Origin of the sequence: Yinghuangia aomiensis, from assembly GCF_039542225.1 — a bacterium.
Lineage (GTDB): Bacteria > Actinomycetota > Actinomycetes > Streptomycetales > Streptomycetaceae > Yinghuangia > Yinghuangia aomiensis.
Window position 1 is genome coordinate 170,833 of sequence record NZ_BAABHS010000003.1, and the last position, 55,840, is coordinate 226,672.

53 protein-coding genes and 1 pseudogene (2 of these 54 running past the window's edge) are annotated in these 55,840 nt (G+C 72.2%); 31 read left to right on the plus strand and 23 right to left on the minus strand.

Annotated elements, in window-relative coordinates; genetic code table 11:
• The 4 genes from ABEA93_RS05150 to ABEA93_RS05165 all read left to right on the plus strand — a co-directional run.
• Window positions 1-724, plus strand: the final stretch of a protein-coding gene (locus tag ABEA93_RS05150) for a cytochrome ubiquinol oxidase subunit I (protein WP_345674064.1). It extends 725 nt beyond the left edge of the window; the window shows 724 of its 1,449 coding nt (coding positions 726-1,449); its start codon lies off the left edge, out of view; the stop codon is at window positions 722-724.
• 11 nt (window positions 725-735) lie between these two features.
• On the plus strand, window positions 736-1,752 hold the full coding sequence (cydB, locus tag ABEA93_RS05155) for a cytochrome d ubiquinol oxidase subunit II (RefSeq protein ID WP_345674065.1): 1,017 nt from the start codon (window positions 736-738) through the stop codon (window positions 1,750-1,752).
• Between the two features lie 66 nt (window positions 1,753-1,818).
• Window positions 1,819-5,376, plus strand: a complete 3,558-nt coding sequence (gene cydD / locus ABEA93_RS05160; RefSeq protein ID WP_345674066.1) for a thiol reductant ABC exporter subunit CydD — start codon at window positions 1,819-1,821, stop codon at window positions 5,374-5,376.
• Window positions 5,377-5,466: 90 nt separating this feature from the next.
• On the plus strand, window positions 5,467-7,179 hold the full coding sequence (locus ABEA93_RS05165; RefSeq protein ID WP_345674067.1) for a GAF domain-containing sensor histidine kinase: 1,713 nt from the start codon (window positions 5,467-5,469) through the stop codon (window positions 7,177-7,179).
• Between the two features lie 7 nt (window positions 7,180-7,186).
• On the opposite strand, the gene ABEA93_RS05170 is transcribed toward ABEA93_RS05165, so the two are convergent.
• Window positions 7,187-7,369, minus strand: coding sequence for a DUF397 domain-containing protein (locus ABEA93_RS05170; RefSeq protein ID WP_345674068.1), 183 nt, complete (start codon window positions 7,367-7,369; stop codon window positions 7,187-7,189).
• A complete protein-coding gene (locus ABEA93_RS05175) occupies window positions 7,366-8,217 on the minus strand; it encodes a helix-turn-helix domain-containing protein (RefSeq protein WP_345674069.1) in 852 nt (283 codons plus the stop codon). The genes ABEA93_RS05170 and ABEA93_RS05175 overlap by 4 nt, the downstream gene beginning before the upstream one ends.
• Window positions 8,218-8,446: 229 nt before the next feature.
• On the opposite strand from ABEA93_RS05175, the gene ABEA93_RS05180 reads away from it, so the two are divergent.
• Window positions 8,447-8,929: an ATP-binding protein gene (locus ABEA93_RS05180; protein WP_345674070.1), complete on the plus strand. Its 483-nt coding sequence runs from the start codon at window positions 8,447-8,449 to the stop codon at window positions 8,927-8,929.
• Between the two features lie 318 nt (window positions 8,930-9,247).
• Window positions 9,248-10,279 (plus strand): tryptophan--tRNA ligase, encoded by a 1,032-nt coding sequence (trpS, locus tag ABEA93_RS05185; protein WP_345674071.1) that lies wholly within the window; start codon window positions 9,248-9,250, stop codon window positions 10,277-10,279.
• Window positions 10,280-10,347: 68 nt separating this feature from the next.
• Here the strand turns inward: trpS and ABEA93_RS05190 are convergent, their stop codons facing one another.
• Window positions 10,348-11,004 (minus strand): response regulator, encoded by a 657-nt coding sequence (locus tag ABEA93_RS05190; protein WP_345674072.1) that lies wholly within the window; start codon window positions 11,002-11,004, stop codon window positions 10,348-10,350.
• A 396-nt stretch (window positions 11,005-11,400) separates the two neighbouring features.
• Between ABEA93_RS05190 and pdhA the strand changes: the two genes are divergently transcribed.
• From pdhA to ABEA93_RS05205, 3 genes are read left to right on the plus strand one after another with little or no spacing between them, the layout of a single operon-like run.
• Window positions 11,401-12,651 carry a pyruvate dehydrogenase (acetyl-transferring) E1 component subunit alpha gene (pdhA, locus tag ABEA93_RS05195; RefSeq protein ID WP_425584820.1) on the plus strand — a complete coding sequence of 417 codons (1,251 nt, stop codon included), beginning with the start codon at window positions 11,401-11,403 and terminating at the stop codon, window positions 12,649-12,651.
• Window positions 12,652-12,668: 17 nt separating this feature from the next.
• Entirely contained in the window at window positions 12,669-13,637 is a 969-nt protein-coding gene (locus tag ABEA93_RS05200; protein ID WP_425584840.1) for an alpha-ketoacid dehydrogenase subunit beta, read from the plus strand.
• 13 nt (window positions 13,638-13,650) lie between these two features.
• Window positions 13,651-15,057, plus strand: a complete 1,407-nt coding sequence (locus ABEA93_RS05205; RefSeq protein WP_345674075.1) for a dihydrolipoamide acetyltransferase family protein — start codon at window positions 13,651-13,653, stop codon at window positions 15,055-15,057.
• A 74-nt stretch (window positions 15,058-15,131) separates the two neighbouring features.
• On the opposite strand, the gene ABEA93_RS05210 is transcribed toward ABEA93_RS05205, so the two are convergent.
• Window positions 15,132-15,632, minus strand: a complete 501-nt coding sequence (locus ABEA93_RS05210; RefSeq protein WP_345674076.1) for a hypothetical protein — start codon at window positions 15,630-15,632, stop codon at window positions 15,132-15,134.
• A gap of 99 nt (window positions 15,633-15,731) precedes the next feature.
• Window positions 15,732-16,559 (minus strand): maleylpyruvate isomerase family mycothiol-dependent enzyme, encoded by an 828-nt coding sequence (locus tag ABEA93_RS05215; protein WP_345674077.1) that lies wholly within the window; start codon window positions 16,557-16,559, stop codon window positions 15,732-15,734.
• A 172-nt stretch (window positions 16,560-16,731) separates the two neighbouring features.
• Between ABEA93_RS05215 and ABEA93_RS05220 the strand changes: the two genes are divergently transcribed.
• On the plus strand, window positions 16,732-17,508 hold the full coding sequence (locus ABEA93_RS05220; RefSeq protein WP_345674078.1) for a carbon-nitrogen family hydrolase: 777 nt from the start codon (window positions 16,732-16,734) through the stop codon (window positions 17,506-17,508).
• A 91-nt stretch (window positions 17,509-17,599) separates the two neighbouring features.
• Complete coding sequence (locus tag ABEA93_RS05225; protein ID WP_345674079.1) at window positions 17,600-19,468, plus strand: NHL domain-containing thioredoxin family protein; 1,869 nt, start codon at window positions 17,600-17,602, stop codon at window positions 19,466-19,468.
• A 25-nt stretch (window positions 19,469-19,493) separates the two neighbouring features.
• Here ABEA93_RS05225 and ABEA93_RS05230 read toward each other — a convergent pair whose 3' ends face one another.
• Window positions 19,494-20,783 carry a M18 family aminopeptidase gene (locus ABEA93_RS05230; protein WP_345674080.1) on the minus strand — a complete coding sequence of 430 codons (1,290 nt, stop codon included), beginning with the start codon at window positions 20,781-20,783 and terminating at the stop codon, window positions 19,494-19,496.
• Between the two features lie 164 nt (window positions 20,784-20,947).
• On the minus strand, window positions 20,948-22,780 hold the full coding sequence (locus tag ABEA93_RS05235; protein ID WP_345674081.1) for an acyl-CoA dehydrogenase: 1,833 nt from the start codon (window positions 22,778-22,780) through the stop codon (window positions 20,948-20,950).
• A gap of 130 nt (window positions 22,781-22,910) precedes the next feature.
• Here ABEA93_RS05235 and ABEA93_RS05240 point away from each other — a divergent pair, with 130 nt between their 5' ends.
• Complete coding sequence (locus tag ABEA93_RS05240) at window positions 22,911-23,309, plus strand: SseB family protein (RefSeq protein WP_345674082.1); 399 nt, start codon at window positions 22,911-22,913, stop codon at window positions 23,307-23,309.
• Between the two features lie 193 nt (window positions 23,310-23,502).
• A complete protein-coding gene (locus tag ABEA93_RS05245) occupies window positions 23,503-24,354 on the plus strand; it encodes a helix-turn-helix domain-containing protein (protein ID WP_345674083.1) in 852 nt (283 codons plus the stop codon).
• A 225-nt stretch (window positions 24,355-24,579) separates the two neighbouring features.
• On the opposite strand, the gene ABEA93_RS05250 is transcribed toward ABEA93_RS05245, so the two are convergent.
• Window positions 24,580-24,768: a DUF397 domain-containing protein gene (locus ABEA93_RS05250; RefSeq protein WP_345674084.1), complete on the minus strand. Its 189-nt coding sequence runs from the start codon at window positions 24,766-24,768 to the stop codon at window positions 24,580-24,582.
• 249 nt (window positions 24,769-25,017) lie between these two features.
• A complete protein-coding gene (locus ABEA93_RS05255; RefSeq protein ID WP_345674085.1) occupies window positions 25,018-25,215 on the minus strand; it encodes a DUF397 domain-containing protein in 198 nt (65 codons plus the stop codon).
• Between the two features lie 438 nt (window positions 25,216-25,653).
• On the opposite strand from ABEA93_RS05255, the gene ABEA93_RS05260 reads away from it, so the two are divergent.
• Window positions 25,654-26,070 (plus strand): hypothetical protein, encoded by a 417-nt coding sequence (locus tag ABEA93_RS05260; RefSeq protein ID WP_345674086.1) that lies wholly within the window; start codon window positions 25,654-25,656, stop codon window positions 26,068-26,070.
• Between the two features lie 129 nt (window positions 26,071-26,199).
• On the opposite strand, the gene ABEA93_RS42080 is transcribed toward ABEA93_RS05260, so the two are convergent.
• The 5 genes from ABEA93_RS42080 to ABEA93_RS05280 all read right to left on the minus strand — a co-directional run bounded on the left by ABEA93_RS42080 (window position 26,200) and on the right by ABEA93_RS05280 (window position 30,550).
• Window positions 26,200-26,271: a 50S ribosomal protein bL37 gene (locus tag ABEA93_RS42080; protein WP_372498534.1), complete on the minus strand. Its 72-nt coding sequence runs from the start codon at window positions 26,269-26,271 to the stop codon at window positions 26,200-26,202.
• Window positions 26,272-26,349: 78 nt separating this feature from the next.
• Window positions 26,350-27,054, minus strand: coding sequence for a DedA family protein (locus ABEA93_RS05265; RefSeq protein WP_345674087.1), 705 nt, complete (start codon window positions 27,052-27,054; stop codon window positions 26,350-26,352).
• Between the two features lie 181 nt (window positions 27,055-27,235).
• Window positions 27,236-27,808 carry a TetR/AcrR family transcriptional regulator gene (locus ABEA93_RS05270; protein WP_345674088.1) on the minus strand — a complete coding sequence of 191 codons (573 nt, stop codon included), beginning with the start codon at window positions 27,806-27,808 and terminating at the stop codon, window positions 27,236-27,238.
• Entirely contained in the window at window positions 27,808-28,617 is an 810-nt protein-coding gene (locus ABEA93_RS05275; RefSeq protein ID WP_345674089.1) for an alpha/beta fold hydrolase, read from the minus strand. The genes ABEA93_RS05270 and ABEA93_RS05275 overlap by 1 nt, the downstream gene beginning before the upstream one ends.
• A 211-nt stretch (window positions 28,618-28,828) precedes the next feature.
• Window positions 28,829-30,550, minus strand: coding sequence for an N-acyl-D-amino-acid deacylase family protein (locus ABEA93_RS05280; RefSeq protein ID WP_345674090.1), 1,722 nt, complete (start codon window positions 30,548-30,550; stop codon window positions 28,829-28,831).
• Between the two features lie 108 nt (window positions 30,551-30,658).
• Here ABEA93_RS05280 and ABEA93_RS05285 point away from each other — a divergent pair, with 108 nt between their 5' ends.
• Complete coding sequence (locus ABEA93_RS05285; RefSeq protein WP_345674091.1) at window positions 30,659-31,288, plus strand: TetR family transcriptional regulator; 630 nt, start codon at window positions 30,659-30,661, stop codon at window positions 31,286-31,288.
• 207 nt (window positions 31,289-31,495) lie between these two features.
• On the opposite strand, the gene eda is transcribed toward ABEA93_RS05285, so the two are convergent.
• Genes eda through edd form a run of 3 tightly spaced genes read right to left on the minus strand, consistent with a single transcriptional unit; the run spans window position 31,496 to window position 35,078 of the window.
• Entirely contained in the window at window positions 31,496-32,155 is a 660-nt protein-coding gene (gene eda / locus ABEA93_RS05290) for a bifunctional 4-hydroxy-2-oxoglutarate aldolase/2-dehydro-3-deoxy-phosphogluconate aldolase (protein WP_345674092.1), read from the minus strand.
• Window positions 32,152-33,177, minus strand: a complete 1,026-nt coding sequence (gene glk, locus ABEA93_RS05295; protein WP_345674093.1) for a glucokinase — start codon at window positions 33,175-33,177, stop codon at window positions 32,152-32,154. Before glk ends, eda begins: the two co-directional genes overlap by 4 nt.
• The gene (edd, locus tag ABEA93_RS05300) at window positions 33,174-35,078 is read right to left on the minus strand and encodes a phosphogluconate dehydratase (protein ID WP_345674094.1); all 1,905 of its coding nucleotides are present in this window, start codon (window positions 35,076-35,078) and stop codon (window positions 33,174-33,176) included. Before edd ends, glk begins: the two co-directional genes overlap by 4 nt.
• A 175-nt stretch (window positions 35,079-35,253) precedes the next feature.
• Here edd and ABEA93_RS05305 point away from each other — a divergent pair, with 175 nt between their 5' ends.
• From ABEA93_RS05305 to ABEA93_RS05325, 5 genes are all read left to right on the plus strand, one after another.
• Entirely contained in the window at window positions 35,254-36,471 is a 1,218-nt protein-coding gene (locus ABEA93_RS05305) for an ROK family transcriptional regulator (RefSeq protein WP_345674095.1), read from the plus strand.
• A gap of 284 nt (window positions 36,472-36,755) precedes the next feature.
• The gene (locus tag ABEA93_RS05310) at window positions 36,756-37,712 is read left to right on the plus strand and encodes a pirin family protein (protein ID WP_345674096.1); all 957 of its coding nucleotides are present in this window, start codon (window positions 36,756-36,758) and stop codon (window positions 37,710-37,712) included.
• Window positions 37,713-37,978: 266 nt separating this feature from the next.
• Entirely contained in the window at window positions 37,979-38,254 is a 276-nt protein-coding gene (locus ABEA93_RS05315; protein WP_345674097.1) for a hypothetical protein, read from the plus strand.
• A 257-nt stretch (window positions 38,255-38,511) separates the two neighbouring features.
• Window positions 38,512-38,931, plus strand: coding sequence for a hypothetical protein (locus tag ABEA93_RS05320; protein ID WP_345674098.1), 420 nt, complete (start codon window positions 38,512-38,514; stop codon window positions 38,929-38,931).
• A 93-nt stretch (window positions 38,932-39,024) separates the two neighbouring features.
• Entirely contained in the window at window positions 39,025-39,288 is a 264-nt protein-coding gene (locus ABEA93_RS05325; RefSeq protein WP_345674099.1) for a hypothetical protein, read from the plus strand.
• 27 nt (window positions 39,289-39,315) lie between these two features.
• Here ABEA93_RS05325 and ABEA93_RS05330 read toward each other — a convergent pair whose 3' ends face one another.
• Window positions 39,316-39,768, minus strand: a complete 453-nt coding sequence (locus ABEA93_RS05330) for a GNAT family N-acetyltransferase (protein ID WP_345674100.1) — start codon at window positions 39,766-39,768, stop codon at window positions 39,316-39,318.
• A 100-nt stretch (window positions 39,769-39,868) separates the two neighbouring features.
• Window positions 39,869-40,219 (minus strand): annotated as a pseudogene (locus tag ABEA93_RS05335) (ADP-ribosylation/crystallin J1); the annotation flags it as partial.
• A 198-nt stretch (window positions 40,220-40,417) separates the two neighbouring features.
• Here ABEA93_RS05335 and ABEA93_RS05340 point away from each other — a divergent pair.
• Together ABEA93_RS05340 and ABEA93_RS05345 are read left to right on the plus strand one after the other, a co-directional pair.
• Entirely contained in the window at window positions 40,418-40,894 is a 477-nt protein-coding gene (locus ABEA93_RS05340) for a hypothetical protein (protein WP_345674101.1), read from the plus strand.
• A 145-nt stretch (window positions 40,895-41,039) separates the two neighbouring features.
• Window positions 41,040-41,543, plus strand: a complete 504-nt coding sequence (locus ABEA93_RS05345; RefSeq protein ID WP_345674102.1) for a GtrA family protein — start codon at window positions 41,040-41,042, stop codon at window positions 41,541-41,543.
• Between the two features lie 66 nt (window positions 41,544-41,609).
• Here the strand turns inward: ABEA93_RS05345 and ABEA93_RS05350 are convergent, their stop codons facing one another.
• On the minus strand, window positions 41,610-43,316 hold the full coding sequence (locus tag ABEA93_RS05350) for an N-acyl-D-amino-acid deacylase family protein (protein WP_345674103.1): 1,707 nt from the start codon (window positions 43,314-43,316) through the stop codon (window positions 41,610-41,612).
• A 187-nt stretch (window positions 43,317-43,503) separates the two neighbouring features.
• On the opposite strand from ABEA93_RS05350, the gene ABEA93_RS05355 reads away from it, so the two are divergent.
• From ABEA93_RS05355 to ABEA93_RS05380, 6 genes are all read left to right on the plus strand, one after another.
• Window positions 43,504-44,709 (plus strand): amidohydrolase family protein, encoded by a 1,206-nt coding sequence (locus ABEA93_RS05355; protein WP_345674104.1) that lies wholly within the window; start codon window positions 43,504-43,506, stop codon window positions 44,707-44,709.
• Window positions 44,706-46,364 carry an alpha-keto acid decarboxylase family protein gene (locus ABEA93_RS05360; protein WP_345674105.1) on the plus strand — a complete coding sequence of 553 codons (1,659 nt, stop codon included), beginning with the start codon at window positions 44,706-44,708 and terminating at the stop codon, window positions 46,362-46,364. The genes ABEA93_RS05355 and ABEA93_RS05360 overlap by 4 nt, the downstream gene beginning before the upstream one ends.
• Complete coding sequence (locus ABEA93_RS05365; RefSeq protein ID WP_345674106.1) at window positions 46,361-47,680, plus strand: alpha-hydroxy acid oxidase; 1,320 nt, start codon at window positions 46,361-46,363, stop codon at window positions 47,678-47,680. The genes ABEA93_RS05360 and ABEA93_RS05365 overlap by 4 nt, the downstream gene beginning before the upstream one ends.
• A complete protein-coding gene (locus tag ABEA93_RS05370) occupies window positions 47,677-48,315 on the plus strand; it encodes a TetR/AcrR family transcriptional regulator (protein ID WP_345674107.1) in 639 nt (212 codons plus the stop codon). The genes ABEA93_RS05365 and ABEA93_RS05370 overlap by 4 nt, the downstream gene beginning before the upstream one ends.
• The gene (locus ABEA93_RS05375) at window positions 48,315-49,406 is read left to right on the plus strand and encodes a Zn-dependent alcohol dehydrogenase (RefSeq protein ID WP_345674108.1); all 1,092 of its coding nucleotides are present in this window, start codon (window positions 48,315-48,317) and stop codon (window positions 49,404-49,406) included. Before ABEA93_RS05370 ends, ABEA93_RS05375 begins: the two co-directional genes overlap by 1 nt.
• A 145-nt stretch (window positions 49,407-49,551) precedes the next feature.
• A complete protein-coding gene (locus tag ABEA93_RS05380; RefSeq protein WP_345674109.1) occupies window positions 49,552-50,202 on the plus strand; it encodes an NAD(P)-dependent oxidoreductase in 651 nt (216 codons plus the stop codon).
• A gap of 4 nt (window positions 50,203-50,206) precedes the next feature.
• Here ABEA93_RS05380 and ABEA93_RS05385 read toward each other — a convergent pair whose 3' ends face one another.
• Window positions 50,207-51,262, minus strand: a complete 1,056-nt coding sequence (locus ABEA93_RS05385) for a zinc-binding dehydrogenase (RefSeq protein ID WP_345674110.1) — start codon at window positions 51,260-51,262, stop codon at window positions 50,207-50,209.
• 153 nt (window positions 51,263-51,415) lie between these two features.
• On the opposite strand from ABEA93_RS05385, the gene ABEA93_RS05390 reads away from it, so the two are divergent.
• Window positions 51,416-52,030, plus strand: a complete 615-nt coding sequence (locus ABEA93_RS05390) for a DinB family protein (RefSeq protein ID WP_345674111.1) — start codon at window positions 51,416-51,418, stop codon at window positions 52,028-52,030.
• A gap of 214 nt (window positions 52,031-52,244) precedes the next feature.
• On the plus strand, window positions 52,245-54,416 hold the full coding sequence (locus ABEA93_RS05395; RefSeq protein ID WP_345674112.1) for an MMPL family transporter: 2,172 nt from the start codon (window positions 52,245-52,247) through the stop codon (window positions 54,414-54,416).
• A 111-nt stretch (window positions 54,417-54,527) separates the two neighbouring features.
• Here the strand turns inward: ABEA93_RS05395 and ABEA93_RS05400 are convergent, their stop codons facing one another.
• Both ABEA93_RS05400 and ABEA93_RS05405 read right to left on the minus strand, forming a co-directional pair.
• Window positions 54,528-54,998, minus strand: coding sequence for an iron chaperone (locus ABEA93_RS05400; RefSeq protein WP_345674113.1), 471 nt, complete (start codon window positions 54,996-54,998; stop codon window positions 54,528-54,530).
• Between the two features lie 92 nt (window positions 54,999-55,090).
• A complete protein-coding gene (locus tag ABEA93_RS05405) occupies window positions 55,091-55,546 on the minus strand; it encodes a carboxymuconolactone decarboxylase family protein (RefSeq protein ID WP_345674114.1) in 456 nt (151 codons plus the stop codon).
• A gap of 197 nt (window positions 55,547-55,743) precedes the next feature.
• On the opposite strand from ABEA93_RS05405, the gene ABEA93_RS05410 reads away from it, so the two are divergent.
• Window positions 55,744-55,840 carry the start of an ATP-binding protein gene (locus ABEA93_RS05410; RefSeq protein ID WP_345674115.1) on the plus strand. The gene runs 2,348 nt beyond the window's last position, so the window shows 97 of its 2,445 coding nt (coding positions 1-97); its start codon is at window positions 55,744-55,746; its stop codon lies off the right edge, out of view.

The window sequence follows — 55,840 nt, forward strand, 5'->3', positions numbered from 1 at the left end:
TTTCCAGGGCAAGATCATGTACGAGCAGCAGCCGATGAAGATGGCCTCGGCGGAAGCGCTGTGGGAGACCTCCCAGCCCGCGCCGTTCTCGATCTTCTCCTACGGCGACGTCAACAAGGGCCACAACAAGGTCGCGATCGAGGTCCCGGGGGCGCTGTCCTTCCTCGCGAAGAGCGACTTCAACGCCGAACTGCCCGGCATCAACGACCTCCAGCGCCAGATGGAGGCCAAGTACGGGCCCGGCGACTACCGCCCCAACATCCCGGTCACCTACTGGGGCTTCCGCCTCATGATCGGCTTCGGCATGACGTCGTTCGCGGTCGGCGCGGTCGGCCTGTGGCTGACCCGCAAGAAGCGGGACCTGCCGGCCAACAAGTGGATCTGGCGGGCCGGCATCTGGACCATGGTCTTCCCGCTGGCCGGCAACTCCTTCGGCTGGGTCTTCACCGAGATGGGCCGCCAGCCGTGGGCCGTGTTCGGCGTCCTCAAGACCGACTCCGCGGTCTCCCCGGGGGTGTCCACCGGTGAGGTCCTCACCTCGCTGATCACCTTCACGCTGCTGTACGCCGTCCTCGCCGTCATCGAGGTCGGCCTGCTCAAGCGCTACGTCAAGGCCGGGCCGCCGCAGGTCGAGAAGGCCCCGAAGGACGGCCCCGGCGGATCCGGCGCGTCGCCCGGCGAAGCCGACGCCGATGCCGACCGACCGCTCGCGTTCGCGTACTAAGGACCCCCGCGATGGAACTCACCACCGTCTGGTTCATCCTCATCGCCGTCCTGTGGACCGGCTACTTCTTCCTGGAAGGCTTCGACTTCGGCGTCGGCATCCTCACCAAGGTGCTGGCCCGCGACGAAGTCGAGCGCCGCGTCCTCATCAACACGATCGGCCCCGTCTGGGACGGCAACGAAGTCTGGCTGATCACCGCGGGCGGCGCGATGTTCGCGGCCTTCCCGGAGTGGTACGCGACCCTCTTCAGCGGCTTCTACCTGCCGCTGCTGGCCATCCTCGTCGCGCTGATCCTGCGCGGCGTCGCCTTCGAGTACCGCGCCAAGCGCGACGACGCGCGGTGGAAGCGGAACTGGGAGCACGCGATCTTCTGGGGTTCGCTGGTCCCGGCGTTCCTGTGGGGTGTGGCGTTCGCCAACATCGTCCGGGGCGTCAAGATCGACGCGCACAAGGAGTACGCGGGCACCGTCCTCGACCTGCTGAACGCGCACGCGCTCCTCGGCGGCTTGGTCACCGTCGTGCTGTTCACCTTCCACGGCGCGATATTCGTCGGCCTCAAGACCGTCGGCGACATCCGGGAGCGGGCCAACAAGCTCGCGTTCAAGCTGGGCCTGGCCACCGCCGTCCTGGCGTCCGTCTTCCTGGTCTGGACGCAGGCCGACAGCGGCAACGGCAAGAGCCTGGTCGCGCTGGTCGCCGCGGTCGCGGCGCTGCTGGTGTCGCTCGGCATGAACCGGATCGGGCGCGAAGGCTGGGCGTTCGTGTTCTCCGGGCTGACCGTCATCGCGGCGGTTGCCATGCTGTTCCTGGCACTGTTCCCGAACGTCATGCCGTCGAGCATCGACAGCGCGTTCAACCTGACCACGGCCAATGCGGCGTCCACGCCGTACACGCTGAAGATCATGACGTGGGTTGCCGTGATCATGACGCCGATCGTGCTTTGCTACCAGGGGTGGACATACTGGGTCTTCAGCAAGCGAATCGGGACCAAGAACATCCCGACGTCGGTGCCGCACGGCGCCGCGTGACCCCGCCGGTATCCATGCCGCTATCCATGCCGGCACCCAGCGAATGACGAGAGCGCCGAGAGCACTGTGAAGCCCGTAGACCCGCGCCTGCTGCGTCATGCCCGAGCCACCCGGGGATTCCTCGTCCTCACGGTCGCCCTCGGGGCGGTGGGCGCGGGTCTCGTCATCGCCCAGGCGGGGCTGCTCGCGTCGCTGATCGTCGGCGCGTTCGAAGACGGCAAGGGGGTCGCCGCGCTGCGCGGCGACCTCGTGCTGCTGGCCGCGGTGGCGGTCGGCCGTGCGGGGGTGGCGTGGCTCACCGAGGTCGCCGCGCACCGGACGTCGGCCGCGGTGAAGTCGGAACTCCGCCGCAGGCTCCTCGCGCATGTGCTCCGGCTCGGCCCGCGCTGGCTCACCGGCACCCGCAGCGGCGAACTCACCACGCTCGCCACCCGCGGCATCGACGCCCTCGACGGCTACTTCGCCCGCTACCTCCCGCAGTTGGTCCTCGCGGTCGTGGTCCCCGTGGCCGTGCTCGCGCGCATCGTCACCGGGGACTGGATCTCCGCGGTCACCATCGTGGTGACGCTGCCGCTCATCCCGCTGTTCATGGCGCTCATCGGGATGGCCACCCAGAAGTTCATGGACCGCCAGTGGGAAGTGCTCGGCCGTCTGGCCGGGCACTTCCTCGACGTCGTCGCGGGCCTGCCCACCCTCAAGGTCTTCGGCCGTGCCAAGGCGCAGGCCGAGTCCATCCGCACGATCACCGACGACTACCGGAAGGCGACACTGCGCACGCTGCGCATCGCCTTCCTGTCCTCGTTCGCCCTCGAACTCCTCGCGACGATCTCCGTCGCGCTGGTCGCGGTCGGCGTCGGCCTGCGCCTGGTGGACGGCGACCTCGACCTGGAAACCGCGCTCCTCGTGCTGATCCTGGCGCCCGAGGCGTACCTGCCGCTGCGCCAGGTCGGCGCGGAGTACCACGCGAGCGTCGAGGGGCTCACGGCCGCGGACCGGGTGTTCACGGTGCTGGAGGAGACGCCGGAGGGGGACGTCTGGGCGGACGCGGACCCGGCGGCGGACGACGGCACCCGGGACCGGCTGACCCTGAGCCGCGGCGTCGCCGCCGCGGCGGAGATCCGCGTCGAAGAACTCACCGTCCGCTACCCGGACCGCAGCGTGCCCGCCGTCGCGGACGCCTCGTTCGTGCTCAGCCCGGGCGAGACCACGGCGCTCGTCGGGCCGAGCGGCGTCGGCAAGTCCACCGTCCTCGGCGCGCTGCTGGGCTTCGCGCCCGCCGCGGCCGGGCGGATCGCGGTCGACGGCGTCGACCTCGCGTCGCTGGACCCGGACGCGTGGCGGGCGCACGTCGCGTGGGTGCCGCAACGCCCTTATCTGTTCGCCGGCACCGTCGCCGACAACCTCCGCATGGCTGCCGCCGACGCTTCCGACGACCGGCTGTGGGACGCCCTGCGTGCCGCGCACGCCGCGGACTTCGTCACCGCCGCGGGCGGGCTCGGCGCGGAACTCGGCGAGGACGGCAGCGGGCTGTCCGCCGGCCAGCGCCAACGGCTCGCCCTCGCCCGCGCCTTCCTCGCCGACCGGCCGATCGTGCTGCTCGACGAGCCGACCGCGAACCTCGACGGCGCGAGCGAACACGCCGTCGTCGAAGCCGTCCGCGAACTGGCCCGCGGCCGCACCGTGCTGCTGGTCGCGCACCGCCCCGCGCTGCTCGCGGTCGCCGACCGGGTGGTCCGGCTGGCGCCCGCCGCAGCCGCCCCGGCGGTCCTCCCCGAGCAGCGGAACCCCGCCGCGGCGGAACCGGCACCGCCGGGTGACCCCGCCGACCTGCCTGCCGCGGTCCCGCCCGGCGCGGAACCCCTCGGCAGCAGCCGCCGCGGCCCGCTCCGCCGCCTTCTCGCCTTCGCCCGCCCGGTGCGCTCCCGGCTCGCGCTCGCCGTGCTCCTCGGCGCGGTCGCGCTGGGCAGCTCGGTCGGGCTGATGGCCACCTCGGCCTGGCTGATCTCCCGCGCGTCGCAGCACCCGCCGGTACTCACGCTCATGGTCGCGGTCACCTCCGTCCGCGCCTTCGGCATCTCGCGCGCGGTGTTCCGGTACGTCGAGCGGCTCGTCTCACACGACGCCGCGTTCCGGATCCTCGCCGACCTCCGCGTCCGCGTGTACGAACGGCTCGAACGCCTCGCCCCGGCCGGCCTCCCCGCGTTCCGCCGCGGCGACCTGCTGTCCCGCCTGGTCGCCGACGTCGACGCCGTCCAGGACTTCTTCCTCCGCGCCCTGCTGCCCGCCGCCGTCGCCGCGGTCGTCGGCATCGGCGCGTCCGCCGTCACCGGCGCGTTCCTGCCCGAGGCCGGCGCGGTGCTGGCCGGCGGGCTGGTCGCCGCGGGCATCGTCGTGCCGTGGACCGCGGCCCGATTCGCACGCCGCGCGGAACGCCGCATCTCCGCGGTCCGCGGCGAACTGTCCACCGGCATCACCGAACTCCTGCGCGGCGCCCCCGAACTCGTCGCCTCCGGCGCCGCCCCCGCGCGGCTCGCCGCGGTGGACGCGGTGGACGCACGGCTGCGCCGCACCGAAGCCCGGCAAGCCCAGGGCGCCGGGCTCGGTGCCGGTCTGGCCGCGCTCGTCACCGGCGCCACCGTGTGGGGCTGCGCCGCCGTCGGCATCGCCGCGGTCGCGGCCGGGCGGCTCGACGGCGTGCTGCTCGCGCTCGTCGTGCTGACCCCGCTCGCGGCGTTCGAGGCGACGTCCGTACTGCCGTCCGCCGGGCGCCACTTGGAGGCGTCGCGGCGTGCCGCCGCCCGGGTGTTCGAGGTGCTCGACACCCCCGAGCCGGTCCGCGAACCCGCGGAACCGGCCGCCGTGCCGCCCGCGCCGCACGAGCTGCGGATCCGCGGCCTCGAAGCCCGCTGGACGCTGGACGCGGCACCCGCCCTCGACGGCATCGACCTCGACCTCGCGCCCGGCCGCCGGATCGCCGTGGTCGGCCCCAGCGGCTCCGGCAAGACCACGCTCGCCCAGGTGCTGCTGCGGTTCCTCGACCCGTCCGGCGGCGAGGTCCGCCTCGGCGGCACTCCGATCACCGCGCTCGACGGCGACGCCGTGCGCCGCGTCGTCGGCCTGTGCGCCCAGGACGCGCACGTGTTCGACAGCTCGATCCGGGAGAACCTGCGGCTCGCCCGCCCCGGCTGCGACGACGACGCGATCCGCGACGCACTCGCCCGGGCCCGGCTCCTCGCCTGGGTCGACAGCCTGCCCGCCGGACTCGACACGATGGTCGGCGAACACGGCGCGCGCATGTCCGGCGGCCAGCGCCAGCGCCTCGCCCTGGCCCGCGCGCTGCTCGCCGACTTCGAGGTCCTGGTCCTCGACGAGCCCGCCGAACACCTGGACCTGGCCACCGCCGACGCGCTCACCGCCGACCTGCTCGCCGCGACCGAGGCCCGGACCACGGTGCTCATCACGCACCGCCTGACCGGCCTCGACGCCGTCGACGAGATCGTCGTGCTGGACCGCGGCCGTGTCGTGCAGCGCGGCATGTGGACGGAACTCACCGCGGCCGACGGCCCGTTCCGGGCACTGCGGGACCGCGAGGAAGCCGCCGACGCGGTCGCCCGCGCGGCCTGAGCGTCCGGCGCGGCTCGGACGCCGTTCCGCCCCGGTTCCGTGCCCTTCCGATGCCCGGAAAAACGATCACCTGCCCGTAAGGTCGTCCTCATGGCCGATGCGTCCGATACCTCCTCCTCGCGGGTGCCCGAACTGTCCGCGCTCGGCCTCGACGACCTGGTCGCCGAAGTCGTCGAACGCCTGCAGAGCGCCGCCGCGACCGGCGACAAGCTGCAAGGACTCCTGGAAGCCGTGGTCGCGGTCGGCGCCGACCTCGACCTGCACGCCACGCTGTACCGCATCGTCGAGGAAGCGGTCGACCTGGTCGACGCGAAGTACGGGGCGATCGGCGTGATCGGCCCGGACGGCCCGGACCGGCACCTCGTCGACTTCATCACCGTCGGCATCGACCCGGAGGCCGCCGCCGAGATCGGCGACCTGCCGCGCGGGCGCGGCATCCTCGGCCTGCTCATCGACGACCCCGAGCCGCTCAAGCTCGACGACCTCACGCTGCACCCGGCGTCGTACGGCTTCCCGCCGAACCACCCGCCGATGCACTCCTTCCTCGGCGTCCCGATCCGGGTGCGCGACGCGGTCTTCGGCAACCTCTACCTCACCGAGAAACGCGGCCGCCCCGGTTTCAGCGACGAGGACAAGCAGGTCGTCCGCGCGCTGGCCGCCGCCGCGGGCGTCGCCATCGAGAACGCCCGGCTCTACGCGCAGGCCCGCGAACGCGAGGAGTGGATCAAGGGCTCGGTGGACATCACCACCGCCCTGGTCGGCTCCGAGGACCCGGACGAGGCCTTGCACGTCGTCGCCCGCCGCGCCCGCACTCTCGCCTCCGCGGACTTCTCGGCGATCTACCTGCCTCAAGGCGACGGTTCGTACCTGGTGGAGATCACCGACGGCCACGACGTGTCCTCCCTCGCGGGGACGGTGCTCCCGCCGGACTCACCCCTCGCCCGCGTGATCGAATCCGGCGAAAGCGTGTTCATCGCCGACATGAGCACCGACCCGGGCGTGATGCTCGAACAGTCGCGGGCCTTCGGGCCCGGCCTGTTCGTCCCGCTCACCGCGGGCGGCTCGGTCCTCGGCGCGCTCGAACTCGACCGAAGCATCGGCGCGTTGCCGTTCACCCAAACCGAACAGGCCTTGTTCCAGGCCTTCGCGGGCCAGGCAGCCATCGCGCTGGTGCTCGCGGCCGCGCAGCGCGACCGGGCGAGGTTGGCGGTCTACGAGGACCGCGACCGCATCGCCCGCGACCTGCACGACCTCGTCGTCCAAAGGCTGTTCGCCACCGGCATGATGCTGCAGGGCGCCGCCCGCCTCGCCATCGTCCCGGAGGTGATCCGCCGCCTCAACCAGGCCGTCGACGAACTCGACGCGACGATCCGCGAAGTCCGCAGCACGATCTTCGCGTTGCAGCAGGGCCCCGAAGACGCCGGCCCGGGCGTCCGCGCCCGCGTGCTGCGGGAAGCCGCCGCGGCCACTCCGGCCCTCGGCTTCGAGCCGTCGGTGACGTTCGTCGGCCCGGTCGACTCCCGCGTCCCCGACGAAGCCGCCGAACACCTGCTGGCAGCACTCCGCGAGGCCCTCTCCAACACCGCACGGCATGCCCAGGCCACCCGCGCCGAGGTCTCCCTGGTCGTCGACGACGAAGCGGTCCTGACCGTCACCGACGACGGTGTCGGCATCGCCCCGGGCGGCCGCCGCAGCGGCCTCGCCAACCTCCGATCCCGCGCCGAGTCCCTCGGCGGCACCGCCGACTTCGGCCCGGGCCCCAACGGCAAGGGCACCACGGTGACGTGGCGCGTGCCGGTGTAGGCCCGGGTCAGCCCTTCAGTGTCTCCAGGAACGCGGCCCAGGATCGGTCAGGGACGGCGATGTGGCCCCGACGGCGATCCTTGGTGTCGCGCACGCCGGTCACGCCCTCGCCCGTACCCACCGCTACGCACTCGTTCGAGCCGCCGCCGGAGTACGAGGACTTCCGGTAGCCGGTAATTCGCTTGTTCACACGTCATCCATTCTCTTCTGGATCAGCTGCTTGGAGTCTTCCGGCGACAAGGCCTGCGACGCCAAGTGCTGCAGAAGCCGATTGAAGCGCCGGACCTCGATATCTCCGTCCCGGAGCAGCATGTTGCCTTCGTACTCGTTGAAGGCGACCGGTGGGTCCACCGGGTCGCTATCGCTCGGGAACGTGAACAGCGACACGCCACCGGTCAGGATTGCCCGCTCGGCACTGAACGGAAGCACACGCAGGGTCACATTCGGCAGGTCGACGAGGTGGTTCAGTCGATCAAGCTGACCGCGGAGAACGTCTCTTCCTCCGGTCGCCGTGTGCAGGAGGCCTTCGCCGATCGTGGCATCGAGGATGGTGCCCTCGTCGGTGATCACCCGCTGGCGCTTCATCCGCACTTCCACCAGCCGCGCTGCGTGATCGGGATCCGGATAGTGCGGCTGCGACGCGTAGACCGCCGCAGCGTATTCCTCCGACTGCACAAGGCCGGGCAGCACCGACGTGTTGGCCATCCGGATCTCCGCGGCCATCGCCTCCAACTCGATGTACTCCATGAGCTGGACACTGATCAAGTCGGCATATGCCTGGAACCACGGGCGCGTATCGGCTGCTTCGAGGAGTTCGTTGAGCCTCGCAGTCTCCCTGGACCCGGCGCCGTAGTGCTTGCAGAGCTTGCGCAAGTCGAGCTGGGTGATGCGCACCTGAGCGCTTTCAATCCGGATCAACTTGTGGCGGCCCCAACCAAGTTCGTCGACCACGTTGTTGACGGTCAGGTCTGCGTCGGTGCGGAGCTTCTTGAGGCCGACTCCCAGCCTCTTGCGTGCTTGCGTCGGCAGCGGCGGCATCGTCCGGCGTTCTCCTCCAGTCGTGTTGCTGCATCTTCTCGCATCCTCGCGTGCCCATGGCCATCATCCAGCGTTCGGTGAGTGAGCGAGCTTTGTTGCTCGTTTGGTAGCGAGCTCTAGAGCTTGAAGCGTAGGGTCGCCGCATCGGGACGTCGCAGGGTGCGGTCATCCAGACACTTGGTGTGATCTTTCTGTGGCGGCCGTCCGCGCAACCCAAGGGAGGGATGCCGTGCACGCAACCGAGAGTTTTTCGGCACGCCAAGTGCTCGCCCGCTGCGTCTTCCCGCCGCGGCCGCACGTCGTGCGCTACGCCCGGGCGGTCATAGGCGGCATCGCGGCCGAACACGGTTTCGATACCTACGTGTTGGCGACCGTCGCGTCCGAGCTGGTCACGAACGCGGTTCGGCACGCCGGCGGCGGAGGCGCCGTCGAGCTGTGGGTGTCGATCGACCCGGAGCACGTGTGTGTCGCGGTCGTCGACCAAATGCCCCTGCTGGTCCTGGACTTATCCTCCGTCGGGCTGCCCGACGACGATGCGGAGAGCGGTCGCGGGTTGGCCATCCTCGTCGGCGTGTTCGGCGCGGTACTGGAATCCCGTACGATCCGCGGCGGCGTCGCGAAGGTGGTGTTGGCGAAACTCGCGCACGGTCCCCTTCGCCCGGCCGATATCGCGGACTCAACGATGCGCCCGTCTGGGCAGTCCGCCGACTGACGCGTACGAACACGCGGCGGTTTTCGCTTGCGGCGGCGGCGCGAACAGCGCCGCCGCAATCCAGTCGTCCCTCCCCAGCCCCCACTCCGCAAATCAACAGCCCGGCGCCCGGGAACCCGCCGGTGTTAGCCTCGGCTCATGCACAAGACCACGGCGCAGTCCTGGTGGCGCTCCTCCTAGGAGCGGCCGCCACTTCAGACACGCCTCGGGCCGTTCGCGCAGGACGGCCCTTTTTCGTGCCCCGGATCGACGTCGGAGGCCGCGGTGGCCGCCCTTGCGGCAGCGCCCACCCAGCCGACAGAAACCGGAGCACCCGCCATGACCCTCGTCACCCCCGCCGCAGCCGACACTGCCGCCGCCGCCCCCACGCCCAGCCGCATGCTCACCGGGGACCGCCCCACCGGACGCCTGCATCTCGGGCACTACTTCGGCACGCTGCACAACCGGGTCCGCCTGCAGGACGCCGGCGTCGAGACGTTCCTGATCATCGCCGACTACCAGGTCCTCACCGACCGCGACGTCGCCGAACACCTGGCCGAGCACGTCGAGGACCTCGTGCTCGACTACCTCGCCGCCGGCATCGACCCCGCCCGCACGACCGTCTTCACGCACAGCGCCGTGCCCGCGCTCAACCAGCTCCTGCTGCCGTTCCTCAGCCTGGTCTCGGTCGCCGAGCTGCAGCGGAATCCGACGGTCAAGGACGAGATCGCGCACTCGCGCCAATCCACCGTCAGCGGGCTCATGTTCACCTACCCCGCCCACCAGGCCGCCGACATCCTGTTCTGCAAAGCGGACGTCGTCCCGGTCGGCCAGGACCAGTTGCCGCACCTCGAAGTCACCCGCACGATCGCCCGCCGCTTCAACGACCGCTACGGCCGGGTCTTCCCGGAACCCGAGGCGCTGTTGTCCGCCGCGCCGCTCGTCCTCGGCACCGACGGCACGAAAATGAGCAAGTCGCGCGGCAACGCCATCGCGCTGAGCGCCACCGCCGACGAGACCGCCAAGCTCATCCGCCGCGCCACCACCGACGCCGACCGCACCATCACCTACGACCCCGACCGCCGCCCCGGCGTCTCCGGCCTGCTCCTCCTCGCCGCGCACTGCCTGGGCCGCGCTCCCGAGGACATCGCCGCGGAGATCGGCGACGCCGGGGCCGCGCGCCTCAAAGCGCTGGTCACCGAGGTCGTCAACGAGCATTTCGCGCCACTGCGCGCCCGCCGCGCCGACCTGGCGCGGGACCGCGCGTACCTCCACGGCATCCTCCGCGAGGGCAACGCCCGCGCCAACGAGATCGCCGACCGGACGCTCCGCGAGGTCCGCACCGCGATGGGCATGGACTACGGCGTCTGAAGCCGACCGACAGGCGGCGGCGTCGCCCGGCCTCCTACACGCCGCCGCCCGTGACAAGCACCACGGCACTACCGGCGATTTTCGGCCTTCGTCCGCGCCACATAAGCCGCCGCCTGCGTCCGCCGTTCCATCCCCAGCTTCGCCAGCAGGCTCGACACGTAGTTCTTCACCGTCTTCTCGGCCAGGTGCAGTTCCCCGCCGATCTGCCGGTTCGTCATACCCTCGCCGATCAGGTCGAGGATCTTGCGCTCCTGCTCGCTGAGCGAGGCGAGCCGGTCGTCCTGCTTCCCGCCGCCGCGCAACCGCTCCAGGACGCGCGCGGTCGCCACCGGGTCGAGCAGCGACTTGCCGGCCGCGACGTCGCGCACCGCGCCGACCAGGTCCGAGCCGCGGATGTCCTTGAGCACATATCCCGCGGCCCCGGCCATGATCGCGTCGAACAGCGCCTCGTCGTCGGAGAACGACGTCAGCATCAGGCAGCGCACGTCCGGCATCGTCGACCGGATCTCCCGGCACACCTCGACCCCGCTGCCGTCCGGCAGCCGCACGTCCAGCACCGCGACCTGCGGGCGGGTGGCCGGAATTCGCACGAGCGCTTCCGCGGCCGTCCCGGCTTCGCCGACGACATCGATGTCGTCTTCCAGGGAGAGCAGCTCGAAAACACCCCGGCGGACCACTTCGTGGTCGTCGAGAAGAAACACCCGGATGGTTCCATGTTCAGTCACTTGTCCAGATTCGCACGAGAACCCGGACGATGCCCGCACCCGTCCCGCCCCGGGCCCGGCCGGGCCCCGCGAAACGGCCGCGAAACGCCCGCTGAGCAGGGCCTCGGCGAGCCGGGGCGGCCCGTCGCGAGGCGCCGCGGAACGATCTTCCGGCGGGTTGTTGTCGACGTCCGACAAACGCGATCGGACTTCTCCGGGTGGTTGCCGCTATCAGCGGCACCGACCGACGGGTAACGTTCCCGTGTGCAGCCTCCGGGGCATTCCGGAGACAGCACACCTGTGCGCAGGTGCCAACCCGGATTTACTCGGGAATTCCTAGGACATCCTAGTTTCGGGGGCCGCTCCGCGGCCCGCGGATGATGTTTCGGGAAGTAAGCCACCCTGTCGTGGCCCGGTATGTCGCGCACACCCCGCGCGGAAACCGGACCCGGCAAGCCGGATTCGGTCCACGGCGATCCCGCGGGCCGGACAGACCGAGGAGTGAACGTGGCAGTGGACCATGCGGGAGGGCCGCTTTCGGGCGCCGACCTCTCCGATCCGGCCCCCGGCCAGATGTCGGGGCTCGTCCAACTGCTCACCCCCGAGGGTGAGCGGGTGGAGCACCCGGACTGGTCGATCGACCTCACCGACGAGGAATACCGCGGTTTGTACCGCGACCTCGTCCTCGTCCGGCGCTTCGACGCCGAAGCGACCGCCTTGCAGCGGCAAGGCGAGCTGGGCCTGTGGGCCTCGCTGCTCGGCCAGGAGGCCGCGCAGGTCGGCTCGGGCCGCGCGCTGACCGGCGCGGACTACGCCTTTCCCACCTACCGCGAGCACGGCGTCGCCTGGTGCCGCGGCGTCGACCCGCTCAACCTGCTCGGCATGTTCCGCGGCGTGAACAACGGCGGCTGGGACCCGGGCGGCAACAATTTCCACCTCTACACCATCGTGATCGGCGCCCAGGCATTGCACGCCGTCGGATATGCGATGGGCCTGCAGCGTTCCGGCACCGACGGCGCGGTGATCGCGTATTTCGGCGACGGCGCGTCCAGCCAGGGCGATGTCAGCGAGGCGTTCACCTTCGCCGCCGTCTTCAATGCGCCCGTGGTCTTCTTCTGCCAGAACAACCAATGGGCCATTTCCGAGCCCACCGAACGCCAGATGCGTGTTCCGCTGTACCAGCGCGCCGCCGGATTCGGATTTCCCGGCGTCCGCGTCGACGGCAACGACGTCCTCGCCTGCCTGGCGGTCACCCGCGGCGCCCTCGCCCGGGCCCGGCGCGGCGAGGGCCCGATGCTGATCGAAGCCTTCACCTACCGCATGGGCGCGCACACCACGTCGGACGACCCGACCCGGTACCGCCTCGCCGCGGAACTCGAGGCGTGGAAGCTCAAGGACCCGATCGAGCGGCTCAAGGCGTTCCTGCACAAGAACGACCTGGCCGACGCCGAGTTTTTCGCCGACCTCGAACGGGAAAGCGACGAGCTTGCCAAGCGGGTCCGGCAGGGCGTCCGCACGATGCCCGATCCCGACCCGGTCTCGATGTTCGACCACGCCTATGCGGAACCCCACCCGCTGGTCGACGAAGAACGCGCCGAATTCACGGCGTACCACGCGTCGTTCACCGACCACGGCGCCGACGCGCACGGCGAGGAGGGCGCCCGATGAGTGATCAGCCCAAGCAGATGACCATGGCGCAGGCGCTCAACGCGGGGCTGCGCCGCGCGCTGGAGGACGACCCGAAGGTCCTGATCATGGGGGAGGACGTCGGCAAGCTCGGCGGCGTCTTCCGGATCACCGACGGCCTGCAGAAGGACTTCGGCGAGGACCGCGTGGTCGACACGCCGCTCGCCGAGTCGGGCATCCTCGGCACCGCGATCGGGCTCGCGCTGGCCGGCTACCGGCCGGTCGCGGAGATCCAGTTCGACGGGTTCGTGTACCCGGCGTACGACCAGATCGTGTCCCAGCTCGCCAAGATGCACGCGCGGGCCCTCGGCCACGTGAAGGTGCCGGTCGTGGTGCGGATCCCGTTCGGCGGCGGCATCGGCGCGGTGGAGCACCACAGCGAGTCGCCGGAGGCGTACTTCGCGCATACGGCGGGCCTGCGCGTGGTGTCGCCGTCCAACCCGGTCGACGCGTACTGGATGATCCAGCAGGCCGTCACGTCCGACGACCCGGTGATCTTCCTCGAACCCAAGCGCCGCTACTGGACGAAGGCCGCGGTCGACCCGGCCGCGTCGCCGGACCCGCTGTTCAGCGCGCGTGTCGTGCGGCCGGGCCGGGACTGCACGGTGGTCGCGTACGGCCCGATGGTGCAGACCTGCCTGGACGCCGCGTCGGCCGCCGCGTCCGACGACGGCCGGGACCTGGAGGTCATCGACCTCCGGTCGGTCTCACCGATCGACTTCCCGGTCATCGAGGAGTCGGTCCGCCGCACCGGGCGCCTGGTCGTCGTGCACGAGGCGCCGACCCACCTCGGTGTCGGTTCGGAGATCGCCGCGCGCATCAGCGAACGCTGCTTCTACCACCTCGAAGCGCCGGTGCTGCGGGTCGGCGGCTACCACACGCCGTACCCGCCGTCCCGGGTCGAGGAGGAGTACCTGCCGGACCTGGACCGCGTCCTCGACGCCGTCGACCGCTCGCTGGCCTGGTAGGGGAGGTCCGGATATGGCAGTGCAGACATTCGTGATGCCCGACGTCGGCGAGGGCTTGCTGGAAGCCGACATCGTCACGTGGCAGGTCGCGGTCGGCGACACCGTGCACGACGGCCAGGTCATCGTCGAGGTGGAGACCGCCAAGGCGCTCGTCGAACTCCCCTGCCCGTTCGACGGCGTGGTCACCGGACTCCTCGCCGGCGAAGGCGAGACGGTCGAGGTCGGCGCGCCGATCATCACCGTCGAGGTCGCCGGCGGCGGCGCGGACACCGCGCCGGAACAGCCCGCCGCCGCGGCCGCCCCGGCAGCGGGCACCAACGGGAACGGGAACGGCAACGGGGCCGGCGGGGGCACCGGCGGCGGGGACGCGGCCTCGCCCGGCTCCGGGCGCGAAGCGGTGCTCGTCGGCTACGGCGTCCGCCAGTCCAGCGCGCACCGCAGGCCGCGGAACAAGCCGGCGGGACCGACGCCCGCCGCGCGTCCGGCAGCCCCCGCGCCCGCCGCACCCGCGCCTCGTCCCGCGGCGTCCGCCGCGCAGGGAGCGGCCGCCGTCGGCCCCGGCAGTGTGCTGGTGCTGGCCAAGCCGCCGGTCCGCAAGCTCGCCAAGGACCTCGGGATCGACCTCGCCCGGCTGACCCCCACGGGGCCGGGCGGCGTGGTCACCCGGGACGACGTGTACGCGGCCGCGGAAACCCCCGCGGCCCCGGCGGCCGCGGGAGGCGGCGAACGCCGGATCCCGGTCAAGGGCGTCCGCAAGGCCACCGCGCAGGCGATGGTCGCCAGCGCGTTCACCGCCCCGCACGTCACCGAGTGGGTGCAGGTCGACGTCACGCGCAGCGTCAAGCTGGTCGGAAAGCTGCGCAAGCTGCCGGAGTTCGCGGACGTCAAGGTCTCGCCGCTGCTGCTGGTCGCCAAGGCCCTGCTCGCCGCGGTGCGGCGCAACCCCGACGTCAACGCGTCGTGGGACGAGCCGAACCAGGAGATCGTCCTCAAGGACCGGGTCAACCTCGGCATCGCCGCGGCCACCCCGCGCGGGCTGCTCGTGCCCAACATCAAGGACGCGGGCGCGCTCCCGCTGCTCGGCCTGGCCCGCGCCCTGGGCGAGCTGACCGCGACCGCGCGCGCCGGGAAGACCGCGCCCGCGGACCTCTCCGGCGGCACCATCACCATCACCAACGTCGGCGTCTTCGGCATCGACGGCGGCACGCCGATCCTCAACCCGGGGGAGGCGGCCATCCTCGCGGCCGGTGCCATCCGCGAAATGCCGTGGGTGCACAAGCACAAGGTCAAACCGCGGCACGTCATGACGCTGGCGCTGTCGTTCGACCACCGGCTCGTCGACGGCGAACTCGGCTCCAGGGTCCTCGCCGACACCGCCGCCGCACTGGAACGGCCGGAACGGCTCATCGCCTGGGGCTGATCCTGCATCGGTGCAGCCGAGGGGCGGTCCCGTCGGGGCCGCCCCTCGGTCGTACTGCGTCCCGAATCGACCCGCTAACGCGGCACGTTGTAGACGAGCATCGCGCAACTGTCGTGCGCGTCCGCGACGGTGTCGCAGCCGTCGACGCCGCCGGTGTTCACCTGGTCCACCGCGACCACCCGCATGAACGTGCGGATCTGCGCGGCCTCGCCGCCGCCCGGCCACACGGTGTACGTGAAGCTCGTCATCCGCCCCGTCGGCAGGTCGCCGACCTGGAAGAACCGGCGCGCGCCCGGCACGCACCGCCCCACGCCCTGCGGGCCGTCCGCCGAGCACGTGCGGGTGACCGCGCGGAGCACCAGCCCGGTCGCGGTACCCGGACCCGTGTTGCGGACCCTGACGTCGTACAGCGCGCCGCCGTCGTCGAGCAGCGGCCCGTCCGCGTCCACCACGATCCGCACGGTCGCCTCGGCCTCCGCCCCATGTGCGGTGTCGGGCCCGCCGAACGCCAGCGCGGCCAGCGGCGGCAGCACGGCAAGCCCGATCAGGGCGGCGAGCACGGTGCGGCGGCGCATCGCGGTGGTCCCTTCCCCGCCCCGGCCGTCGCGGCGGTCGCGGGCGAAGGTGCCCCGGGCCGCCGTGACGGAAACCGACGCGGCGAACCGGCGCCGCGGCTACAGCGTGACGGCCATCTCCGCGAGGATCAGGTCGGCCGCGCGCCGGTCCCCGTCGACCTTCACGTCCGCGTGCTGCGGCCGGATCCGCCCGCACATCAGCCGCGCGAACGTCTCCCAGTCGGTCGAGAACCGCACCAGCGGCGCCAGCGGCACCTGCCCGTCCAACGCGGCCTTGCCGCCCGGCTGCACGGTGACCGTGCGCATGAACTCCAGCGGCCCGTGCACGTCGAACACCACCGCGTTGCCCGCCGGGATCTTGGCGTCCTCGGCGACGACCAGCGGCAGTTGGCGCAGCAGGAAGTCCCGGGAGATCTGCGCGGCGGGCGAGTCGAGGTTGCCCGGCAGTCCGGTCGCCCGGCGGATGTCCTGCTCGTGCGCCCACACGTCGAACGCGCGCGACCGCAGCAGATGGCGGTACGGGGTGCTGCGGCCCATCATGCCGCGCACCTCGGTCTCCGGCGCCGTCTCGCTGTCCCGCAGCATGCGCAGGCGGCGCATGAGGACGTACGACAGCTCGCCGGTCATCTCCGCCGCGGTGTGGCAGCGGCGCACGTCCACCGGGATCTCGCAGTAGCGGCTGAACTCGTCGCCGGGCCGCACGTGCGCCAGGTCGCTCGGCAGCGTGTGGATCGGCCGGGGATCCCCGAGCAGCTCCAGTTCGACGCCGATGACGTGCGACACGACGTCGCGGATCGACCAGCCGGGGCATTCCGTCGCCCGGTTCCACTGGCCTTCCGTCAGCCCGGAGACGACGTCGGAAAGAGAGCGTACGGATTGCTCCCACGCTTCGACCAGATATCCCAGGTCTTGGGGATCATTGCTCACGGGTGACCTCTGCCTGTGTCGACGCTGCGTCGGCCCGTCCGGACCGGGGTCCTGGCAGGCACGTTACGCTGCGAAGGGGCCTGGCGGAGCGGGTTCGCGCGAAGCGGACCGCCATCCGCCGCGCCGCGCGGGGGTTGCTCGGAGGAACGTTCGACGGGAAGTGGTGGTCTGCATGCGGGTTTCGCTGATTCAGCTCGAAGTCGACCTTGCCGAGCCCGCGGAACGCCGCCTCGCCGAAGCCGCCGAGCAGGTCCGCGCCCGCACGGGCGACCACCTCGTCGTGCTGCCCGAACTCTGGCTGCCCGGCGGCTGGGACTACGCCCGCTGGGACGCCGACGCCGAAGACCTCGACGGCCCCACCGCGCAGGCCATGTCCGCCGCGGCCCGCGACGCCGGCGTGTGGCTGCACGCGGGCAGCATCGTGGAGCGCGGCCCGGAAGGCGCGCACTACAACACGTCCCTGCTGTTCGGCCCGGACGGCGTCCGCCGCGCGGCATACCGCAAGATCCACCGGTTCGGCTTCGACAGCGGCGAGGCCGCGCTCATGGACCCCGGCACCGAGCTGGTGACCTGCCCCACGCCGTACGGCACCCTCGGCCTCGCGACCTGCTACGACCTGCGCTTCCCGGAGATGTTCCGGCTGCTCCTCGACCAGGGCACCGAAGTCCTCGTCATCCCGGCCGCGTGGCCGGCCCGCCGGGTCGAGCACTGGCGGCTGCTGGCCCGCGCCCGCGCCGTCGAGAACCAGGTCTTCGTCCTGGCCTGCAACACCGCCGGCACCCAGGCGGATATGCCGCAGGGCGGGCACAGCATGGTCGTCGACCCGTGGGGCGAGATCGTCGCCGAAGCGGGCGCCGGGGGCCAGGTGCTGACCGCCGAGATCGACACCGCGCTGGTTGCCAAGACCCGCGCCGATTTCCCGGTGCTCAAGGACCGCCGCCTCGGCTGAGCCGCCCCTGGACCGCCCCGTCGCGGGCACCCCCGCGCGCCCGCGACGTCGTTGCCCCGATTCCGGCGATCCAGGTGTTTGACTTGGGATCATGACCGAGTCGACGCGCCGCGCCCGCGTCCGCGCTCCCGAACTGGTCGGGGCCGGAGGCTGGATCAACACCGGAGGCAAGAGCCCCACCCTGGCCGGCCTGCGCGGCAAGATCGTCCTCCTGGATTTCTGGACCTTCTGCTGCGTGAACTGCCTCCACGTGCTCGACGAGCTGCGTGCGCTGGAGGAGAAGTACCGCGACGTCCTCGTGGTCGTCGGCGTGCACTCGCCCAAGTTCGCGCACGAGACCGAGCACGAGGCGGTCCGCGCCGCCGTCGAGCGCCACGAGATCCACCACGCCGTCCTCGACGACCCCGACATGGCCACCTGGCGGCAGTACGCCGTGCGGGCCTGGCCCACCCTCGTGGTCGTCGACCCGGAGGGCTACGTCGTCGCCCAGCTCGCCGGCGAAGGCCACGCCCACGCGATCGACGCGCTGGTCGCCGAACTCGTCAGCGAGCACGAGGACAAACGCACCCTGCACCGCGGCGACGGCCCTTACATCCCCGCCGAACCCCCGCACACCGACCTGCGGTTCCCCGGCAAGCTGCTGCGGCTGCCGTCCGGCACGCTGCTGGCGTCCGACGCGGGCCACCACTCGCTCGTGGAACTCGCCGACGACGGCGTCACCGTCCTGCGCCGCATCGGCAGCGGCCGCCGCGGCCTGGTCGACGGCGGCCCCCGGCACGCGAGCTTCGCCGAACCGCAGGGCGTCGCCCTGCTCCCCGCCGAAGTCGCCGCGCACGTCGGCTACGACATCGTCGTCGCGGACACCGCCAACCACGCCCTGCGCGGCGTCTCGCTGGCCACCGGCACGGTCCGCACGGTCGCCGGGACCGGCCGCCAATGGTGGCAGGGCGCCACGACGTCCGGCGGCGCCCGCGAGGTCGACCTGTCGAGCCCGTGGGACGTCGCCTGGTTCGGCGGCCGGGTCGTGGTCGCGATGGCGGGCGTGCACCAGCTGTGGGAGTTCGACCCGGTCGGCGAGGCGGTCGACGTCCTGGCCGGCACGACGAACGAAGGCCTGGAGGACGGGCCCGTCGAGACCGCCTGGTTCGCCCAGCCGTCCGGGCTGGCCGTGTCGCCCGACGGGCACACCCTGTGGATCGCCGACGCCGAGACGTCCGCGCTGCGCGCCCTGACCGACGGCGAAGTACGCACCGCCGTGGGCGAAGGCCTTTTCGACTTCGGGCTGCGCGACGGCGACGCCCGGCACGCGCTCTTCCAGCACCCGCTGGGCGTCACGGTGCTGCCCGATGGCTCGGTGGCGGTGTCGGACACGTACAACCAGGCGCTGCGCCGCTACGACCCGCGCACCGGCAAGGTGACCACGCTCGCGACGGGGCTGCGCGAACCGGCGGACGCGGTGGTGGTCGCCGACGACGACGGCGTGTACGTGATGGTCGCCGAATCGGCGGGCCACCGCCTGACCCGGATCCGGATCCCGGACGAGGCGCTCACGGTGCCCGAGGAAGCCCACCGGACCCGCCGTCCGCCGGTCGAACTGGCGCCCGGCTCCCTGGCGTTGACCGTGGTGTTCGACGCGCCGCCGGGGCAGAAGCTGGACGACCGCTACGGGCCCGCCACGCGCCTGGTGGTCGAGGGCAGTCCCCCGGAGCTGCTGACGGCGGGAGAGGGCGCCGGAACCGGCCTCACGCGGGCGCTGGTGCTCGACGCCGCGGTGGGCGAGGGCGTGCTGCACGTGTCCGCGATGGCGGCGTCGTGCGATGCGGTGGGGGCGGACGGGAAGCCGGTGGAGTACCCGGCGTGCCATGTGCACCAGCAGGACTGGGGCGTGCCGATCCGGGTGACCGCGGAGGGAGCGGCGGAGCTGCGGCTGGTCCTGGCCGGCATCGACACCGGGCGCTGAGCGCACCGGCCAGGACCGTGCGCCGTCAGCTCTCCAGCAGCGCCGTCACCGCCGACGCCAGCAGGTACGGGTCCGACGCCCCGCACAGCTCCCGCGCCGAGTGCATCGACAGCTGCGCCACACCCACGTCCACCGTCTCGATGCCGAGCCGCGTCGCGGTGATCGGCCCGATCGTCGACCCGCACGGGATCGAGTTGCGGCTCACGAACGTCTGCCACGGCACGCCCGCCCGTGCGCAGGCCGCCGCCCACGCGGCCCGGCCGCCCGCGTCCGTCGCGTACCGCTGGTTGGCGTTGACCTTGAGGATCGGCCCGCCGTTCGGCACCGGGTGGTGGTCCGGGTCGTGCCGCTCCGGGTAGTTCGGGTGCACCGCGTGCCCGGCGTCGCTGGACACGAACAGCGAGTCGGCGAACGCCCGCGCCTGCTCGTCCCACGCGCCGCCGCCGACGATCCGGCGCAGCGTGTTCTCCAGCAGCGGCCCGGCCGCGCCGGTCGTCGACGCGCTGCCGATCTCCTCGTGGTCGAACGCCGCGAGCATCGGGATGTGCCGCAGGTCCGGTGCCTGCGCCGCGGCGAGCAGCGCGGCCAGCCCGGCGTGCACGGACAGCAGGTTGTCCAGCCGCGGCGAGGCGAGGAGTTCGCGGTCGCGGCCGAGGTAGGCGGGCGGCTGCACGTCGTGCACCATCAGGTCCCACCCGGCGACGTCCCCGGCGACCAGCCCGGCTTCCTTCGCGACGAAATCGATCAGCGCGCCTTCGGCGACGTCGCCGAGCCCCCACACGGGGGTCATGTGCTGCTGCTTGTCGAGCGTCAGGCCCTCGTTGACCGCGCGGTCGAGGTGGATCGCGAGCTGCGGCACGCGCAGCAGCGGGCGGTCGACGAACACCAGGTGCTCGGTGCCGTCGCGCAGCACGAGGCGCCCGGACAGGCCGAGGTCGCGGTCGAGCCAGGTGTTGAGGAGCGTGCCGCCGTACAGCTCCACGGCGACCTGGCGCCAGCCGAACCGGCCCGTGTCGGGGCGCGGCTTGACCCGCAGGTTCGGCGAGTCGGTGTGCGCGCCGACGATGCGGAACCCGGCGGCTTCCGGGGCGTTTTCCGGCACGTACCAGGCGATGACCGCGCCGCCGCGGCGCACGTAGCGCCCGCCCGGGCCGCCCTCCCACCGGTCGGTCTCGGCGACGCGCCGGAATCCGGCGGCGTCCAGGCGCTCGGCGACGTTCGCGGCCGCGTGGTACGGCGAGGGGCTCGCCGCGACGAAGGCCATCAGGTCGTCGGTGTGCGCGCGGTCGAACCGGTGTCCGAGCGGAGATGTCATGGTGCTCCCGTCCAGGGCCGGTACCGGCCGCGGAGATCGTGTCCAGGCTTGCTGCGAGCGTACGCCGCGCCGCCTCCGACCGGGGCGCGCGGCGCTGCCGGACGGCCGAGGGCCCGGCCGTTCCCGGCCGGGCCCTCGGTTCCGTCACGTGCGACGGCGGCTGCTCAGAACGCCGCTTCCGGCAGCTCCATCAGCGCGTTGTCGGTCTGCTCGACCATCACCCGCTGCGGCGTGAGCAGCGGCAGCACGTTGTGCGCGAAGTGCTTCGCCGCGGCGACCTTGCCCTGGTAGAACGCCTTGTCGCGGGCGTTCGCGCCGTCCACCTTGGCCAGTGCGACGGCGGCCTGGCGCAGCAGCAGCCACGACACGACCAGGTCGCCCGAGGCGAGCAGCAGGCGGGTGGTGTTCTGGCCGACCTTGTAGATCGACGTGATCTCCTGCTCGGACGCCATGAGCTGGGTGATCATCGCGCCGACCATGCCCTGCACGTCCTCGGCGGCGCGGGCCAGCAGCGCCTTCTCCGCGGCGAGCGCGTCGCCGCCCGCGGCGGAGCCGATGAACTCCTGGATCTCGCCGGCCACCTGGGTCAGCGCCTGGCCCTGGTCGCGGACGATCTTGCGGAAGAAGTAGTCCTGGCCCTGGATCGCCGTGGTGCCCTCGTAGAGGGTGTCGATCTTGGAGTCCCGGATGTACTGCTCGATCGGGTACTCCTGCAGGAAGCCGGAGCCGCCGAAGATCTGCAGCGACTGGGCGAGCTGCTCGTAGGACTTCTCCGAGCCGTAGCCCTTGACGATCGGCAGCAGCAGGTCGTTGACGCGCTCGGCCAGCTCGTCGCGGGTGCCGGCCGCTTCGGCCTGGGCGACGCGGTCCTGCCACGTGGCGGTGTAGAGGACCAGGGCGCGCATGCCTTCGGCGTACGCCTTCTGGGTGAGCAGCGAGCGGCGCACGTCGGGGTGGTGCGTGATGGTGACGCGCGGCGCGGCCTTGTCGGTCATCTGCGCGAGGTCGGCGCCCTGCACGCGCTCCTTGGCGTAGTCCAGCGCGTTGAGGTAGCCGGTGGAGAGGGTGGCGATGGCCTTCGTGCCGACCATCATGCGCGCGTACTCGATGATCTTGAACATCTGGGCGATGCCGTTGTGCACCTCGCCGACGAGCCAGCCGACGGCCGGGACGCCCTCCTTGCCGCCGAAGGTGACCTCGCAGGTCGTGGAGACCTTGAGGCCCATCTTGTGCTCGACGTTGGTGACGAAGGCGCCGTTGCGCTCGCCCGGCTCGCCGGTCTCCCGGTCGAAGTGGAACTTCGGCACGATGAACAGCGACAGGCCCTTGGTGCCGGGGCCGGCGCCTTCGGGGCGGGCCAGCACCAGGTGCACGATGTTCTCGGTGAGGTCCTGGTCGCCGGACGTGATGAAGCGCTTCACGCCCTCGATGTGCCAGGTGCCGTCCTCCTGGCGGACCGCCTTGGTGCGGCCGGCGCCGACGTCGGAGCCGGCGTCCGGCTCGGTCAGCACCATCGTCGAACCCCACTGGCGGTCGACCATGTGGGCCGCGATCTTCTTCTGCTCCTCGGTGCCGAGGGCGTGCACGACGTGCGCGAAGTCCGGACCGGCCGCGTACATCCACAGCGCGGGGTTGGCGCCCAGCACCAGCTCGGCGACCGACCAGCGCAGCGACAGCGGGCACGCGGTGCCGCCCATGTCCTCCGGGAGCGCGAGGCGCCACCACTCGGAGTCCATGTAGGCCTTGTAGCTCTTCTTGAACGACTCGGGCAGCGTGGCGCTGTTCGTTGCGGGGTCGAACACCGGGGGGTTGCGGTCGGCGTCGGCGAAGGAGTCGGCGAGTTCGTTCACGGCCAGCCGCTCGACCTCGGCCAGGATCGACCGCGCGGTGTCGGCGTCCATCTCGGCGAACGGGCCACTTCCGTAGACCTGCTCGCGGCCGAAGACCTCGAAGAGGTTGAACTCGAGGTCGCGGAGATTCGACTTGTAGTGACCCATGGTGTGGCTCCGCCTGTCCGTTTCCGAGTGCCGCGTACTGACTGGTAACCCCATAATCCTACCCGTCGGTAACTTTGGCAATCCCCGACACGCCGCAACCCCTGCCCGGGAGGCGGTAACCTCGTTTCCCGTGTACGGCTACGCGACCGAGGAACCCCAGGTGCGGGCGGAGGGCCCCAACCTGAGCGACGCCGTGCGGGCGTTCGCCACCGGGATGATGAGCGGCGAGGACTTCCAGTCCATCTTCATAGCTTCCAAGGTGTTCTGTCCGCGCGGCGAACGCCCGGGCTTCCTCGCCCTGCACAACACCCCCGAGCCGGTCATCCCGATGTTCTCCTCCCTCAAGGAGCTGAAGCGCTACGCCGGCGACGAGTCCCGCCACTTCACCGTGACGGGCGCCGAGGTCCTCGACCTGCTTCCCAACGGCTACGGCTTCGTCCTCGACCTCGACGGCGAGCACCGCGTCATGTTCGACGCCAAGGCCATCGAACAGATGATCAACTTCGCCATGCGCCGGATGTACGGCTGAGGCAGGCCCCCGGGCGCTGTTGCGCGATTGAGACCATCCCCAAGTGATTCACTCGCGCGGGCTACGGCAAACCTGCTCTCGTGACCTTTCCTCGTACTAGGCTGACGAGTGGCGGAGTGACATGCGGCATTTCGCCGTGTGCAACGTCGTGCCCGCGCATGCGGAGCACTCCCGACAAGGCTGGTGACCTTTGATGCCGGAGTACCTCGACCCGCTCGTGGCCTGGCGTCGCTTGCACCTGGAGCTGCGGCGGCTGCGCGAGGTGAAGGGGGACACCCAGCAGCAGGTCGCCGACGCGATGGAGTGGTCGCTCTCGAAGCTGATCCGCATCGAGACCGGGCGCATCCGCATCTCGGTGAACGACCTCCGCGTGCTGACCGGCTACTACGGCCTTCCGGACGACGTCCGCAACGAACTCCTGGCCCTGGCCCGCGACTCCCGGAAGTCGGCGTGGTGGGAGCCGTACCGGGACGTGATCTCGAAGAGCTACGCGGAGTTCATCGCCTTCGAGTCGGTTGCGTCCGTGGTGCGTTGCTTCTCCAGCGTCGTGGTGCCGGGTCTCCTGCAGACCGAAGAGTACGCATGGCAGGTCATGGAGGCCGCGGGCATGCCGGACCAGCTCGCCCGGCGCCTCGTGGAACTGCGGATGAAGCGGCAGGAGATGTGGCGGCAGGCGACTTCGGTCGACACGCGCTTCCTCGTCGACGAGTCGGTGATCCGCCGGGTCGTCGGCGGGCCGGAAGTAATGCGTCAGCAGTTGCAGCGTCTGCGGGAGGTCGCCGAACTTCCCAACGTGAGCTTCAAGGTGGTGCCGTACAGCGAAGGCCTCTACCGGCTCCACCGGGTCGGCTACTCGCTGTTCCAATTCCCGGACGACGCGCCCCTGGTCCTGTACCTCGACAACGACTCCAGCGACATGATCACCACCGACGTGGCCGACGAGCGGCCGGTGGCCTACCTGGACACGTACACCGATCTCGACGCGAAGTTCTCGGCCGAGGACGCGACGAAGATCATCGGTGACGCGCTCGCCCGTCTCGGCTGAGCCGCCCTCCTCCCGCGCCTGCCTCGCGGTCGGATCCCGTTGCGGGGCAAGGGAAACCCCTCGAATCGGATACACCCACCCCACCCTCTTGTCAGCAGGTCTGACGTACGGTCCAATTGAACTAAGTCCATATGCCACATGGCAGATGTACGTAGGGCGAACGGCCGGGAGGTGAGGGACATGCGCTCGACAGAGTCCAAGCCGAAAGCGCACGCCCCCGCCTCGTCAGTCGCGGTCGACCGCGGCCAGCAATTCCTTCCATGCGGGTGCGGAGAACGCCAGTACGCCCCTGTCGGGCTGCCGGGAGTCGCGCACGAGGACGCCGTTGTCGCAGCGCGCTTCCAGGCACTCGGTTTTGCTGCCGCTGTACGAACTGCGGTACCAGCTCTTCTTGGTGGTAACGAACTCGGCCACGCTCTCTCCCTTGCCCATGGACATCAGAGGCCGGCCGTAGCGGGGTTCGTGACGCCGTTGGCACGGTTTCCGCAACGGAAGACGGCAACTACCGCTGTAGACAGGAGGATTCCCCCAAACGTCGAAGGTTTCCCCACGAAACGAGGGGGAGCGGCGCACAGCGGCCCGGATTTCGGCGGAACGGTTCCCGCGTGTCCGCTCGCCCGGGCCGCCACGGGGCCCGAGCGCATCCCCCGTCTTGCCGGTGCCTTAGACGCCGAGCAGCAGTCCCTGCCAGGCCGTCGCCGGGAAGGCCAGTACCCCTTTCTCGAGGCCCTGGGAGTCGCGCACGAGGATGCCGTCGTCCCGGCGTACTTCCAGGCAGTTCGTGCCGCCGGCGCTGTGCGAACTCCGGCGCCAGGTCTGTGCGCTGGTGGCGAAATCGGCCACGTTCACTCCTTCGTCCATGGACGTCAGACGGCAGCTGCCGCGGTACACAGGAGGATTTCCGCAATCACTGACGGGCCCCCGCGAAACGGCGGGGAGCGGCGCATGGCCGCTCGGTTTCCGGCGGAAGGGTTCCCGCGCCGGACACCGCTCACGTAAGCGTGCAAATGGGATCAACGCCTCCCCCTTCGGGCGTCCATCCGCACGGCAAGGGGCGGCTCGCCGACTAGCCCTCGGCGTCCGCCCCAGCCGCCGAACCACCGGAAGCAGCCTTCGCTGCCCGGGGATCCGAGACAGACTCCCAGGTTAGCGAAGCCTGCGCACGGTGATAAGGGTCCGCATCGAACCGGATGCCGTGGCCGTGGGCGAACACGCCCGCGGGGCGGGACGGTTCGCCGCGGGCCGTGTCTTCTCGCCGGTGCGCTCCGGCGCGCCGTTCGGCCCTTGGGAGTCATTCCGATGCTGGGTTCTCGGACGCTCCGCGTCCCTTCCGATTCCGATGTCGTCGTCATCCGCAACGGGTACACCTGGACGGTCCCCGGTGCGGTCGGCGCCGTCGCCGTCCTCGTCCTGCTCGGCGCCGTGCGCGGCGGCGGGTCCTCGCACACCGAACCGCCGAACCGCGAGGCCGTCGTCGCCGAAGCGGTCGGCGTCGCGCTGCGTGCCGAACCGCGGTCGGACGCGGCCAAGGTCGTCGACCTGCCGTACAACCGCCAGGTCACGATCGTCTGCCACACCGACGGACCCGCCGCCGGCGGCTGGGGCGGCACCAGCAACGTGTGGGACCGCATCACCGTCGACGGCGCCACCGGGTACGCGCCCGATGTCGCCATCAACACGCACGTCACGGTGGCCCGGATCGCGCCCCGGTGCTGACCGCGGCCCGTCCGGCTTCCGCGCACCGGCCCTGCGGTACGCGGGGGAGCACTCCGTCCGCACACGCGCCGCCCGCACCGCAGCGACAACGCGGTGCGGGCGGCGTGCGTGGTGCCGCCGGCCGACGACTCAGGCCGGGCGTTTTCCGTGGTTGGCGCGGTTCTTGCGGCGGGTCTTGCGCTTGCGGGTTTTCTTGGACACCGCGGCTCCCTCCGCGCGCCGCATCCGGGCGGCGCGTCCATGGGCGTTACGCCGTAAGGTAGTTCGCCCGCGTACGGGTTACCAGGGGAAGCACATCCACGGCGCCGCGGTCGGGTTGGCCGGGACGGGCTCCACCGGCGCCAATTCGGGCTCCTGGGGGGCGGGATCGCGCCCTCCGGTCGACTTGCCCGTCGAGTGGCGGCGTACCCCGTAGACGATGAGCGCGATGCCGACCAGGACGATGCCCGCGACGGTCGCCGCGGTGCCGACCTGCCGCTGCGCGGCGAGTCCGGCGAAGTGGCCGAGGGAGACGAACGCCGCGGCCCAGACCGCCGCGATGGGTATCTGGGTCGCCCCGAAGACCCGGTACGGCACCCGGGCGCGCCCGGCGAGCCGGGGCGCGAAGGTGCGCAGTCCGGAAATCCATTGGCTGGTGGCGAGAGCCAAGGCGCCGTGCCGCAACACGAGGTCCTCGGCGCGTTCGATGGTGTTCCGCAGCTTGCCGCCCTGCCCGGCACGTTTTCCGGCCACCACGCGGCGCGCGGAGGGGCGGCGGCCGCGCAGGTAGGCGATTTGTCCGCCGGTGATCGCGGCGGCCACGGCGACGGGAATCGCCGCGGACAGCGGGACGTCGCCGAGGCGGGTGGCCAGGCCCAGCGCCAAGAGCATCGTCGACCCCGGCAGCACGAGACCGATCAGCAGTGCCGACTCGGTGACCACTGCCAGACCCACCAGTACCAGCATCACGGGTGTGGGCAATGCGCCGATGATGTCGTGGACCACCGGGACCTCCCATCGGCGTACCGCGCGAGCTGCGGCGTACTCACTCCCTTGACGCTTCAGCACAACCTGACCCGGATCTGTTCCCCGTCGCGGGAAAGCCGCACGGGGTTCGGCCGAAATGCATGGTTGGATGGCGCGAAATCGGCCCCTGGCACGACCGCGGGACGGCCGCGAAGCGCGGTTACGCGGTGCGGCGGTGCGGTGCCAGGCCCGCGACGAGGACGTCGAGCAGTGTCGCGAAGCTCGTGTCGATGTCCTGCGGGAGGCCGAAACCGCCCTGTGCCTCCAGGACCGCGAACCCGTGCACGGCCGCGCGCAGCGTGCGGATGAGGTGGATCCGGTCGGCCGCGGACGCGCCGTACTCGCGGACCACGGCGTCCAGCGACGCGACCGACGACGCGGCGGCGGCCTGCGCGGCCGGATCATCCGGGGCCGGCGCGCCGGCGAGCATCGCGGCGCGGTGCGGGTGGGTGCGGACGTGGTCGCGGTACGCGGTGAGCAGCGACCGCACCGCGGCGTCGCCGGAGACACCGAGCGCGGCGGCGTTCAGTACGCGGGCGAGGTCTTCGGTGGCGCGGGTCTCGACGGCGCGGCGCAGTGCCGGGAGTCCGTCGACGTGCTTGTAGAGGGACGGGGTGGCGACACCCGCGCGCTGGGCGACCTTGGCGAGGGTCAGCGCGTCGGGTCCTTCGTCGTCGACGATCCCGACGGCGAGGTCGACGACGGCCTGCGGGGTGAGTCCGGCGCGGGCCATCAGGCGGCGGCCTTCGCGGCGAACTCGGCGACCGCGGCGACCCACGCGTCGGGGAACTCGGCCTGCGGGTAGTGGCCGGAGCCGTCGACCATCACGACGGTGCCGTGCGTGCGCTCGGCGACCAGGCGGGCCTCGGCGGCCGGGTCCTTGAAGTCGGAGTCCTTGGTGCCCATGACGACCAGCGCGGGCCGGGTCAGTTCGGCGGCGCGGTTCTCGCACGCGGCGCGGGAGGACGCGAGCATCGCGCGCAGGGCGGCCACGTGGCCGGGCTGCTTGAGGCTGGTCTTGAGGCGCGCGGCGTAGGCGGCGTGGTCGGCGGGCTTGCGGGTGGGGAACAGGGTCTTCCAGTACGTGAGCCACAGTGCGGGCGTGCGGCCGACCAGCCATTCGGCGGCCTTGATCACGGCGTTCTTGGGGATGTCCCGGATGAACGGGCCGGACAGCACGATCCCCGCGACGAGCTCCGGCGCCTCCGCGGCGATCCACAGCACGCTCGCGCCGGTGAAGGAGGTGCCGACGACGATCGCCGGTCCGGCGCCGAGGTGCCGGAGCAGGGCGATGGTGTCCTCGGCGGAGTCCTCCGGGTTGTAGGAGGCCCAGTCGGCGGACGATTCGCCGGCGCCGCGCAGGTCGGCGGTGACGACGCGGTAGCCGGCCGCGACGAGCAGCGGGGCGGCGTGCCGGAAGACGCCGCGGGTGTCGCCGAGGCCGGGGAGGCACAGGACGAGGGGGCCGGTGCCTTCGGTGTCGTCGTACGCGATCCGGCCGCCGGGGAGGTCGAGGTGGCGGGTGGCGGAGGTGGCGGTCATGGCGGTCGGCTCCTTCGGTCTTGCGGTCCGGGGTCGGTGTCCTGCCCGGCGGGCTCTCTCTGTTAGCCATAAAGCTAATGCACTTAGCTTTGGAGTGCAAGGGGGAGTTCGAGTGGGAGTGCGAGGGGGTGCGGGAAAACGTGTCGGGCCGGCACCGCGTGTGCGGTGCCGGCCCGGTCGCCGTGCGGCCCGATGGCCGCGCCGTTTGCGCTTACGCCCGCCCGTGCCGCAGCAGGCGGCCCGAGTGGGCGCCGACCTCCTTGTCGTCCTCCACCGTCACCTGGCCGTTGACCAGGATGTAGCGGTAGCCCGACGCGCCGATGACGGTGCGCAGCTGCTCGGCGGGCAGGTCGTGGGCGAACTGCGGGTCGCCGTAGGCGAGGGCGTCGTAGTCGTACACGATGATGTCCGCGGCGGCGCCTTCGCGCAGGATGCCGCGGTCGGTGAAGCCGGCGCAGTGCGCGGGGAGCGCGGAGAGGCGCCAGTGGGCGCGTTCGAGGGACGTCCAGGCGTGCTTGCGGACGTACTCGACGATGTACTCGGTGCCGTACATGCCGGCGCTCAGCGTCTTGAGGTGCGCGCCGCCGTCGGACAGGCCGGGGATGAGGTACTCGTAGTCGACGAGTTCCTTGAGGCCTTCGAGGGAGGCGTTGAACTGCCCGGTGTGCACCTCGGTGCGCAGGGCGTCGGCGATCGTGACGTCGCACAGGACGTCGACGGGGTGGCGGCCGAGTTCCTCGCCGATCTCGCGGAAGCTGCGTCCTTCGAAGCGCTTGTACTCGTCGGTGAAGGTCTTGTGCAGCTTCATGTCCGGGTACGCGTGGTAGACCATCGGGTCGAACTCGCGCAGTTCGGCGCGGATCTGCGGGTCTTGGAGGAGCGCGATCTTCGCCTCGACGGTCTCCGCCTCGAAGACGGTCGCGACCGGCGGGCGGACGCTGAGCCCGCCGTACAGCCAGCTGAACGGCACGGGCACGTCGGTGGTCATGGCCTGGCCGTAGATCGGCAGGCCCTTCTCCTGGCAGCGCTTGAGCCACTCGATCTTGCGCTTGTAGAGGCCGCCGCTACGGGTGTTGGCGATGACCGCGTTCCAGATGAGCGGGCGTCCGCTGATCTCGACGAGGTGTTCGAACTCCTCCTCGGTGATCGAGGTGCCCGACAACTGCATGAATCCGCGGCCGAGTTCGGCCAGCGCCTCGGCGAGCGCCAAACGGGTTTCCGGCCACATGACGTCGGTCGGCATCGGAGTGCCGTCGAAGTCGCCCTGCATGAGCCGGTCTTCGGGGTGGCCCGGACGGCCGAGGCACTGCGCGGACCAGCCGCCGGCGCCGGCTTCGAGGGCCTCGCTGAGGATGCGCGCGATCTCGGCGTTCTCTTCGGCGGTCGGCTTGTCGCCGGCCTTGGCGCGGTCGAGGCCGAGGACCCAGACGAGGAGCGGGTTGACGGGCACGTACGGGAGGACGTTGACCGCCTTGGGGGTGCGCTCAAGGCTGTCGAGGTACTCGGGGAACGACACCCAGTCCCAGGGCAGGCCCTGGCGGAGCGTCTCGGTCGGGATGTCCTCGACGGCGGTCATCGACAGCATCGCGCGCTCGCGCTCCTCGGGGCGCACCGGGGCGAAGCCGAAGCCGCAGTTGCCGGTGACCACGGAGGTGACGCCGTGCCAGCCGGAGGTGGTGACGTACGGGTCCCAGAAGACCTGGGCGTCGTAGTGCGTGTGCAGGTCGATGAACCCGGGCGCGACGACGAGGCCGGTCGCGTCGACGACGCGCCCGGCGCCGTCGACCTCCGCCGCGGACAGCCGCCCGATCCGCTCGATGCGGTCGCCGCGGATCGCGATGTCGGCGCGGATCCGCGGGTTGCCGGAGCCGTCGACGACGGTCCCGTTGGTGATGACGATGTCGTAGCCGGTGGCGTTGCCGTTGCTGGCCATCCCGGACCTCCCTTGTTTTAAAGAAGGTTTTTAATACGGCGGGGCGCGGAGGTCAAGAGGATCCGGAGACCGGGAGATGACGGGATCGAAGGTCGCTATCCTCCGCACATGCCGCGAGATTCCGGACCGACGCGTCGGTTGCTCGTCGACGCCGCCGAGCGGCTGTTCGCCGAACAGGGCCTCGACGTGCCCCTCGGCGAGATCACCCGCGCCGCCGGCCAGCGCAATACCGGCGCCGTCCACTACCACTTCGGCGGCCGCGACGGCCTGCTGCGCGCGATCCTCGACCGCCACGTCCCCGCCGTCGCCACCCGCCGCCGGGCACTGCTCGCGGAAGCCCTCGAGACCCCCGGCGACCCCGCCGGCTTCGGCCGCGCGCTCGCCCTCCCGGTCACCGGACTCCTCTACGGCTCCCCGACCGACCGCGCCTACCTGCAGATCTCCGTCCGCCTGATGGGCGACCCCACCTCCCCGGTGGCCCGCGAACTCGGCGGCGACGACGTCCAGGACGTCGTCGCCGCAGCCATCCGCGCCTTCACCCCGGCCGACCCGGCCGCCCTGCAGGAGCGCGCCTTCCTCGCCGTCCAGATGACCGGCCTCCTCTGCGCCCACCGAGCCGCCCGCGGCGACACCAAACCCCGCCCGGACGCGATCGTCCGCACCGGAGAACTGACCCGCACGGAGTTCGAAGCCCACGTGACGGCCATTTGTGCGGGGGCGGTACGGCCGCCGGGGTAGGGGGGGCGGCGGGGTGGAGGGCGGTCGGAGGAACAGCGGGAAAAACGGAGAGGCCCGCTCTCCTCGCCGAAGAGCGGGCCGATCGCGGTGTCAGGTAGGCCGAACCCTCATACGGCCTACCAAGGGGAGTCGAACCCTCATACGACTCGTTCCGCGGTCCGTACCCCTGGCGCACCTCAGGGCAGAGCGCGCCAGGGGACGTTTGTGTCAGGCGGGAATTCCTCCCGCCGTCTTGTCGCGCAGCCGGGACGCGGTCCGGGCGAGCGCTTCGATCCGGGCCCAGTCGCCGGCTGCGACTGCGGATGCCGGGAGCATCCACGAGCCGCCCACGCATGCCACGTTCGGCAGGGCGAGGTAGGCCGGGGCGCTGTCCGGGGTGATCCCGCCGGTCGGGCAGAACCGCACGTCGGGCACCGGCGACGCCAGGGCCTTCAGGTACGGGGCCCCGCCCGAGGCCTCCGCCGGGAAGAACTTCATCTCGCGGACGCCGTGTTCGCGCAGCCGCAGCACCTCCGACACCGTTGAGGTGCCGGGCAGGAACGGCAGCCCGGTGTCCGCCAGCGCGCTGTACAACGCGTCGGTGCAGCCGGGGGTCACCAGGAAATTCGCGCCGGCGTCCGCGGCGGCCTTCGCCTGGTCCGGGCTCAGCACGGTGCCGGCGCCGACGTAGGCGCCTTCCACCTCGGCCGCGATCCGCTCGATCGCGCCCAGCGCGGCCTCGGTGCGCAGGGTCACCTCGACGGCCGGGAGGCCGCCCGCGACGAGGGCGCGGGCCAGGGGCACCGCGGCTTCCACGTCGTCGACGATCACGACCGGCACCACGGGTGCCAGGTCCAAGGGGGACCGGGGGGTCAGGGGCGAGCTCATACGCCGACCGCCTCTCGTGCCTGCGCGCCGCTGTGCGTCTCGAGCCACGCCGCCGCGCCCACCAGGGCGGGGTACGGCGCGGTCACCAGCACCGTGGAAATGCGGTGCAGGTACGCGGCCATGGTCGGGTTGGTCTCGAATCCCGCCCGGAACTCGCTGTCCAGCAGCAGTTCCGCGATGCGCGGCAGGACGCCGCCGGCCAGGAACACCCCGCCGCGGGCGCCGAGCGTGAGCGCGACGCTGCCCGCGAAGGTGCCGAGCAGCCGGCAGAACAGTTCGATGGTCTCGGTGCACAGCGGGTCGCTGCCCGCCAGCGCGCGCCCGGAGATGTCCGCGGGGGACAGCGCTTCGGGGGTGGCGTCGTGCGACTTTGCGACGTGGCGGTACAACCGGGTCAGCCCCGGGCCGGACAGCACGTGCTCCGCGGTCACCATGCCGAAGCCGCCGCGCTCGCCGAGCAGGACCTCGATCGCTTCCGCGTCGACCCCGTGGCCCGGGCGCAGCAGCATGTGGCCGCCTTCGCCGGGCAGCGGCACGTAGCCGCCGCCGGGGACCGGGACCAGGCCCGCGACGCCGAGGCCGGTGCCGGGGCCGAGGACGGCCATCGGCAGGGACGTGTCGGGGCGGCGGTCGCCGATCACCACGAGGTCGTCGTCGCCGAGGTGCGGCAGCGACAGCGCGAGTGCTTCGAAGTCGTTGATCAGGTGCAGTGCGTCGACGTCGAGGCGGCGGCGGGTGTCCGAGATCGACAGTGCCCACGTGCCGTTGGTGAAGCGGAAGCGGTCGCCGGTCACCGGGCCCGCGACGGCCGCGCACACGGCGCCGGGGCGGCCCGCGCCGACGGCGGCGAGGTACTGCTCGACGGCGGCTTCGAGGTCGGGGTGTTCGGCGGCGCGCAGCACGAGCACGCGCTCGGCGGCCGCGCCGGGGGCGGTGACCAGGCCGAAGCGGGCATTGGTGCCGCCGATGTCGGCGACCAGCCAGGGGCGGGACTCGGTGGGCAGCGGGACTTCGTACGTCACAGCGCCACCTCCGCAGCCTCGTCGCGAACGTGGTCGAGGGGGGTGCCGACGGTGGCCGCGCCCAGGTCGGCCGGGCCGACGCTGCCGCGGAGCGCGGCGAACAGTTCGCGGCCGGTGCCGACCCACTGGGCGTCGGTCGGGGCCGCGCCGGTGGCCGGGCGGGCCGCGAACTCGGCGTCGTCGACGGCGATCACGAGGGTGCCGGTGACCGCGTCGACGGTGACGACGTCGCCGTCGCGCACCTTGGCGAGCGGTCCGCCGACGGCTGCTTCGGGGGTGCAGTGGATCGCGGCCGGGATCTTGCCGGACGCGCCGGACAGGCGTCCGTCGGTGACCAGCGCGACCGCGTGCCCGCGGTCCTGCAGGACGCCGAGCGCCGGGATCAGCTTGTGGAGTTCCGGCATCCCGTTGGCCCGCGGACCCTGGTAGCGGAGCACCGCGACCACATCGTGGTCGAGTTCGCCGGCTTCGAACGCGGCGGTGAACTCGGCCTGGCCGTCGAACACCCGGGCGGGCGCGGTGACGGTGTGGTGGTCGGGGGAGACCGCGGAGACCTTGAGCACCGCACGGCCGAGGTTGCCGTGCAGCATCCGCAGGCCGCCGTCGGGCGCGAACGGGTCGTCGTGCGGCCGCAGCACCTCGGTGTCCAGGCTCTTCGCCGGGCCCTCGCGCCAGGCCAGCCGGCCCTCGTCGAGGTACGGCTCCTGCCGGTACCGGTCGAGGCCCGGACCGGCGACCGTCTGCACGTCGGGGTGCAGCAGCCCGCCGTCGAGCAGCGTCCCGACCAGGAACGCGGTGCCGCCCGCGGCGTGGAAGTGGTTGATGTCCGCCGGCCCGTTCGGGTACATGCGCGCCAGCAGCGGCACGACGGTGGACAGCTCGGCGAAGTCGTCCCAGGTCAGCGTGATGCCCGCGGCGGCCGCGATGGCGACCAGGTGGAGCGTCAGGTTGGTCGACCCGCCGGTGGCGAGCAGCGCGACGACGGCGTTGACGATCGCCTTCTCGTCGACGATTTCGGCGATCGGCGTGTACGCGCGGACCAGCGTGTCCGGGTCGCCGAGCGCGGTCGTCGCGGCGACGCGCGCACCCGCGGCGTCGGTCAGCGCGGCGCGCAGCGGCTGGTCCGGGTGCACGAAGCTGGCGCCCGGCAGGTGGAGGCCGAGGACCTCCATGAGGAGTTGGTTGGTGTTGGCGGTGCCGTAGAAGGTGCACGTGCCGATGCCGTGGTACGCCTTGGCTTCCGCGTCCAGGAGTTCCTCGCGGGTGGCCTTGCCCTCGGCGAAGCGCTGGCGGACCCGGGCCTTCTCCTTGTTGGGGAGGCCGGAGGACATCGGTCCGGCGGGCACGAACACCGTCGGCAGGTGGCCGAAGGACAGGGCGCCGATCACCAGGCCGGGCACGATCTTGTCGCACACGCCGAGCATCAGCGCGCCGTCGAACATGTCGTGCGCGAGGGCGACGGCCGCCGCCATGGCGACCACGTCGCGGGAGAAGAGGGAAAGCTCCATGCCCGCGCGCCCCTGCGTGATGCCGTCGCACATCGCGGGCACGCCGCCCGCGAACTGCGCGACACCGCCGGCCGCGGCGACCGCGGTCTTGAGCTGCTCGGGGTAGTCCCGCAGCGGCTGGTGCGCGGAAAGCATGTCGTTGTACGCGGAGACGATCGCGATGTTCGGCTTGACGGGGCCCTGCGGACCGGTGCCGCGCAGCGCCAGCTTGTCTTCGACGCCGCAGGCCGCGAAGCCGTGCGCGAAGTTGGCGCAGCCGAGCTGGGTGCGCACCGGGCGCTCGGACGCGGCGGCACGGACCCGATCCAGGTACGCCGACCGCGCGGCGGCGCTGCGGCGGGCTATGCGCTCCGTCACCGCGGCCACCGTCGGGTGGGTCGTCTGCTCGTTCACCGTGCTGCCTCGCGTTGCCTCGTGCCAGGTCCCGGGAGGGGGCCTGATGGGGAACTTTCGAGGATCAAACTAGGGGTACTTTTGCTTCTTGGCAAGCAAAAGAATGACGCTCGGGCGTAGAAGAGATGAACTTCGGTCTTTGACCGGGGTAAAAGGGTCCTGGTTCACTGGGGGTATGGCCCGACGCGCGAACCCCCTGCCGCACAGCAGTGCGGGGGATGTCCTGCAGCTCGTGCGGGACGGGGAGGCCGAGACGCGGGCCGATGTGGCCCGGCTGACCGGTCTGTCCCGTTCCGCCGTTGCCGCGCGCGTCGACGACCTCGTCGCCGCGGGTCTCCTGGCCGAGCGCGCGGACCGCGCGTCGACCGGCGGACGCCCGCCGATGCGCCTCGAACTCAACGCCGCGGGCGGCCTGGTGCTCGCCGCCTCGCTCGGCAGCAGCCGCGGCCAGCTCGCGGTCTGCGACCTGCACGGCACGGTCTTGGCGACCCGCGAAACCGCGATGGCCGCGGGCAGCGGCCCGGACGCGGTCCTGTCCCGGCTGCCCGACTGGTTCGACGCCCTGCTCGCCGAAGAGGGCTACGCCCCGGACGACGTGCGCGGCATCGGCGTCGCGGTCCCCGGCACCGTCGAACTGGCCACCGGGCGTGCGGTCGGCCCCCCGACGCTGCCCGGCTGGGACGGCGTGGCGATCGCCCCCGCACTGCAGCGGCGCTGGCCGGTCCCGGTGTACGTGGACAACGACGTGAACGTCATGGCGCTCGGCGAGTTCCGCACCCGCGGCGACGCCGGCGACCTGGTCTTCGTGAAGGTCTCCACCGGCATCGGCGCCGGAATAGTGTCCGAGGGCCGGGTCTACCGCGGCGCCCTCGGCGCGGCCGGTGAGATCGGCCACATCCCCGTCGCGGGCGGCCGCGGGCTGCGCTGCTGGTGCGGCAACGTCGACTGCCTCGAAGTGCTGGCGAGCGGCCGGCACCTGGTGGAGACGCTGGCCGCGCACGGCGCGGCGGTGGCCGGGGTCCGCGACGTCGTGGCGCTGGCCGCGGCCGGGCACCCCGAGGCGGTCAGCTTGGTGCGGGAGTCCGGCCGGCTGCTCGGCGAGGTGCTGGCCAGCGTGGTGAACGTGCTGAACCCGGCCGTCGTGGTGCTCGGCGGCGACCTGGCCGACGCCGGTGATCCGCTGCTCGCCGGGGTGCGCGAGGTGGTCTACCGCCGGTCGACCGCGGTGGCGACCCGGGAACTCAAGATCGTCGCCAGCTCGCTCGGCGAGCAGGCCGGTCTGCACGGCTGCGCGACGATGGCGCTCGACCGCATCCTGTCGCCGGAATCGGTGGACGCGACGCTGGCCCGGTACGCCGCGCAGCGTGCGGTGGACGACGCCGTGGCGGTCTGACCGGCCCGGTCGGGCCGACCGCACGCAAGCCGCGCGCATAGAAGCGCGCATATATACGTAGGGAAGAAGGGGCTCCGCCGACCGGCGGGGCCCTTCTGCTTTCCGTGCTCCCGGCTGTCGGCGGCTTCCGTCCGCCAAGGCCGTGCGGCAGGGCTCGCCCTGAAGAAAGTTGACCCTTCAACTAGCGGAATGTTTATCGCTCAACTATTGTTTGACCTGTCGAACCCGGAGAGACCGGGTCGATACTCGAATCGACGGACGATTCGACGCCCAGGAGGTCCGCCATGCCCGCCGTGACCGTCGAGAACCCGCTCAACCTGCCGCAGCTGCACAAGCCGGCGGTGGGGAGCCGCCCGCGCAAGGTGGTCCAGGTGGCGACCGCGCCCAGCGGTCTGGAAGGGGAGGGCTTCCCGGTCCGCCGCGCGTTCGCGGGCGTCGACCAGGCGCGCCTCGACCCGTTCGTCATGATGGACCAGATGGGCGAGGTGGAGTACGCCGCCGGGGAGGCCAAGGGCACCCCGTGGCACCCGCACCGCGGCTTCGAAACCGTGACCTACCTGATCGACGGCACTTTCCGGCACCAGGACTCGGCGGGCGGCGGCGGTCTGATCACCGACGGGGACACCCAGTGGATGACCGCGGGCTCCGGCCTGCTGCACATCGAGGCGCCGCCGGAGGAACTCGTGCGCAGCGGCGGCCTCTTCCACGGCATTCAGCTGTGGGTGAACCTGCCGTCCGTGCAGAAGATGTCCGACCCCCGCTACCAGGACATCCGGGCCGGGAACGTGAAGCTGCTGACCACCGAGGACGGCGGGTCGCTGGTCCGGGTGATCGCCGGATCGGTGGCCGGATATGACGGTCCGGGCATCACGCACACCCCGATCACCCTGATCCACGCCACGGTGAGCCCCGGCGCGCGCCTGGAACTCCCGTGGCAGCCGGACTACAACGCCCTGGTGTACGTGCTCAACGGCGCGGGCACCGTCGGCACCGAGGGCCGACCTGTGCGTATGGGCCAGACCGCGGTCTTCGGCGACGGCGACAGCATCGAGCTGCGCGCCGACGACAAGCAGGAGGGCCGGTCGCCGAACCTGGACGTGATCATCCTCGGCGGCCTGCCGATCGGCGAGGAAGTGGCCTGGTACGGGCCGTTCGTCATGAACACCCATGCGGAACTCGCCCAGGCGTTCGACGATTTCCGGTCGGGCCGGATGGGCACGGTGCCCGCCGACCGGATCTGACCCCCGGCGGCGCCGCGGACACACCGCGTTCCGCCGCCGGCAGACGAAAGCCGCAGGCTGCCGCCTGCGGCTTTCGTATTTGTGGATTTGGCGCTTCGTTCGTTGCCCTAGGCTGTCCGCGTGGTGACCACGACGCGGGCGGCAGGGCATGAAATGCACCGGTGTGCGCGCCTCTTGACGCTGCCTTGCGGTCTGGTCACACTGAGCAAGGTCAATTGGAACGTACCGGTTTGTAGGCGGCAAACGGTGAGAGGCGGCGGTGGCTGATGGCCGATTCGCCGTGGCGGAAGAGCGTCCGCGAAAGCACCGTCAAGAACCGTGTGTCGACGGTCAACTGGGCGGCCAAGCAAGTCGTCCATTCCGACCTGCTCACCGCGCTCATCCTGGGCGCGGCCGCCGTGACGGCGGTCGTCCTGCACTTAAGGGGCCGCGACTCCCGGGCCGAATGGCTCGGTATCGCCATCGCGTTGCCCTGGGTCCTCGCCGCGTTCCGGCACCGCAAGATTTGCAACCCGTGCCCGCGCCAGAAGGGCGGCGGGTGATGAGCACCGGCAACGGCGGTACCGGCAAGCCGCGTCGCAGCGGCATGGCCGGACGGCTCGGCCGCGGCCGGCCGGCCAAACCCGCTCTGCCCACGCCTTCGCCCGCGCCACGCCGCGCGGGATGGAAACCCAAAGGCTCGCCGCAATCCCCCGTTTCCGGCGGCGGCCGCGCGACCCCGGGAGCGCCGGTCCGGCGCACCCCGCCGTCGCGTACGAACGGACCCCGCACCGGCCGACCCGACCCCGCGGGCGGCCCGGTGCCCGGCAGCACGACCGCGAAGCCCAAGGAACGCCGACGCATACCGCGGCAGTTCCTGCCCGGCGGCGCCGCCCGCGACGACGCCGCGCCCGGCGCCGACGAGCCGGGCGGCCCGGCACCCGACCGCAACGCCCGTCCCGAGCCACCCGGTTCGGGCGGCGGGTGGCAGTGGTCCGGGGGCGGGTACACCGCGGTGGACTACTTCATGTTGATCCCGGGGGCGGCCGTCGCCTGGTACGGCGGCCGGTTGGTCGAGCAATGCGCTGCGGAAGCGAGCGGTAGGACCGCGTTCTTCCTGTGGCTCATGATCGCGTTCTGGGTCACCGTCGCCACCGCCCGCTGGCCTGCGTTCCGCATGCTGCGCTGGGCGTGGGTGCTCGCCGGTGTCCTCGGCGCGGTCTGGACTCCCGGACGATGACGGGTAATTCACCGCCGTAGCAGGCTCACCGCCCCGAACGCCGGGGTAGGTCACCGCACACAGGGATCCACAGCGCTGGACCGGAGGGGAACCATGAACACGCTCGCCGCTGTTGTCGTCGCCGCACCCGAGGACACCACGTCGGTCGGTCAAGGGGTGACGATCGGCGTTCCGATCATCATCATTTTCATCCTCTTCTACCTGGTCACCCACAAAGGGTACAAAATGGCCGGTCTGATCCTTGCCTTCGTGGCCGGCGTGATGCTGTCCGGCACCGCGGCCGCCGGGTCGCTGTCGCAGCTCGTGGAGAACGTCGTCAACGCGGGGGTCAACGGCGTCACCGACGTGTTCAAGTAGCCGCCCGCCGCGCAGGCCGTGCGGCGGTCAGCCGCCGGCCGGACGCGGGGTGTGCCCGGGGCGTTCCATGTACATCGGATCGGGCGCGGCGAACCCGTACTTCGCGTACAGGCCGTGCGCGTCCGCGGTGTGCAGCATCCAGCGGAAGGCCCGGCCTTCGCCGTCCTCGACCATGGCCTGGACGAGCGCTTGGCCGAGGCCGTGGCCGCGTGTTTCCGGCAGCACGAACACGTCGGCGAGGTAGGCGAACGAGACGCCGTCGGACACCGCGCGGGCAAAGCCGACCAGCGCGCCGTCGCTGGTGCGGTAGGCGCCGACGACGCGCCATGAGGCGTTCAGTTGGCGTTCCAGATGCGCGCGTTCCCGCCAGGTGCCCCAGTAGGCGTCGGTGGAGAGGAACGCCCAGACCGCGTCCCGGTCGATGCGCGCCGGGTCGTCGTCGACCTCGAACGCGCCGTCCTTGCCCACGGTGATCCGCATGCCCCCGACCCTACGGCGCTTGCGGGGCCGGTGGCCCGGGTATTTCCGGCGTGGCGCCGGCGCCGGGGAGGGTGCGGGGGTCGGCTTCGCCGTCCGGTCCGAAGGCCCGGACCACCTCGATGGTGCCGGCGATGTGCATGTTGAACGCGTCGAGTTCCGCGGCGGGCACCCACAGCTCCAGGATCGTTTCGCCACCCGCCCGGCGGACCGGGTAGCGGGCCAGGAAGGCGCTGTCGACGGCGAACCGGGTGACGTAGCCGGCGCCGCTCGCCGGGACGTTCCAGTCGCGGGCGATGCGGACGGCGTAGTCCTCGTTGAGCACCGGGTAGAAGATCGGCTGCTCGGGGAGCCTCGGCGGCCAGGCACGCCAACCGGATGCGGCGACCAGGGCGAGTTCCTCGGGGCCGGTCGGGCGCCACAGGGTGGTCGTCGGGGGCGTGGGGGAGGGCATGGCCGTGCTCCTTGCCGGGCCCGGAGCGGGCGCCGGAACGGCGGTGGGAGCGGGGATTTTGCCGCATGAGGGTTTGCCGTGGCCAGATGTTTAATCGCGCTTGACGCCGAAGTGCCCGTGCGCGCAGGACGCTTCGGCCATAGTGACCGTGGTCCGGTGTGCAGTCGGGCCCGGGGGCAGACGACACGGAGGTGGGTTGTGGCAACCCGTCGGACCAAGGCGGACGCGTCTCCGGGCAGTGCGGCCGAGGTCGGCGAGGCCGACGGCGTCACCGCGGACGAGGACGGCACCGTGCGGAAGCGGCCTGTGGCCCGTCGGTGGCTGCGGCGTATCGCGCGCGGCACGGGTGCGGCGGTGCTGATGTCTCTGGTCGCGGTCGGGTTGGCGGACAACGCGGTCGCGGTGAACCCGGGGCTCGACCAGGTGACCGGTCACTTCCGCGGCATGGACCGCATCGTGCACTTCGTCCGGGACGGCCGGCAGCAGCCGCACACGCCGCGCCACCCGGGCACTCCGGGGAAGCCCAAGGCGCCGGGCAAGGGCGGCAAGTCGAACGGCAAGACGAGCGGCAAGCCGGGTGGAAAGTCCGGCGGGGCGAACACCGACCCGGGCAAGGCCGACGGCCACGGCCGACCGACGGACGGGCCTTCGGCACCGGCAGCCGCGCGGGTGTGAGGACGGCCGGCACCGGGCCTTGAGCCCGGTCCCGCAAAGCCCCTCCCGTGCGCGGCGCTCCCCGCGTCAGCCCGGTGACACCGCTGACAGCCCCCTGTCAGCGTCCCGTACGTGCCCTGTCAGCAGGTCGGGCGACGCTCGTCGCATGAAGACCGCATCGCTCACCGCCAAGGCCGCCGAAGCCGCCACCGGGACCGGGTCCGCCGCCGCGTTCGCCCGCTTCGTCGTGTGCGGCGGCGGGGTGACGCTGGCGGCGAGCGCGGTGCTGGTGCCCGCCTCGGCGGCCATGCCGTTCGCCGTCGCCAACGCGCTGGTGACCGTGGTGTCCACGGTCGTCACCACCGAGCTGCACGCGCGGGTGTCGTTCCGCAGCGCGGAGCGCGGCTGGCGGCCGCACCTCAAGTCGGCGCTGACCGTGCTGGCGAGTTTCCTGGTGACCACCGCGGCGATGCTCGGCCTGCACGCGTGGGCCGCGCACCCGGGGGTGCTCGCCGAACAGGCGACCTACCTGGGCGCGTGCGGGTTGGCCGGCATCGGCCGGTTCGCGGTGCTGCGGCTGCTGGTCTTCGCGCGGCCGCAGGCCGCGAAGGCCCCGCGACCCGCCGCGCAGCCGGAACTCGGCCGCGGCGGCGTCGCGATGGCGGCCTGAGCCGCGTGCCGGGAAAGGCCCGGTCGCGGCACGATGGCGGCCTGGGCCGAGTGCGCCGGGGAAGGCCTAGTCCCGGCTGGCCAGCGGCCCGCGCAGCAGGCGTCCGGGGAGGGCGCCGGTGTGCTCGCCGTCACGGAAGGCGACCTGGCCGCCGACCACCGTCGCGGGGATGCCGCGAGCGCGCTGCCGGAGCCGGTAAGCGCCGCCGGGGATGTCGTAGGCGACCACCGGCATCAGCGGCGCCACCGTCTCCGGGTCGATCACGTTCACATCCGCGGCCATGCCTTCGCGGAGCAGGCCCCGGTCGTGGAAGCCCCACGCGAGAGCGGGCGCGTAGGTGATCATCCGGATCGCCTCCTCCCACCCGAACGCGCCTTCCCCGCGCACCCAGTGCCCGAGCAGCAGCGTGTGCAGCGACGCGTCGGCCATCGAGCCGACGTGCGCGCCGTTGTCGGTGAAGGTCATGACCGCGCGCGGGTGCCGCATGACCGGCAGCAGGTCGGCGGGGTCGTCGCTCACCACCGCCTGGATGAACAGCTGGTGGAAGTCGGTCTCCAGCGCGAGGTCGAGGATCAGGTCGACCGGGCCGACGCCGCGCTCGGCGGCGACCTCGTTGACGGTGCGCAGCGGCGGCATCGGCCGGTCGTATACGCGCATGCGGTCGAAGTCCGGTTTGCGGGCTTCGGCGCCGATGGCGCGCCCGTAGGGGCCGTTCAGGGCGATTTCGACGAGCCGGGCGCGGGTTTCCGGGTCGCTGTACGCCTTGCGCTGCTCGTCGAGGGGGAGGGCGCGGATGTCGCTCCACAGCGGCAGCTTGTCGAATGCCGTTTTGGTGCGGAACGACGTGACGGTGTTGATGCCGCGGCTGTGGCTGAGCCCGTAGGCGACACCGCCGGCGTCGGCGATCGAGTCGAGCAGGCGCAGGCCGTGGAAGACGCCGTTGCGGCCGGAGACACCGAAGTTGAACGGGACGCCGGTCTCGGCGGCGAGCGTGCGGAGGCGGGCGAAGTACTCCTCGCGGACCTCGTCCGGGCCGCCCGCACCCGGCTCGTGGGTGATCTCGAAGACACCGGCGCCTTCCTCGGCGAGCACGCCGACCAGGCGGCGGACTTCGTCCCAGGACGCGAGGCGGGAGGCGACGGGGCGGCCGTCCGCGGTCTCGTGGTTGTCGTTGCGGGTCGTGGTGAAGCCGACCGCGCCCGCCCGCAGGCCCTCCCGCAGGACGGCTTCCATCTCGGCGAGTTCGGCGTCGGTGGCCGGGCCGTCGAAGGCGCGTTCGCCCATCGCCCAGGTGCGCAGCGCCGAGTGTCCGACCTGCGCGGCGTAGTTGACCGCCTTGGGAAGGGCGTCGACGGCGTCGAGGTACTCGGGGAAGGTCTCCCAGGTCCACGCGATGCCCTGCTCCATGGCGGCCGCGGAGATCTCCTCGGCGCGTTCCAGGTTGCGGGTGACCAGGTGGCGGGCGTCGGCGCGGGCCGGGGCGAGGGTGAAGCCGCAGTTGCCCATGACGACGGTGGTGACGCCGTGCCAGGCGGAGCAGCTGCCCTGCTCGTCCCAGAAGACCTGGGCGTCCATGTGTGTGTGGCCGTCGATGAAGCCGGGGGTGACCAGGTGCCCGGCGGCGTCGATCTCGTCGGTGCCCCGCTGCGACGCTTCCCGGGGGATGCGGCCGATGCGGGTGATCCGGCCGCCGGTGATGCCGACGTCGGCGCGGTAGCCGGGCAGGCCCGAGCCGTCGACGACGGTGCCGCCGCGGATGACGAGGTCGTACATGCGCTCCACCCTTCGTTAGCCAATGGCTAATGCGCACTGTCGCCCGGGCGGCCGACGAAGTCAAGAGCGGTTCGCGGCTTTCCGGACAGGGGGTCCGCGGCTCTTGACTTCTCGACCCCTTAGCCATTGGCTAAGGCCGCGGCGGCCGGTCGGTCCGTGCCGCCCGCAATGCCGTTTGGAGGCCGCCGTGAGCCGTGAACTCCCGTGGGTCGTCTCGGTCGACGACCATGTGGTGGAACCGCCGGACGTGTGGACGAGCCGCCTGCCCGCGAAGGACCGCGAGCGCGGGCCCCGCGTCGTGCGGGCCACCTGCCGCACGGAGTACGTCACCGCCAACACCGTGAAGTACCACTTCGGCGGCGACGGCCCGGAGACCGACTGGTGGGTCTATGAGGACCTGCGCAAGCCCGTCCCGCAGGTCGTGGCGTGCGTCGGCTTCCCGCGCGAGAGCCTGACCATGGAGCCCATCTCGTACGCCGACATGCGCCCGGGGTGCTACGACCCGGCCGCGCGGCTCGCCGACATGGACCTCAACCACACCGAGATGTCGCTGTGCTTCCCGACGTTCCCGCGCTTCTGCGGTCAGACGTTCCTGGAAGCCCAGGACCGCGACCTGGCCCTGGCCTGCGTGCGCGCCTACAACGACTGGATGGTCGAGGAGTGGTGCGGCGGGTCCGGCGGGCGGCTGCTGCCGCTGTGCCTCATCCCGCTGTGGGACCCGCAGCTGGCCGCCGACGAGGTACGGCGCAACGCGGCGCGCGGCTGCCGTGCCGTGGCTTTCACCGAGCTGCCCGCCAACCTCGGACTGCCGTCGATCCACGACCCGGCGCGGTACTGGGACCCGTTCTTCGCCGCATGCGACGAGACCGGGACGGTCGTGTGCATGCACATCGGGTCCAGCTCCCGCATGCCGGTGACCTCGCCCGACGCGCCGGAAGGCGTGCGCATGGCACTGACGTTCGCCAACGCGCAGTACTCGTTCGTGGACTGGCTGATGTCGGGTGCGCTCGCGCGCTTCCCGAAACTGAAGATCGCGTACTCGGAAGGGCAGATCGGCTGGATGCCGTTCGTCCTGGAGCGCGTCGACAACATCTTCCGGCACAGCCGCGCGTGGGCCGGGCTCGACCCGTCCATCACCGAACTCCCCAGCACGTACGCGGCCGGACGGGTGTTCGGCTGCTTCTTCGAGGACGACTTCGGCATCGCCTCGCGCGCCGCCGTCGGCCTCGACCGCATCACTTTCGAAACCGACTACCCGCACCAGGACAGCACCTGGCCGCGGACCCGCGAGATCCTCGAACGCATCGCCGCCGAGGTCGGGCCGGACGAGCTGTACGGGATCGCCCGCGGCAACGCGCTGGCCATGCTCGGCATGGAGGACCCCGCACGATGAGCACCACCGTCGCCACCCGCCTGATCGCCCGGCTGCGGGAGATCGGCATCGAGCACCTCTTCGGGGTGCCGGCCGACTACAACCTGGACTTCCTCGACCGGGTGTACGCGTCCGAACTCGCGTTCGTCGGCAACTGCAACGAACTCGGCGCCGCCTACGCCGCGGACGGCTACGCACGGCTCCGCGGCGCGGGCGCGCTGCTGACCACCTTCGGCGTCGGCGAACTCAGCGCCGTCAACGGCATCGGCGGCTCCTACGCCGAGTCCGTCCCGGTCGTGGAAATCGTCGGCGCGCCCTCGACACGTGTCACTGCCGCGGGCCTGCCGATGCACCACACCATGGCCGACGGCGACTTCGGCCGCTTCGAACGCCTGCACCAAGAAGTCACCTGCGACCGCGTCACGCTGACCGCCGAGAACGCCGCCGAGGAAATGGACCGGGTGCTGCGCGCCTGCTGGGAGCACAAGCGCCCGGTGCGCATCGCGCTGCCGACCGACCTGGTCGACGCTCCCGCGCCGGACCCCGACGAGCCGCTGCTGCCCGAGGCGCAGTCCCCGGACGCGCCGGTGCTGGAGGCGTTCCGCGCGGCGGCGTCCGTGCTGCTCGCGGACGCCGCCCGGGTCGCGGTCGTCGCCGACCACTTGGTGGAACGCCACGGCGCACACGAGGCGCTCGCCGACCTGGTCGCCGCCGGGCCGCTGCCCGCGGCGGCGATGAACATGGGCAAGGGCGTGCTCGACGAGAGCGCCGCGACCTTCGCGGGCATGTACATCGGCGCGGCCTCCGCGCCTGTCACCCGCCGCACGGTCGAGGAGGCGGACTGCCTCGTCGCGGTCGGCGTGCTCGTCACCGACGCCAACACCGGCGGCTTCACCCACGCTTTCCCGGAAGGACGCACGATCGAGGTGCAGCCGTACCGCACCAGGATCGGCCGAGCCGAATTCGGCGGTCTCCCCATGGCCGACGCGCTCGCGGTGCTCACCGACCTGGTCAAGGGCCGCGCCGCCGCGGAACTCCCGCAGCCGGCCCCGCGCGTTCCGGCCGCCGAGGCCGCGGAACTCACCCAGGCGGTGCTGTGGGACCGCGTCGCCGCGTTCGTGCGTGCCGGGGACGTGGTCGTGGCCGAACAAGGCACTGCCTTCTTCGGCATCGCCGACATGCGCATGCCCGCCGGGGTCAGCGTGGTGAGCCAGGTCCTGTGGTCGTCGATCGGCTACACCCTGCCCGCCGCGCTCGGCACCTGCCTGGCCGCGCCCGACCGGCGCACGCTGCTCGTCATCGGCGACGGATCGCTGCAGCTCACGGCGCAGGAGATCGGCACGTTCGCGCGTGCCGGAGCCGCTCCCGTGATCGTCGTGGTGAACAACGGCGGCTACACGATCGAACGCGCCATCCACCCGACGGACGCGCCGTACAACGACATCGCTCCCTGGCGGTACACCGACCTCCCGGCCGCGTTCGGCGCGGGCGACCGCGCGGTGTCCTTCCGCGCCGCCACCCCCGCCGAACTCGCCGCCGCCCTCGCCGAAGCCGAACGCGCCGACGGCCGCCTGGTGCTCATCGAAGCCGTCGTCGACCCCGAGGACTACCCCGGCCGGCTCGCCGCCATCGCCGCCAAGTACCGCACCCCTGCCGCCACCGGCGGTGCCGCATGACCGGCCCCCGCTTCGGCGGCCTCGCCGACCTGGCCCGCCCGCTGGCCGGCGACCTGCTGCGCCTGGCCACCGGCCGCGGCGGACCCGGCACCGGGCCGCTGAGCATCGAGGACGTGCGGGCCCTGGCCCGGAAACGCTCGTGCGCGCTGCCGTTCAGCTACGTCGACAGCGCCGCCGAGGACTCCACCACCCACCGCGCCAACCTGCGGGCCTTCGACGAGGTCACGCTGCGCCCGAACCTGCTCACCGACGTGCGCGAACGCGACCGCGGCATCAGGTTGTTCGGCCGCACGCTCGACTCGCCGGTGCTGCTGTCGCCGACCGGCATGCCCGGCATCCAGCACCCGGACGCCGAATTCGCGGGCGCGGGCGCGGCCCACGCCGCGGGCACGGTGTTCACGGTCAGCATGGCCTCCAGCCATTCGGTCACCGAGATCGCCGCGCGCTGCCCGGGGCCGCTGTGGTTCCAGCTCTACCCGTGGGGCAACCCGGACGACTTCACGCCCTACGTCGAACTCGCCCGGCGCGCCGGCTGCGAAGCACTCGTCGTCACCCTCGACACCCCCGTCGGCGGCAACCGCGAGGCGGACGTCCGCACCGGCTTCACCATGCCGCCCCGCATCACCCGCGCGAACGCCGGCGAAGTCCTGCGGCACCCCGTGCGGTTCGGCCGCTGGATGAAGACCCTGGCGAGCGGCCCCGGCATCCGCATGGGCAACATCGCCGAGACCGGCGCGACCGGCGGCATGAACGCGGTGCACCAGGCGACCAAGTTCGAGTCCAAGTTCGTGCCCGGCTTCTCGGCCGCCGAACTCGCCCTCGTCCGCGGCCTGTGGACCGGCCCGCTGCTCGTCAAGGGCATCACCACCGGCGAGCAGGCCCGCACCGCCCACGCGGCGGGCGTCGACGGCGTCATCGTGTCGAACCACGGCGGACGCCAGCTCGACGGCCTGCCCGCCGCGCTGCGCGCCCTCCCCGAGGTCGCGGCCGCCCTGCACGGCACCGGCGTGGAGATCCTGCTCGACGGCGGGATCCGGCGCGGCACCGACATCCTCAAGGCGCTGGCCCTCGGCGCGCGGGCCGTCATGATCGGCCGCCCCTGGGTGTGGGGCCTTGCGGCCGCCGGACGGCCGGGCGTCGACACCGTGCTGCGGATCCTGCACACCGAACTGGAACGCGACATGGCGCTCATGGGCATCCGCACCCTGGACGAACTCGGCCCGCACAGCGTGAACGTGCCCGCGGCGTGGGCGGCCCGCCCGGCCGGGGTGGCCGCGGCGGACCCGGAGCCCGCGTCCAGCACACTGGCGCCATGACAAACGACCCGCAGTCCCCGGCGCCCGCGCAGATCCTCGCGGCGGCGACCGAGCTGTTCCACGAACGCAGCCCGGCCGCGGTGTCGCTGCGCGAGATCGCGCGGCGGGCGGGCGTCAACTACGGGCTGATCCACCACTACTACGGGACCAAGGAGTCGGTGCTGGCCGCGGTCTTCCGCACGTCGGCGCAGCAGGGCGGCCGCCTGCTCGCCGACGCCCCGGACACCGACGCCGCGCTCGCCCGGCTCGCCCGCGATCCGCGCGCGTTCGCCCGCATGCTGGCCTGGGCGGTGCTGGACAGCGACACTTCGAAGGTGTTCGCCGAGGAGTCGCCCGCGATGCACCGGATCGGGGAGCTGATCGCGGCGGAATGGGCCGCGTCGCCCGGTCCGGCCGCGGGCCCCGACCCGATCCCGCCCGGGGAGGCCCCGCCCGGCGGCTTCGACCCGCGCGTGGTCGCCGCCACCTCGGTCATGACCGTGCTCGGCTGGAGCCTGTTCGCGCCCTACCTGCTGCCCGCCGCCGGCCTGCAGGACCGCGACCTCGACGACATCCGCTCCGAAGTCCTCGCCCTGCTGCACCGCACGATCGCGGCGACCGCCCCGGGCCAGGAACCACCACAGCAGGAGGATTGATGCGCGCTGCCATGCTCGAAGAGGCCAACGGCCGCCTGGTCGTCGGCGAAATAGCCGCCGCCGAGCCGGGACCCGGCGAGGTGCTGGTCGACACCGTCGCGGCCGGACTCTGCCACTCGGACATCCATCTCCTCGACGGGGCGATCCCGGTCGCCACGCCGTCGGTCGTCGGCCACGAGGCCTCGGGCATCGTCGCCGCCGTCGGCCCCGGCGTCACCCGCGTCGCGCCCGGCGACCACGTCGTGGCGTGCCTGTCGGTGTTCTGCGGCACCTGCGCGCTGTGCCTGCGCGGCGAGACGTGGCTGTGCCAGAACAAGCAGGCCGTGCAGCGCGCCGCGGGCGAGCCGCCGCGGCTGTCCCGGCCGGACGGCAGCGCCGTCGCCACCAACGCGGGCATCGGCGGCCTCGCCGAGCGCATGCTGCTGCACCAGAACGCCGTCGTCACCATCCGCAAGGACATGCCGCTGGACGTCGCCGCCATCATCGGCTGCGCGGTCACCACCGGCGTGGGGGCGGCCCTCAACACCGCCGACATCCGCGCGGGCGAGACCGTCGCGGTCATCGGCTGCGGCGGCATCGGCCTCAACATCGTGCAGGGCGCCCGGCTGCGCGGCGCGGGCCGCATCGTCGCGGTCGACCTGCTGCCCGCCAAGCGCGAACTCGCCCTCTCCGTGGGCGCGACCGACGCCGCCGACGGCGACCCGGCGGAGACGGTCGCGGCGCTGACCGGCGGCCTCGGCGCCGACCACGTGTTCGACGCGGTCGGCATCGCGGCCACCAACGCGCAGGCGCTGGCCATGACCCGGCCCGGCGGCTCGATGTACGTCGTCGGCATCGGCGGCATGGCCTCCAGCGTGTCCGTGCCCGGCTACGCGCTCTGGGGGCAGGGCAAGTCGGTGCGCGGCGTGCACATGGGCTCGAACAACTTCACCGTCGACATGCCGCGCTACGTCGAGCTGTACCTGCAGGGCCGCCTGCACCTCGACGAGCTGATCTCCCGCCGCATCACCCTCGACGAGGTCAACGACGGCTACGACGCCCTGCGCCGCGGCGACGTGGCCCGGTCGATCGTGGTGTTCCCGCAGAGCTGAGGACGGGGCTGCGGGGCGGGGCGGGGGCTCGACCGGCCCCGCTCCGCCGCGCGTCGTGCGGACGGGCACGGCCGCCAGGTTTGGCGGCCCCGGGATGCGGTCATTCGGGCTGGCGCCCCGCCCACCGCAACGTTCCGGAGCCCCCATGAAGATCATCGTGCTCGGCGCCACCGGCATGATCGGCAGCCGCATCGCCGTCGAGGCCCTCGCCCGCGGCCATCAGGTGACCGCGCTGAGCCGCCGCGGCGGCGGACCGGCCGGCCCGGGATCCGCCGCGGTCGCCGCCGACGTGTCCGACACCGAGCGCATGGCGGAGCTGGTCGCGGGCCACGACGCGGTGGCGTCGGCGCTCGTGCCGCCGCGGGACGGGAGCGACCCGGTCGTGCCCTACGTCGCCCTCAACGAGGCGCTCATCGCGGGCGTGCGCGAGTCCGGCGTCCGCCGGCTCGTGGTGACGAGCGGGGCGGGCAGCCTGCGGGACCCCGATTCCGGTACGGAACTGGTCGACCAGCCGGGGTTCCCCGCCGCGTACCGGCCCGAGGCGCTGGCGCACCGCGCGGTGCTCGCGCTCTACCGCACCGTCGACGACCTCGACTGGACGCTCGTCTCGCCCGCACCCGAGATCGCCCCCGGGGAACGCACCGGGAAGTACCGGATCGGCGGCGACGACCTGCTGCCCGGCGTCGGCCACCACACCCGCGTCAGCGCCGAGGATTTCGCGGTCGCGGTCCTCGACGAACTGGAGGGCGACGGCCACCCGCGCCGGCGGATCTCGGTCGCCGACCCGGTCGACTGACCGGTCAGCGCCAGGGCTCGACGAGGATCTTCGCGTGCGCCTCCGGGTTGCGCAGGTCCTCGAACGCCTGGGCACCGCCGTCCAGCCCGACCCGGCCGGTGACCAGCGGCGTCCCGTCGATGCGGCCTTCCGCGAGGTGGCGCAGCGTCTCCGCGAACTCGCCGGCGGTGTAGGCGACCGCGAACTGGACCTGCAGCTCCTTGGTGAGCCCGACGATCGGCAGGAAGTTGTCCGGCTCCATGCACGCGCCGACGACGACCACCTGCGCGCCGCGCGGCGCACCCGCCATGACCTGCTGGATCAGGCCCGGCACGCCGACGCACTCGAACACCACGGCGGGCCGCGACGAGGGCAGCCAGCCGAGCAGCGGCACGACGACCTCGGGCTGCACGGCGCCGCCTTCGGGCACCAGCGCGTCGGTCCAGCGCTCGTACGGCGACTCGACCGCGGGGTCGACCACCACGTCCGCGCCCATGGCCTCGGCGAGCCGGCGGCGGGCGGGGGAGAAGTCCGCCGCGACGACCGGCCCGATGCCGCGGACCTTGAGCGCCGCGATGACCGCGAGGCCGACCGGGCCGCAGCCGACGACCAGCGGCACCGCGCCGTCGTCCAGGCGGGCCATCGCGACCGCGTGCCAGCCGACCGCCATCGGCTCGGTGAGCGCGGCGAGTTCGGCGGACAGGCCGTTCGGCACCGGCAGCAGCAGGTTCTCGTTGAGCACCATGCGCTCGGCGAACGCGCCGTTCCGCAGCGGCGTGGTGCCGAGCATGGCGACGCCCCGCGACGCCGAGTAGGCGAGCGGGAGGCTGCACACCAGGGTTCCGGCGGCCAACGTGCGGTCGGTGCCCGGCCCGTGGTCCACGATCTCGGCGCAGAACTCGTGCCCGAACACCATGTCGGGGCCCGGGGTTTCCGCCTTGCCGGCGAGGTCGAGCAGGTGCAGGTCCGAGCCGCAGATCCCGGCGGCGCGCGGCGCCACGAGGACCTGGCCGGCATCCGGCTCCGGCTCGGCGATGTCGTCGACGACGAGGCCGCCGGACCGGAGGACGAGGGCGCGCATGGGGTCTCCCGTTCGGAGGCGGCGTCGGACGGCCGCAATGTAGGACGCATCCGATGGGGTTTCAAGGGTTGCGTCCACAGCGCGCCTCGACCCGCGCACGGCGTCCGGCGCGGCCGGGCCGGTGCGTCCGCCCGCGGTGCGAGACTGCCGACCATGAGCGAAGCCGCGGCGAAAGCCGACCTTCTCAGGTATCTGCAGGAAGCGCGCGACGCGCTGCTCTGGAAGCTCGACGGCCTCTCCGAATACGAGATCCGCCGCCCCCGCACGCCGACCGGAACCAACCTCCTCGGCCTGGTCAAGCACGTCTCCGCGGTGGAGATCGGCTACTTCGGCGACACCTTCGGCCGCCCCTTCGAAGACTCCGTGCCGCACTGGATGGCGCCGGACGCCGAACTCAACGCGGATATGTGGGCGGCCGCCGACGAATCCCGCGCCGACATCGAGGCCCTGTACCGGCGCGCGTGGGCGCACTCGAACGCGACGATCGGCGAACTCCCGCTGGACACCGTCGGCCGCGTCCCGTGGTGGAACCCCGAGAACGCCGAAGTGACCCTGCACCACATCGTCGTCCGGGTCCTCGCCGACACCCAGCGGCACGCCGGGCACGCCGACATCCTGCGCGAACTCCAGGACGGCTCGGCGGGCTGGCTGCCCGGCAAGGACGCGCTGGCGACGAGCGACCCGGACTGGTGGGCCGCGTACCGCGACCGCGTCGAGGCCGCCGCCCGGCAGGCCGAGGAGAACGAGACCGGCGGCACACCGCAATAGGGCACACCCCCGGGCCCGCACGGGGGCGGGCCCGGTGGGTTCAGCTGTCGCAAGGGGTGGGGCTACACCCACCCCACGTCGGTGTCTGGAGGCAATGTCCGCCGGCCCCCGCGCCAGAAGACTCGGTGTCGTGACGGAAACACGAACTCCGAGTCGAGGGGACGGGGTTGCAATGCAGCCGAGCAGGACCGGGCGGAACACCGCGACAGTACGGATGGCCCGATGGAGCGCCACGAATCCGTGGAAGGCCATCGGCATGTGGGTCGCTTTGGTGGTCATCTGCCTCGCGGCCGGCACCATGGCCGGAACGCACAAGGCCACCGCGTCGGACATGGGCGTCGGCGAGTCCGGCCGCGCCGACGAGATCTCCCGCCAGTTCGACCTGGTGAACCCCGCGTCGGAGAACGTCCTCATCACCGCCCAGGGCGGCGGAACGCTGGACAAGGCCGCCGCGCAGCGCGCCGCCGACCAGGTCACCGCGAAGCTCGAGGCGCTCCCCGAGGTGGCGAACGTCGGCACCGCGGTCACGTCGGCCGACGGCACCGCGCTCCTCGTCCCCGTCGACTACAAGGGCGACCCGGAGAAGGCGAAGGACCACGTCGACCCGCTGCTGTCCGCGGGCAAGGACGTCGCCAAGGACAACCCGCAGCTCCGCGTCGAATTCATGGGCGACGGCTCGGGTGCGAAGGGCATCGAGGAGCAGATCGGCAGCGACCTCGGCAAGGCCGAGATGTTCAGCCTCCCGGTCACCCTGGTCATCCTCATGATCGCGTTCGGCGCGCTGATCGCCGCCTCGGTGCCGATCGTGCTCGCGCTCACCGCGGTCGCCGCCTCGTTCGGCCTCTACGGGCTGGCCTCCGCGGTCTTCCCCGACCCGGGATCCGCACAGAACATCGTGATGATGATCGGCATGGCGGTCGGCGTCGACTACTCGCTGTTCTACGTCCGCCGCGAGCGCGAGGAACGCGCCAAGGGCCACGGCCGCATCGACGCCATCGAGATCGCCGCCCGCACCTCCGGCCACGCCGTCGTCGTCTCCGGGTTCGCGGTCGCCGTGTCCATGGCCGGCATGTACGTCGCCGACGACGCGATCTTCTCCGGCCTCGCCACCGCGGGCATCATCGTGGTCCTGGTCGCCATGGTCGGCTCGCTGACCGTGCTGCCCGCGCTGCTCGCCAAGCTCGGCAACAAGCTCGACCGTCCGCGCGTCCCCGTCCTGTGGCGTCTGACCGCCCGTCAGGACCGCGAGCCGCGCGTGTGGAAGGCCATGCTGCGGCCGGCCCTGAACCACCCGAAGGCCACCCTCGGCACCGCCGTGGTCCTGCTCGGCGCGCTGGCCCTGCCCGCGTTCGGCATGAAGCTGCAGAACACCGGGATCGACGACTTCCCGCGCGAGATGTCCGTGATGCAGACCTACGACCGGATGACCACCGCGTTCCCCGACAAGCACGCGGCCGACAACATCGTCGTGCTCGCCGCCCCCGGCAAGTCCGCCGAGACCCGCGCCGCGCTCGACCGGGCGCTCGGTCGGGTTGCCGCCCACCCGCTGTTCGTGCACGAGGCCGCCCAGGTCAAGACGTCCGCCGACGGCCGCGCGTTCGCGGTGGAGGTCACCGCGCCGTTCGGCTCGACGTCCGGCCAGGCCAAGGACGCTCTGTCGACGCTCCGCGACGACATCCTCCCCGGCACCGTGGGCAAGGTCTCCGGCGCCGAGTTCGCGGTCGGCGGCGAGACGGCAAGCAACCTCGACTACGCGGCGCACGTGAAGGACAAGCTGCCGCTCGTCATCGCGTTCGTGCTGCTGCTGACCTTCGTGATGATGGCCTTCACGTTCCGCTCGGTCGTCATCGCGCTCACCGCGATCGCGATCAACCTGCTGTCCGCGCTGGCGTCGTTCGGCCTGCTCGTCCTGGTCTTCCAGCACACCTGGGCGGAAGGGATCCTCGACTTCACGTCCAACGGCTCGGTGATCGCCTGGCTCCCGCTGTTCCTCTTCGTGGTGCTGTTCGGCCTGTCGATGGACTACCACGTCTTCGTCGTCAGCCGGATCCGCGAAGCCGCCCTCTCGGGCATGTCCACCCGCCAGGCCGTGGAACGCGGCATCACCGGCTCCGCGGGCGTCATCACCAGCGCCGCGATCGTCATGGTCTCGGTCTTCGCGGTCTTCGCGACGCTGAGCATGATGGACATGAAGCAGATGGGCGTCGGCCTCGCCGCCGCGGTCCTCATCGACGCGATCGTGGTCCGCATCGTCGTCCTGCCGTCGCTGATGGTCCTCCTGGGCCACCGCAACTGGTGGCCGTCGAAGATGCCGCGCGGCCTCCACACGGCGCCGGACACCCACCACGACACCCCCGCCCCGCAGGTGGCGCGCTCGGTCGGCTGACCGGGGAACGCCCCGGACGCGACCGGGCCGCGGAGACCTTTCGGTCACCGCGGCCCGGTCGCGTTTTCGCGTGGCCGGCGGGCGCGGGGTCCGCCGACGCGCCGGGCGCCTTCAGCTCGCCGCCTGCTTCACCAGGGCGGCGATGCGTGCCTCGTCGGCGGCGGTGAGCGTGGTCAGGGCGAAGGCGGTCGGCCACATCGAGCCGTCGTCGAGGTTGGCCGGGTCGTTGAAGCCGAGTGTGGCGTAGCGGGCCTTGAACTTGTCGGCGCTCTGGAAGAAGCAGACGATCTTGCCGTCCCTCGCGTACGCGGGCATCCCGTACCAGGTCTTCGGTGCCAGCTCCGGGGCGTTGGCCTTGACGATCGCGTGGATGCGCTCGGCCAGCACGCGGTCCGACTCGGGCATCTCGGCGATCTTGGCGAGGACGTCGGCCTCGGCGGCCGCCGCCTTCTCGGCGGCCGTACCGCGGCGGGCGGCCGCCCTCGCCTCCTTGGCGCGCTCCTTCATCGCCGCGCGTTCGTCGGCGGTGAAGTTCTCGGTCGTCTCGGCGGTGCGCTTGGTGGTCTTGCGGGCCTCGGCCATGGGGGTCTCCTTGCGGGTTGCTGCTTCGATTCTGCGGAGTGGATCAGCCGGGACGGTCGAACGCCGCGCCCCGGTTTCGGGCAGGCTGTCCGTCAGCTCCAGGCGCCGGCGATCTGCCGGGTGGTCGCGTTGAGCCGGTTGAACATGTTCGTGACGCCGATCATCAGCACGATCGCGGCCAGCTGCTTCTCGTCGAAGTGCGTCGCGGCGGCGTCCCAGACCTCGTCGTTCACCGCGTCCGGCCGGTCCGCCAGCCGCGTCGCGGACTCCGCCAGTTCCAGCGCGGCCCGCTCCGCCGGGCTGAAGTACGACGTCTCCCGCCAGGCCGCGACCGTCGCCAGCCGCTCGTCGCTCACCCCGGCCTTCCGCGCGGCCTTGGCCCCGGCGTCGACGCACGCGCTGCAGCCGTTGATCTGGCTGACCCGCAGGTGCACCAGCTCCAGCGTCTCGCCGTCCACTCCGCCGCCGTGCACGGCCTTGAAGATGTCCTGGATCGGCTGCATCGCGCCGGAGAGGACCATGGCCGGGTTCTTCATACGGGACTGCATCAGGGGTGCTCCTCGTCGGTGCGGCTCTCGCGTTTTCCGGGGCCGGCGGCTTGCCGTCCCGGGCATGGCTCCATCACAGCCCGTGGGGATTGCCAGGACGACGGCGATGGGACAGCCTGGGACACCCGGAACACCGCTGACCAGCGACGATCCGGTGCGAATCGGAGACCGCGGGGCGGGACAGGAAGGCCGGAACGGTGGCGGGACAGCAACACACGGACACGACCGACGCGGCCGACGAGCTGGCCGCGCGGCTGCGGCTGCTGCAGGAGCGCTCCGGCCTCGGCGTCCGCG

Excerpts from the sequence above, each read along its gene's own strand:
- ABEA93_RS05375 (WP_345674108.1), top strand. The coding sequence starts at position 48,315 with ATGCGCGCTGCCATGCTCGAAGAGGCCAACGGCCGCCTGGTCGTCGGC.
- pdhA (WP_425584820.1), top strand. The coding sequence starts at position 11,401 with ATGTCGCGCACACCCCGCGCGGAAACCGGACCCGGCAAGCCGGATTCG.
- ABEA93_RS05235 (WP_345674081.1), bottom strand. The coding sequence starts at position 22,780 with ATGGGTCACTACAAGTCGAATCTCCGCGACCTCGAGTTCAACCTCTTC.
- eda (WP_345674092.1), bottom strand. The coding sequence starts at position 32,155 with ATGAGCTCGCCCCTGACCCCCCGGTCCCCCTTGGACCTGGCACCCGTG.
- trpS (WP_345674071.1), top strand. The coding sequence starts at position 9,248 with ATGACCCTCGTCACCCCCGCCGCAGCCGACACTGCCGCCGCCGCCCCC.
- ABEA93_RS05230 (WP_345674080.1), bottom strand. The coding sequence starts at position 20,783 with ATGACATCTCCGCTCGGACACCGGTTCGACCGCGCGCACACCGACGAC.
- ABEA93_RS05360 (WP_345674105.1), top strand. The coding sequence starts at position 44,706 with ATGAGCACCACCGTCGCCACCCGCCTGATCGCCCGGCTGCGGGAGATC.
- ABEA93_RS05330 (WP_345674100.1), bottom strand. The coding sequence starts at position 39,768 with ATGCGGATCACCGTGGGCAAGGACGGCGCGTTCGAGGTCGACGACGAC.
- ABEA93_RS05275 (WP_345674089.1), bottom strand. The coding sequence starts at position 28,617 with ATGACCGCCACCTCCGCCACCCGCCACCTCGACCTCCCCGGCGGCCGG.
- ABEA93_RS05310 (WP_345674096.1), top strand. The coding sequence starts at position 36,756 with ATGCCCGCCGTGACCGTCGAGAACCCGCTCAACCTGCCGCAGCTGCAC.
- ABEA93_RS05280 (WP_345674090.1), bottom strand. The coding sequence starts at position 30,550 with ATGGCCAGCAACGGCAACGCCACCGGCTACGACATCGTCATCACCAAC.
- ABEA93_RS05405 (WP_345674114.1), bottom strand. The coding sequence starts at position 55,546 with ATGCAGTCCCGTATGAAGAACCCGGCCATGGTCCTCTCCGGCGCGATG.
- ABEA93_RS05400 (WP_345674113.1), bottom strand. The coding sequence starts at position 54,998 with ATGGCCGAGGCCCGCAAGACCACCAAGCGCACCGCCGAGACGACCGAG.
- ABEA93_RS05365 (WP_345674106.1), top strand. The coding sequence starts at position 46,361 with ATGACCGGCCCCCGCTTCGGCGGCCTCGCCGACCTGGCCCGCCCGCTG.
- ABEA93_RS05315 (WP_345674097.1), top strand. The coding sequence starts at position 37,979 with ATGGCCGATTCGCCGTGGCGGAAGAGCGTCCGCGAAAGCACCGTCAAG.
- ABEA93_RS05200 (WP_425584840.1), top strand. The coding sequence starts at position 12,669 with ATGACCATGGCGCAGGCGCTCAACGCGGGGCTGCGCCGCGCGCTGGAG.
- ABEA93_RS05370 (WP_345674107.1), top strand. The coding sequence starts at position 47,677 with ATGACAAACGACCCGCAGTCCCCGGCGCCCGCGCAGATCCTCGCGGCG.
- ABEA93_RS05270 (WP_345674088.1), bottom strand. The coding sequence starts at position 27,808 with ATGGCCCGCGCCGGACTCACCCCGCAGGCCGTCGTCGACCTCGCCGTC.
- ABEA93_RS05225 (WP_345674079.1), top strand. The coding sequence starts at position 17,600 with ATGACCGAGTCGACGCGCCGCGCCCGCGTCCGCGCTCCCGAACTGGTC.
- ABEA93_RS05380 (WP_345674109.1), top strand. The coding sequence starts at position 49,552 with ATGAAGATCATCGTGCTCGGCGCCACCGGCATGATCGGCAGCCGCATC.
- ABEA93_RS05390 (WP_345674111.1), top strand. The coding sequence starts at position 51,416 with ATGAGCGAAGCCGCGGCGAAAGCCGACCTTCTCAGGTATCTGCAGGAA.
- ABEA93_RS05345 (WP_345674102.1), top strand. The coding sequence starts at position 41,040 with ATGAAGACCGCATCGCTCACCGCCAAGGCCGCCGAAGCCGCCACCGGG.
- ABEA93_RS05260 (WP_345674086.1), top strand. The coding sequence starts at position 25,654 with ATGCTGGGTTCTCGGACGCTCCGCGTCCCTTCCGATTCCGATGTCGTC.
- ABEA93_RS05285 (WP_345674091.1), top strand. The coding sequence starts at position 30,659 with ATGCCGCGAGATTCCGGACCGACGCGTCGGTTGCTCGTCGACGCCGCC.
- ABEA93_RS05255 (WP_345674085.1), bottom strand. The coding sequence starts at position 25,215 with ATGGACGAAGGAGTGAACGTGGCCGATTTCGCCACCAGCGCACAGACC.
- cydB (WP_345674065.1), top strand. The coding sequence starts at position 736 with ATGGAACTCACCACCGTCTGGTTCATCCTCATCGCCGTCCTGTGGACC.
- ABEA93_RS05245 (WP_345674083.1), top strand. The coding sequence starts at position 23,503 with ATGCCGGAGTACCTCGACCCGCTCGTGGCCTGGCGTCGCTTGCACCTG.
- ABEA93_RS05325 (WP_345674099.1), top strand. The coding sequence starts at position 39,025 with ATGAACACGCTCGCCGCTGTTGTCGTCGCCGCACCCGAGGACACCACG.
- ABEA93_RS05205 (WP_345674075.1), top strand. The coding sequence starts at position 13,651 with ATGGCAGTGCAGACATTCGTGATGCCCGACGTCGGCGAGGGCTTGCTG.
- ABEA93_RS05305 (WP_345674095.1), top strand. The coding sequence starts at position 35,254 with ATGGCCCGACGCGCGAACCCCCTGCCGCACAGCAGTGCGGGGGATGTC.
- ABEA93_RS05385 (WP_345674110.1), bottom strand. The coding sequence starts at position 51,262 with ATGCGCGCCCTCGTCCTCCGGTCCGGCGGCCTCGTCGTCGACGACATC.
- ABEA93_RS05165 (WP_345674067.1), top strand. The coding sequence starts at position 5,467 with ATGGCCGATGCGTCCGATACCTCCTCCTCGCGGGTGCCCGAACTGTCC.
- ABEA93_RS05350 (WP_345674103.1), bottom strand. The coding sequence starts at position 43,316 with ATGTACGACCTCGTCATCCGCGGCGGCACCGTCGTCGACGGCTCGGGC.
- ABEA93_RS05210 (WP_345674076.1), bottom strand. The coding sequence starts at position 15,632 with ATGCGCCGCCGCACCGTGCTCGCCGCCCTGATCGGGCTTGCCGTGCTG.
- ABEA93_RS05175 (WP_345674069.1), bottom strand. The coding sequence starts at position 8,217 with ATGCCGCCGCTGCCGACGCAAGCACGCAAGAGGCTGGGAGTCGGCCTC.
- ABEA93_RS05395 (WP_345674112.1), top strand. The coding sequence starts at position 52,245 with ATGGCCCGATGGAGCGCCACGAATCCGTGGAAGGCCATCGGCATGTGG.
- ABEA93_RS05220 (WP_345674078.1), top strand. The coding sequence starts at position 16,732 with ATGCGGGTTTCGCTGATTCAGCTCGAAGTCGACCTTGCCGAGCCCGCG.